Origin of the sequence: Mesorhizobium comanense, from assembly GCF_005503535.1 — a bacterium.
Lineage (GTDB): Bacteria > Pseudomonadota > Alphaproteobacteria > Rhizobiales > Rhizobiaceae > Mesorhizobium > Mesorhizobium comanense.
The window spans coordinates 1-55380 of sequence record NZ_SCNN01000009.1 but is presented as its reverse complement, the minus strand read 5'-3'; the positions used below and the strand labels follow the sequence as shown (position 1 = coordinate 55380).

Genomic DNA, 55380 nt, shown 5'->3' with positions numbered 1-55380 from the left:
CGGATCTGGGGTTCCGAGCCAAAGCGCGGCGACGTCGTCGTGTTCAAATTCCCGCCGGATCCTTCCGTCGACTACATCAAGCGCGTGGTCGGCCTGCCCGGCGACAAGATCCAGATGAAGGACGGCCAGTTGTTCATCAACGGCGTCGGCGTGCCGCGCGTGAAGACCGGACAGATCGACAATCCCGACATCACGGAAAAGGATTATCCCATCGACGTCTACCGCGAGACGTTGCCCAATGGCGTCAGCTACGACACGCTGGACCTGTCGCCGAACTCGATCGGCGACAACACTCGTGAGTTCGATGTGCCGCCGGGCCACTATTTCATGATGGGCGACAACAGGGACAATTCCGCCGACAGCCGCTTCACCGTCGGCTATGTTCCGGCGGAGAACCTTGTTGGCCGCGCCAACCTTGTCTTCTTCTCTATCGCGGGCAAGGCGAGCCCGCTCGAAATCTGGAAATGGCCGTCGCTGATGCGCGCGTCGCGCCTGTTCCATTTCGTCAACTGATGGCGTTGAAGCGCCCGACAGGCGAGACTCTGGCCGGTTTGGTGGTGACCAGGACCGGCCATGCCTTCAAGGATATCCGCTTGCTTGAGACAGCATTGACGCATTCCAGTGCGGTCAAGGCGGCAAGCAACAATCAGCGGCTCGAATTCCTTGGCGATCGCGTGCTCGGCCTTGTCGTCGCCGACATGCTTTTCGAGAAGTTTCCCGATGCGCCGGAAGGTGAAATCGCGCCTCGCTTCAATGCGCTGGTCGATGCCAAGACATGCTCGGAAATCGGCATCGAGATGCAGTTGGAGGACCTGGTTCGGGCCGACGCCGCCTTGAAAACGCGGTCGCGCGGCTCGGGCGGAAACTATCTGGCCGATGCGGTCGAAGCCTTGATCGCGGCGGTTTACATCGACGGTGGCATCGACGCCGCGCGGCGGTTCGTCCTGCGGTACTGGGAACCACGTTCGAGCGCGGTTGTGACGAAGCCGCTCAATCCGAAATCCGATCTGCAGGAATGGATCGCCAAGGCGAGTGATGCGCGCCCCGAATATGTAATCGAGAAACGCGAAGGGCCGGATCACCAGCCGGTCTTTACTGTTTCCCTGCAGGTCGGCGGTTTTGCGCCTTCCATTGGTACCGGCGGTTCCCGCAGGGCCGCGGAAGAAGCGGCGGCTTCGGCATTTCTTGTGCGCGAAGGCGTCTGGCTCAATGAAGGAAGCAAGGCATGACCGCCGAAGACGTCGCTGCCGCTCCCGCCACCCGTTCCGGCTTCGTCGCGCTGATCGGCGCGCCCAATGCGGGCAAGTCCACCCTGGTCAATCAACTGGTCGGCGCCAAGGTGTCGATCGTCACCCACAAGGTGCAGACGACACGCGCCATCGTGCGCGGCATCGCCACGCATGACAATGCGCAGATCGTCTTCGTCGACACCCCTGGCATATTCAAGCCGAGGCGGCGGCTCGATACGGCGATGGTGACCACCGCCTGGGGCGGCGCCAAGGATGCCGATATCGTGCTGTTGCTGATCGACGCCGAGCGCGGCATCCGGGGCGACGCCGAAGCCATCCTGGAGCGGCTGAAGGATGTCCGCCAGCCCATGGCGCTGATCCTCAACAAGGTCGACCGGGTCAGGCCGGAGGCGCTGCTGGCCCTGTCGGCGGCGGCGAACGAAAAGGTGCCGTTCCAGCGCACCTTCATGGTCTCGGCGTTGACCGGTTCGGGCTGCAAGGATTTGCTCGACTATCTGGCGCAGGCGCTTCCGGCCGGCCCCTGGTACTATCCGGAAGACCAGATCTCCGATCTGCCGATGCGCCAGCTGGCGGCCGAAATCACCCGTGAAAAGCTCTATCTCAGGCTGCATCAGGAATTGCCCTATTCCTCGCATATCGAGACCGAGAAATGGGAAGAGAAGAAGGACGGTTCGGTACGCATCGAACAGGTCATCTATGTCGAGCGCGACAGCCAGAAGAAGATCGTGCTCGGCCACAAGGGCGAGACCATCCGCGCCATCGGCCAGGCGGCGCGCACGGAGATAGCGGGCATCCTGGAGCAGAAAGTGCACCTCTTCCTGTTCGTGAAGGTGCGCGAGAACTGGGGCGACGATCCCGAGCGTTACCGCGAGATGGGCCTGGAGTTCCCCGGCTGATTGCCGATCTCGGTATCGGCCGGCTTGATCCCCACGCCTTTGAAGACAAAGTTGACGAGATCTGGGTTGGACATAGCGTAGGTGTCTTGTGTCACCGGATTGCGGCAGTCGCTCGTTATGCGACGAAACGCGACCACTAGGCGGTCAAACATTTCTCGCTTCAGCGGCGAACTGGTTTCGCAATAGGCAAGCAGCCGTGTCTCTGATCGACTTTGCTCAGATAGTTGAAACGCACGTTGCCGGGCAGCCCACCGCGATCGTGGCAAAAGGGGAGCAGGATCGGCCCACAAGACCAGATGCTCGGGCGGTAGCGAGCCAAACGCGGAGATGAGCCGGCCGCAACGCTTGAAGCCGGTAGCCGCAGTAAACTGGGCAAAGTTGGTGCCGCGCGTTTTGCATTTGTCCGACTCTTCGACGACGACTCTCCCGGTGAATTTTGTCGGGTCAAACTCGTTGGAGATCGTGACGTCGAACAGTCCCGATTCCGCAAGCGCAAGAAGAGCCGACTCATCCGAAGGGGCATCGAATACTGTGAGATGATAGGGCGGGGCCGACGTCGGCGTGCTGGTCTTCAAGGATGCGATTTGATACCGACGCATGCCTCGCAATGCGTCATCCCACTCAGGTCTGAAAACGATGATCAGCATAATTGCAAGTGCTATGAGGCCGACCCATCGATTCCTCTTAACGCCGTAGATCAAAAAGCCGAACAGAAACAGCCACATTGCGCCGAACGGAATAACGACGAAAATCAAAACGAGCGGATGCAAATTGGTTCAGCGCCCTTCAGTTACAGTGCATCTTAAAATGGCGCTGGAGTATTGCGGCTCGAAGCTGACGGTTCGGTTAAAATCTTGGCTAAGTAATGTGCTTCGAGTCCGTCTAGTCCGGGATTCGGAAGGCAAATTCGTTTCTTGTTCAAGACGGATAGAGAACTAGAGCAATTTCAGGAAAAGTGTGAACGGTTTTCCGTCTGAAATTGCGCCAAAACAAAGACTTAGAGCGTTTCAACGTTTCCGTGAAAACGCTGAAACGCTCTAAGTGTCGACGCCGGCCTTGTACGGCGCCTTGTCGCCGCTCAGTTTTCCGGTTGGAAACATCTTCCAGTTAGGCCGGTTTTATCCTCCGGCTAGGACAACAGGATCTTTCGTCTTGGCGACGCGACGTCCGTGCGCCTGCTGAGCGCCGCCTATTCCTGCAGGTGGAGAAAGAGCACAGCTGGTTCCGGCGGGCTACGGCCTAGCGTGCGCGCGACCAGTTCACATTCTTGCAGACCAGCCCGCCGATCACGCAGCCGCGCGTGACGAGGCTGGCTTTCATGACCTTGACCTGGATCGAATAGGTCAGGTTGCGTTTGGGGTCGAAGGCCTTGCCGGCCAGCGTGTCGGCGGATTTCGGGCTGACCGTCATGACCAGCCTGTCGCCGACATTCTCGCCGTGGCTGGTGTCCTTGATCCATAGATTGGTCGCGCAAATGTCCGCGCCACAGGGCGCGATGCGGACCTTCGCATTGCCGTCACCGCGCATCCAGGTGCCCGAAGGGTCGGGTTGCGACGCTGCGATCGCGGCCCCCGAAAGCCAGAGCACGCTCAGCCCCAGTGCGATTTTCTTTGCTTTCATGCCGGCCCCGCCGCGAACAACGAGGCAGATACGCCGACATCTCCCTTGAAGTTTCGGTGCGGAATCGATTTTTGATGGCTTTCTCGATTGCCGATCAGCCGTCGGGCGTAGAAAGCCGCGAAACTGTATCGCCCTATCGGCCGTTCCTGCTCGGGACCGAAAAGCCTGCATTGGAGACGGATTTTGTTGAAGACATATGCAATTGCCTATCTGGCGACCGCGCTGGTTTTTCTCGGCATCGATTCGATATGGCTGACGCTGACCGCCAGCCGGCTCTACAAGCCGCTGCTCGGTGACATGCTGGCGGACGGCTTCAACGTTGCGCCGGCAGTGCTTTTCTACGTTATCTTTATCGCCGGCATCGTCTACTTCGCCATCCAGCCCGCCTTTGCCAGCGGTAGCGCGGCAACCGCTGCCCTGAATGGCGCCATCCTCGGCTTTGTCGCCTACGCCACCTACGACCTGACCAACCAGGCGACATTGAGGAACTGGCCGGTGCAGATCACCATAGCCGATCTCTGTTGGGGAACAGCGCTGTCGGCGACGGCGGCGACGCTTGGCTTCATCATCGCCCGTCATTTCGCGCGCGGCGTATAGGGCATGACGCCGAGAAGTATGAAGCGGTTTAGAGCCGGGTGACTATAGGGTCGATTCGGCCTTCATCCGGCTCTAGCTGCCTTTTCGCCCTTCCGTTTCACCGATAAGCCCCATCACCAGCAGGCCGACGAAAGCGGTCAGCGTGCCGACGCTCGTCGCGTTGAGCTTGATGAAGCTTGCATATTGCTCAGGCGTATAGACATGCACCGGAGCGCCGTAACGCCCATGCAGCAGGGTGAAGGTGAAGAAGGCTAGGGCAGCGATGACAAGGCCGATCAGCCGCTCGCTGGGCCTGAAGAGCACGAAGCCGATCAGGACGCACGGGATGAGGAACATCTCGACCCCGGAGGCCACGCCGAAAACCTTGGCGCTGAGCACCGTATTGGCGATGCCGGCGAGCGGCAGCAGCGCGCGACCCGCGGTTTTGTTCAGGCGGGTAATCGCCGGCACGGCCGCGAAAAACGGCGTCGACAGGAACAGCCAGCAGGACGGCGCGATGTCGGGTCCGACCAGCCAGTAGAGGTAAAGCGGATAGAATGGCTGGTTGGAGACAACCACCAGGGCAATCAGATTGGCGGACGCGACCAGCGGATCGTCATGCGCGGCATAATCCTTGATCCATCGCCAGGGGGACGAAAAGTTCAACTCTGCTGGCCCGCGACTGGACGCAGCCGATAATGACTGACGCCCCACTCCTCGCCGTCGGCATGACCGAACAGGCCCGCTGTCGCCAGGAAGAACAGACGCCAGCGCCGCCGCCACAGCGCGGCATCAGCACCATAGACATCGAGCAGAATGCGGTCGATCGGCCCCCGGTTGGCATCGAAATTGGCCAGCCAGTCCTCCGCGGTGCGGCGATAGTGCCCGCCATTCCAGCGCCATTCCTGCTCGACCTCGAAAATATCGGGAAAGCGACGAATCAGGCCGTGGCTCGGCATCACGCCGCCGGTGAAGAAGTGGTTGGCGATCCAGTCGCTCTTGTCGGCATGGTCGAAACGATAGCAGCCATTCTTGTGGGTAAAGACATGCAGGAAGAGCTTACCGTCCGGCGCAACCCAGCTTCTGACGCGCTCCAGCAGCGCCTTCCAGTTCGACATATGCTCGAACATCTCCACCGAGACGATCCGGTCGAACACATCATGGGGATCGAAGTCGTTCATGTCGGCGGTAATAACGCTGACATTGTCGAGTTTGCGTGCCCTGGCCTGTTCTTCGATGTAATGGCGCTGCGGCGCCGAGTTGGAGACCGCGACGATTCTGGCCTTGGGAAAACGCTTGGCCATGAACAGGGTCAGTGAACCCCAGCCGCAACCGAGTTCGAGAATATGCTGGCCGTCGCTCAGGTCCGCGTGAGCGACAGTTTCTTCCAGCGCACGCGTCTCAGCCAGCGCCAGCGTCTCGGCGCCGTCACCGTATAGGCAGCTTGAATATTTGCGGCGCGGCCCGAGCACGAGACCGAAGAAGGCCGGCGGCAGTTCGTAGTGCTGCTCGTTGGCGGCCTCGACATGGGTCGCGATCGGGTGCTGTGCCATGTCGCGAGCGAAATCGCTTTCGCCGGTCATGGAACTGGCGGACAGCCGGCGGCGGGTGCGCCCTACAAGAAACTGGATACCGTAGCGGGTCAGCGGATCGGGCAACGCGGTCCGTTCGACAATGCTGGTGGCCGAGGCGATCAGGTTCATGATTTCGGGTTCCCGGGGTTATGGATCGATGAGGGTTGGGCGGGCGGACCCGGCCAGAAGGCGTTGACGCGTTGCTGATATGTACGAAAGGCATCGCTGCGCGACCGCAGCATATGAGCCTCGAGCGGCGGAATGCCGGAGACGTGCACGAGCAACCAGTACATGAAGAGTGGGCCGCAAAGGGCGATCCATCCCCAGGGGTAGGCACCCGTCGGGTCGATGGCGATTGCCGCATAGGCGAGCCAGGCCAGCCATTCGAAGAAATAGTTGGGATGGCGCGAATACCGCCACAGGCCGGCATCGCAGACGCGGCCCTTGTTCTGGGGATCGGCGCGAAAGCGCGCCAGTTGTCTGTCAGCCAACGTTTCGCCGGCGATCGCGACCAGCATGATGATGATCCCCAGCCAGTCGCCCAGCCGGAGTTCCGATGCCGGATTGTGGGCCGCCGTCGCGATGGCGAGCACCAGCAACAGCGCGCAAGCCGCCTGGATCTGCAGGAACCAGAACAGGCGCCGGCGAAAATTTTCGCCCCAATCCTGACGCAACTGCGCATAGCGCGGATCGTCACCCCCCTTCATCGTGCGTGAGACGATATGCAGGCCAAGCCGAAGCGACCAGAATGCGGCAAGCAAGGCCACGACATGGTGTCGTGTCGCCAGCTGTGATCCGCCATCCGACGGGAGCAACGCCAGGGCCACTCCGGCGCCGCCCACGGCGAGCGACCAGATGGCATCGATCCATCCGGACTGCCCGGTCCGAATCGCAACCAGCCATGCTCCCGTCATGACGAGCGACAGGGTGATTGCTGCGACGGCAAGGGCGGAGAGGGGCGGCACGGCGTGGCTGTCTCGACCGGAGAGGATGTTCCTGCGGCCAGTAACGCAACGCCGGTGCCCCGAGTTTCGCCTAGCGACCATCGGTCATCATGTTCGTCGAGGTGGGATCAGGTCCCATGGATCGCTCGCCATGCTCTCGTCACGGCTTTGAGGCGGATATATTTCGACAGATCGCCAGATGGTCCTTAGCTGTCAAATATTATTTGCATGAATAGTATAGACAAAAGTGCTGAAGTTTGAGTTTAGTCAGGAAAATGTCTTCAAATATTACATATTTGTGACAATGTTCCATTTGTGCCGTCTGCGGCGTCATCTAGTGTTATTTGTGCAACACCGATTTAATCTGTGTTAGAAATCGGGCGTATTTGTGGAATTGTCATTGAAGGGCGGAGGTCGATGAGTATGTTCGCCGCGAAAAGGGGACGCGGTGCGAGCCTTTTTCGTTGTGGGGGTGAGGCGGGAAAACATATCCGCCAACCACAAATCAGAAGCCATTTTATTAACTTGACTGGAGAGGTCAGAAAATGAACATCAAGAGCCTCCTTCTCGGCTCAGCCGCGGCATTGATCGCGGTGTCCGGCGCTCGCGCCGCGGACGCTGTCGTCGTCGCCGAGCCGGAACCGGCCGAATACGTCAAGATTTGCGACGTCTATGGCGCCGGCTACTTCTACATCCCGGGCACCGAGACCTGCCTGCGCATCGGCGGCTACCTCCGCTACGACATCGGCGTCGGCGATTCCGGCACGCTGGACGGCGTCAACAACGTTCCCGATCACCTGGGCAACGGAACGCACGACACCTACTACAAGAACATGCGTTTCGCGCTCCGGACCTATACCGGCCAGGAAACCGAACTCGGCACGTTGAAGACCTTCACCGAGACCCGCTTCCAGTTCGGCAACAAGTCGAACGACTACAGCAATCAAAGCGCTTCCAGTGCCAACGACTGGCAGGCCGTCAATAAGGCCGCCAGCCTCAACTTCGCCTGGATCCAGCTCGGTGGCCTGCGTCTTGGTAAGGACGAGACGACTTACGACTCGTTCATCGGTTACGCCGGCAATGTTCTCCAGGACACCATCATCCCGTATGGTATCAAGGACACCAACCTCATCAGCTACTACTTCGACGCCGGCAGCGGCTTCTCGGGCGTGGTTTCGCTTGAAGAAGGCACCGATGCGTCGGGCATCAGCGACACCATCGACAGCTACGTTCCGCATGTCGTCGGCGGCCTGAAGTACAAGGGCGACTGGGGTGCGATCACCGGCGTCGTCGCCTATGACAGCAACTACGAGCAGGTGGCGGGCAAGGTTCGCCTCGACGTCAACGTCAGCAAGCAGCTGTCGCTGTTCATCATGGGCGGTTACGGCACCGACGACAAGTTCCCCAAGGGTCGTGGCCAGTACAAGCCGTGGGGCGGCAACTGGGCAGTCTGGGGTGGCGGCACCTACAAGTTCAACGACAAGACCGCGTTCAACGCCCAGGTTTCGGCTGACGACGCCAAGAACGTCGCGCTGGCCGCAAACATCGCCTACACCATCGTCCCGGGTTTCACGATCACGACCGAAGTGAACTACCTCCACGATGGCAAATTTGGCGCAGCCGACGACTTCAGGTGGTCGAAGCCCAACAAGGAAAACAGCGTCGGCGGCATCCTCCGCTTCCAGCGCAACTTCTAATCGATCGACTGACTTTACCGGGCCGCCCGCAGCGTATCGCTGCGGGCGGTTTTTTGCGTGCATCCCATGCAGGCCCGGCAGGCACAGGCCCTATCTTGATTTCGCCACTCAACGGGTGAAAAGCTCAGGCATGGAATGGCGCGATGAGGGAATCATTCTCGGCACCCGCAAGCATGGCGAAACCAGCGCCATCCTCGAGGTGATGACGCGCGCGCATGGCCGCCATCTCGGTCTCGTCCGCGGCGGCCGCTCGCGCAAGCAACAGCCGGTTCTCCAGCCTGGCAACCGCGTAGACCTGTCGTGGCGCGCGCGCCTGGACGAACATCTCGGCACTTTCCAGGCCGAGGCGATCGAGATGAATGCCGCCCGTCTCATGGACAGCGCCATCGCCGTCTACGGACTGCAGACCATGGCGGCGCATCTGCGCTTGCTGCCCGAGCGCGACTCGCATGGCGGCCTTTATGAGGCGCTTTCGGTGATGATCGCCCATCTCGATGATGCGGATGCCGCTGGCGAACTCGTGGCGCGCTTCGAACTTCTGATCCTTGATGAGCTCGGCTTCGGCCTCGATCTCAGCCAGTGCGCGGCCACCGGCGCAAGACAGGATCTTGCCTATGTCTCGCCGAAGTCGGGGCGCGCGGTTTCGCGCGAAGCCGGCGCGCCCTGGCACGACAAGATGCTGGCGCTGCCCGCCTTCCTGCAGCGCGGCTCCGGCCTGCGCGCGGACGCGGCGGCGGTCGAGGACGCCTTCCGCCTGACAGGGTTTTTCTTCACGCGCCACGTCTATGAGCCGCGCGGCATCGAGCAGCCGGACGCTCGTGCCGGCTTCCTCGCCGCCCTGCGCAAGCACCGCCCGGCGCGCAAGGCGATCGCGGGGGAGAACGCCGCATGAGCAAAGTCGAATTCTATCCGGGCTGTATCTCGCCACTCGGCCTGTTGGTAAATTTGTACGGTCGTTTGCCGGCCACATTTGATTGTCAGTGAAAACTGGCCTGGTTTGGGGGAACCGCCATGTTTGAAAGCCTGATCGGCCTCGTCGCCATCATCGCCTTGTTCGTCATCATTTCACGTCAGCAGAGCCGCATTGGTCTGATCGAGCGCGAACTCGGTGCGCTGCGCAGCCTCGTGCTTTCAGGCGCCGTGCAGCCGGCGGCCAAGGCCACTGAGCAGGCGGCGCTCGCCGACAAGGCGGCGCAAACGTCGTCATTGGCTGTTGCCGTCGCCGATACCGCCGCGCCGGCGACTGCCGAGGCGGTTGTCGCAAAAGCGCCCGCGGCCACGGAAGCGGAGACCCCGGACGAAGGGGCCGCTCCAGGTCCTTGGGCCGTCGCCGCGGCCGCGCCCAAGGAGACGGAGACCGAAGTGCCGGCCGCCAAGACGGCCGGCAAGCCCGATATCGAGACAGCGCTCGGTACGCGCTGGGCGGTTTGGGTCGGCGGCATCGCGCTGGCCCTGGGTGGCCTGTTCCTCATTCGCTACACGATCGAAGCCGGCATCTTCGGACCGGAAGTGCGGCTGGCCATGGCCGGGCTGCTTGGCCTGGTGCTGGTCGCTGCCGGCGAATTCATCCGCCGCACGGGCTTCAAGGTGCCCGTGCAAGGTGTGGCCGGCGCCTATATACCGGCGATCCTGACGGCCGCCGGCGCTTTCATACTCTTCGGCACCGTCTATGCCGCGCACGGCATTTACGGTTTCATCGGGCCGACGCTTGCCTTCACGTTGCTCGGCGCCATCGGCATCGCGACGATCGCCGCCGCTCTTATCCACGGCCAGGCGCTGGCCGGCATCGGCCTCGTCGGCGCCATGGTAACGCCGGCGCTGGTCGCCTCGACCGCGCCGAATGTCTGGGCGCTGTTCGGCTACCTCGCCATCGTGTTGGCGGCCACCGGCGTCATCGCCCGCATGCGCGACTGGAAAGCGCTGATGGCGGCGGCGTTCTTCGGCACCGGCGCCTGGACCATCCTCTACATGTCTGACGCGCTAGCCGCGAAGCTGGCCGTCGTCCTGTTCATCGATGCCGTGACGCTGGTCGTGCTGGCGTTTGTCTGGCTGGCCAGCCGCGGCGAAACCGGGCCTGCGAAGAACGGCTTCGACTGGCCGTCGATCGTACCGGCGGTTTTCGTCGCGTTTTCAGCGCTTGGCCTGTCCGTCGATTCGACCTTTGTCGCGGCCGGCGATGCCTTGCCGGGCGCACTCGTGATTGCCGCGCTTGTCGCCACCGCGCTCTATCGGCCGCGCGCGCTGCCGCTGTTGCACGCCGCTGGACTGGTCACCGTGATGATCCATCTCGGTATTATTCCACCCACAACCATTGGCTCCGATTTTACCCAGGGCAATCTGGGGTTCGATGGCTTGCCGGTGGCGGCGGGCAATGCCTTGACGTTGCGGATCGGCATCGGCCTGGGGCTGATCTTCGTCGGCGCCGGCCTATGGGCTGCCCACCGTTTCGCCGCCTCGGCACGGATCCGTGCGGCGTGCTGGGCCGCATGGGGCGTCATCGCCCCTCTGGTCATCCTGCTGGCGCTGTGGCTCACCTATGGCGATCTCGACCGCGATTTGGCCTATGCCTCGGCCGCGGCGCTCATGGTGGTGGTTTTTGCAGCCGGCGGCGAGTGGATAGCGCGGGGCGAGGAGCCGCCGCTCAAGGGCGGCCTGGCGATGTCCGTTGCCCTGGCCGGCGCCGCCATCGCCGCTCTCCTCATGCTGCACATGGCTTTCGGCTCGGGCTGGACCACCATTACGCTCGGTGCCGCGGCGATCGTGCCGGCACTGGCGACGCGCTGGCGCTCCTATCCCGTGCTTGGCTGGATTTCGGTCGGCGCCGTCATCGCCGTCCTTGGCCGCGTCGCCTTCGATCCGACGATCGTCGGCGCCGAGTTCCTGTCCACGACGCCGGTGTTCAATTGGCTGCTGCCCGGCTACGGCATACCGGCGCTCGCCTTCGGTCTGGCCGCATGGCAGCTGGCGCGCACCACCAATGGCCGGCCGCGCCTTGCCATGGAAGCGGCGGCGGCGCTGTTTGCGCTGCTCACCATTGCCATGCTGGTGCGTCACGCCATGCATGGCGGCGTCATCAACAGCGATGCTCCGACGCTTGCCGAACAGGCGATCTACACGCTGATCGCCATTGGCGCCGGCGCGATCCTGGTGGCCATCGACAGGCGCGCGCCAAGCTCGGTGCTGCGCTACGGCTCGATGGCCGCCGGCGTAGTTTCGGTCGCTTTCGTCGCCGTCCAGCATTTCCTGGTGCTGAACCCGCTGTTCACCGATGAATCGACCGGCCGTATTCCGGTCTTCAACCTCTTGTTCCTGGCCTATCTCCTGCCGGCAATCGCCGCAGGAGGGCTTGCGCTCTATGCCCGGGGCAAGCGGCCGAAATGGTATACGGCGATGCTGGCCCTGGTGGCGGCAGTGCTTGCCTTCGCCTACGCCACGCTGTCGGTGAGGCGGCTTTTCAAGGGCGAGTTCATCGGCTTGTGGAGCGGCCTCGGCCAACTGGAGACCTATAGCTATTCGGCGCTCTGGCTGGTCATCGGCGTGGCGCTGCTCACGGCCGGCGTCTGGCTGAAGTCGCAGGTGCTGCGCATCGCCTCCGCCGCGCTCATCGCGGTTGCCGTGCTGAAGGTCTTCCTCTTCGACATGTCGGAACTGGAAGGTGTGCTCAGGGCGCTGTCCTTCATCGGTCTGGGCGCGGTGCTCATCGGCATCGGCCTGTTCTACCAGCGGCTTTTGACGAGGGCGGCAAGGGAAAATGGGTAATCGCCTGCGAAACATCGGTTTTTTCGCCACGCGGGAATAAATCGGCAGCCGCGGGCGTTATCTCATTGCTTGGGTGACCGGGGCGGCGGACCGCTTCGCGCTGGCCGCTTGCGCCGCGCCGGGAAGGCGCGTTCAATCGGATCAACAAGGGCGACCTCGAAAACCAGCGGTCATGGACGAGAAGAAGGCAGCAATCCTTGGCGAAATACCGCGTCTGCGCCGCTACGCGCGCTCGCTTTTGCGCGACCGTGATTCCGCCGACGATCTCGTTCAGGACTGCCTCGAGCGCGCGCTGCTGCGGCTCGACAACTGGCAGACGGGAGAAAGCCCCAGGAGGTGGCTGTTTACGATCATGCATCATTTGTTCATCGACCAGATGCGCAAGGTGAACCGCCGCGGCGAAGCGGCGATGCTGCCGCTGGAGGCGGGCGAGACGGTGGCCCAGCCGGCCGAACAGCTGGACGGCATCGCTTCGCGCGAGATCATCGACGCCTTGCAGGCGATCAGCCCCGATCGCCGCGCCGCGCTGGTCATGGTCGCCATCGAAGGCTTTTCCTACGCCGAGGCTGCCAACATTCTGGGCGTACCCGCCGGCACGCTGATGTCGCGCATCGCGCGCGGACGTGAGGAGCTGCGCGGGCTGCTGGACGATACGGCGCGTCGCCGCGCGATAAGGATCGTCGAGAAATGATCCGCCGCGATTTTTCCGAACGTGATATCCACATGGCGCTCGACGGTGAACTGCCGGCCGAGGAGCGGGCGGCTTACGATGCCTGGCTCGAAACCAATCCCGACATGAAGGCGAGGAGCGTGCGCTTCACCGCCGACCGGGAGGCGCTGCGTGCGGCCTTTGCCGGCGTGCTGGACGAGGCGGTTCCAGGGCGTTTGCGCAAGGTCGTGCTCGGCGAAGCACCGGTGAAGGTCGCGGCGCCGCGCTCACGCTGGTGGCTTGCCGCCGCCGCTGCCGTCCTCCTGGCAACAGGCGGATTTGGCGGCTATTTTGCCGGCATCGACGGCATCGGCCAGGAGGATCCGGCGGAAGACCGGCTGGCCGAGCAGGCGATCGCCGCCCATGTCATCTACGCCGCCGAGAAGCGGCACGCGGTGGAAGTGCCGGCCAGCGACAAGGATCATCTGCAGACCTGGCTCTCCAACCGGGTCGGCCTGAAGCTGGTGGCGCCGGACCTGAGCGCGAACGGTTTCCAGCTGATCGGCGGCCGGCTGCTGCCGGCTGGGGACAGCAAGGCCGCGATGCTGCTCTACGAGGACGACAAGGGCGAGCGCATATCGCTGTTCGTCACGGCGGAATCGAGCGAGAACGCCAAGGGCACCTACGCTTCGGCGCAGGATGGACCGCAGGCCGTCTACTGGCTGGACAAGGGCTATGGCTGCGCCGTCGTCGGCTCTCTGCCGCGCGAGCAATTGGCGGTTGTCGCCAAGAGTGCTTATGGCCAGCTTCTGGCTGGGCTCGAGAGCTGAGCCGATCCTGGCATTTCGTTCTTGCGGGGCTTCGAACGGCGTTTCTGTTCAAAGCATGCCGGCTTTCCTGCCGCCGCGGAAACTGTCACAATTCGGCCCTAATCAAGGAGCGATAGCGCTTGATGAATGCTGGCGCTTCGGCCGGTGTTTGCGACGCTTTTGACCGGGCCGTTTCCGCAACCCAATCGAGGTTTTCTCAAGTCGCATGCCTGCCGAGATCCGCACGGCCCGCGCGTCTGACGTCGATGATCTCGCCGCCATCGAGAAAGCCGTTTTTTCGAGCGACCGCATTTCGCGCCGCTCCTTCCGCCAGTTCATCGAGCGCGAGACCGCCGAGGCGCTGGTCGCCGAAATCGATGGCCGGGTCGCCGGCTACGCGATCGTGCTGTTTCGCAAGGGCAGCGGGGTAGCCCGGCTTTATTCCATTGCCGTCGGCCCATTTTTCGGCGCGCTCGGCATCGGTCGCCAGCTCTTGTCGGCGGCGGAGGAGACGGCGTTCGAACACGACCGCATGATGCTGCGCCTGGAAGTGCGCGAGGACAATGGCCGCGCCATCCGAATCTACGAGCAGGCCGGCTACCGCAAGATCGGCCGTGAGCCGGGCTACTATTCCGATGGCGAGACGGCGCTGCGCTATGAAAAGACCTTGCGGGGCGATCTGCCGGTCGCCACCCGGGTTCCGTTCTATCAGCAGACTTGCGAGTTCACCTGCGGCCCGTGCTGCCTGATGATGGCCATGGCCAATTTCGACCATGGCTTCGTGCCGGATCCGGTGATGGAAATCCGCCTCTGGCGCGAAGCGACGACCGTCTTCATGATGTCCGGGCCCGGCGGCTGCGAGCCGTTCGGCCTGGCGGTCGCCGGCTATGAAAGCGGGCTCGCGGCGGAAATCTTCGTGTCTTTCTACGGCGCGCTTTTCCTGCAGTCCGTGCGCAGCGAGGACAAGCGCCGCGTCATGGAGCTGGCGCAGGTCGACTTTCGCCGCCGCGCGGAGGCCTACGGCATACCGGTAAACTACCGCCCCTTCACCATCGATGACATCCGCGCCGCGATATCGGAGGGAAAACTGGTGCTGGTTCTGATCAGCGGGTTCCTGATGTTCGGCAAGAAGGTGCCGCACTGGGTGCTGGCCATCGGCGATGACGGCGACCATATTCTCATTCACGACCCCTGGGTTGAGGATGAAAAGCAGGAAACCATTCTTGATGCCGCCAACATTCCCGTGCCTTACGGCATCTTCATGAACATGGCGCAGTTCGGCCGCGACGGACTGCGCGCCGCCATCACTTTGGGAAAGAGATAATGACCTGGGTCATTCTTACCGGCCGGCAAAGCGATCTCGACCAGGTGGCGACACCGCACAAGATCATCACCAATCGCGACTATCTCGCGCATCCGTCTTTGTTTCGCGGCCAGCGGCCGAAGGTCATCAACCTGTCGAACAATTACGGCTACCAGAGCCGCGGCTACTACGCCTCGCTGCTGGCGAGTTCGCGTGGCCACAAGGTCATCCCGACTGTCGAGACGATGATCGACCTGTCCGAGCGCAAGCTCTACGAGCACGCGCTGCCGGAACTGGAGCTGGCGCTCAACAAGTGCCGCAAGGACCTTGGCGGAATTTTCCCGGCCAAGGTGTGCATCTTCTTCGGCATCGGGCCTTCGAAAGTCTGGGACCGTTTCGCCAAGCTTTTGTTCGACTGGTTCAGGGCCCCGGCGCTCGAGGTCCATATCAAGGACAGCGCCGAATGGGCCTCCATACGCAAGATCGGCTTCCACCCCCTGGCAAGGATGACCGAGGAGGAAGAGAAAAGCTTCATCCAGTGCCTGGAGACCTACACCAACCGTGAGTGGCGCGACACCAAGGGCCGCACGCCGGCCCGCTACACTTTCGCCACGCTGGTCGATCCGCACGAGGAACTGCCGCCCTCGCAAATCTCGTCGCTGCGCCACTGGGCAAAGATCGCCGAAAAGATGGGGGTCGAAATCGAGCCCATCACCAAGAAGGATCTCGCCAAGCTCGCCAATTACGACGCGCTTTTCATCCGCGAGACCACTTCGATCTCCAACCATACCTATCGTTTCGCACGCCGCGCCCAGCAGGAGGGCATGCCCGTCATCGACGATCCGCTGTCGATGATCCGCTGCACCAACAAGGTCTATCTGAACGAGCTGATGGCCTACAACAAGGTGCCGGTGCCGCCGACGGTGATGATTGCCGGCACGTCGGACCTTGAGCTCGCGGCACAGACATTGGGTTTCCCGCTGGTATTGAAGATCCCGGATTCGTCGTTTTCGCGCGGCGTCAAGAAATGCGAGACCTTCGAGGAACTGAAGCGGCTCGCCACCGAATGGCTGGAGGATTCCGACCTCCTGATCGCGCAGAAATTCATCCCGACCGAATATGACTGGCGCGTCGGCGTGCTCGGTGGCCAGCCGCTGTTTGCCGTCCACTACCTGATGGCCAAGAAGCACTGGCAGATCGTCAACCACAAAGCCAATGGCAAGCCGGACCAGGGCGGTATCAAGACCTTCACGCTGAAGGAGACGCCGCCCCATGTCGTCGAGACGGCGGTCAAGGCGGCGCGCTGCATCGGCGACGGCCTCTACGGCGTCGATCTCAAGGAAACCAAGGACGGCGTCTTCGTCATCGAGGTCAACGACAACCCCAATCTCGACCATGGCTGGGAGGATTCCGGCGAGAAGGACGAGGTCTGGGTGCGGCTGACGCAATGGTTCCTCGAGAGGCTCGACCGGCCAGGGCGGTAATTCAGGGGGAATAAATGCTGTTCGTCGTGATCGAGGATTTCACCGGCTGCGACCGCAAGGATATCTACCGGCGCTTCCGCGACCGCGGCCGGCTGAAGCCGGAGGAGCTTGTCGTGCATCATAGCTGGATCGCCGCCGACATGAGCCGCTGCTTCCTGCTGGTCGAGGCAGATGACGTCACGCTGCTGCAGCGCTGGGTCATCGAATGGGCCGATCTGGTCGAGTTCGAGATCGTCCCCGTGGCGACCAACAAGGACATGGTCGCCGCCCTCGGCGGACACTTGTAAACCATCCATGCCTGTCGGATCAGCGCAACGCCGGCGAGCCCACAGCGCGCCGGCATTCCTTGATCAACCAGTCCCGGAACGCCACCACGACATCGCGTCTCGCGCTCCGCTCCGGAATAGTCAGGCAGTAGGTCTGGCGCAGCGCGATCGAGCTCGCGGCGGGCCGCACCAGCCTGCCGTCCTCCACCGCCTCGGCACAATAGACCCCCTGCGCCAGCGCGACCCCCAGCCCTGAAATGGCCAGGTCGAGAGCCGCGCGCGAGGAGTTGGCCGAGAGGCCGCGCCGCGCCCGGCCAGGTTGGACATCCGCCGCCTCGAACCAGTTGCGCCAGGATGGAAACGACGCGCCGGTCGGCCCCCAGTCGGTGTGGATCAGCGGCAGTCCGGCGAGCGGCCCGCCAACCGCCGTGGCCATCTTTGCAAGCTCCGGCGCGCAGACGGGGAAGACGGCATCCCGGGCGATCTCCTCGGTCGGGTGTTCGCGATAGTGCGGACCGTAGGAGAGCCTGATGTCGATCAGTTCATGGTCGAAAGGCACGGGATCGTCGTCGCCCCGCAAGGATATGTCGACGGCGCCATGGCTCTCGACGAAGCCGGCAAGGCGTTGCGACAGCCAGCCCATCGCCATCGACGGCGGGACGGAGACCACCAGCCTTGGCCGCAACGCATCGCCGGACATTTCGCGCGAGACGGCGCCGATTTCCTGGAACGCCATGCTCAGTCGAGGCAGCATTTCAACGCCGGCCTCCGTCAGCACGGCGCGCCGGTTGACCCGATGGAAGAGCTTGCGGCCGATCTGATCCTCGATCGTGCGGATGAGCTGGCTGACGGCCGCCGCCGAAACCGAGAGCTCGTCGGCCGCTGCCGCGAAGCTGCCGGTGCGCGCGGCCGCCTCGAAGGCCTGAAGGCCGCGTAACGATGGAAGTGCCATGGCGGTGACCGGAAAGAAAAGCTTAGCTTATCTATCTCGCAGAAATCCTCGTTTTTAGAAAGGTTTATTGCTGGGTTATCCTGATTGGCATGAACACAATCGACCGGAACAAGCCCGTGGATCACCGCGAAATCATCGCCTCCCTGACCAATGAAGAGCGCGGCCGGCTGACCGGCAAGGCGGATGCGCCGGCGCTTGTCCAGTTCGGTCTCCATTTCGGCGCGATCGTGCTTCTTGGTGTGTTGATAGCGATCAAGGTGCCGTTCTGGCCGCTGCTGATGTTGCCGCAAGGCATATTGATCGTTTTTCTCTTCACGCTCCTGCACGAGACGGTTCATCGCACGGCTTTCGAAACGCAATGGCTGAACGATGCCGTGGCGCGGCAGTGCAGCCTGGCGATCGCGCTGCCGGCCGACTGGTTCCGCTATTTTCACTTCGCCCATCACCGATACACGCAGGACCCGGAGAACGACCCGGAACTGGCCTTCCCAAAACCGGAAACCTTGCGCCAGTACATTGTCCATGTATCGGGCCTGCCGGTATGGTGGGGGCATTTCAAGACGCTCTACAGCAACGCTACAGGTGGCTGCCACGACAGCTATGTGCCGCCGAAGGGCCTGCCCAAGGTCCGCACCGAGGCGCGCGCGATGATCGCCTTTTATGTCGTGGTGCTGGCGCTCGCGGTCTGGTTCAAGGCCACAACGCTGCTCTACGTCTGGATCGTACCCGCGCTGCTTGGACAGCCCTTCCTCCGGCTCTACCTGCTGGCCGAGCATGGCCGCTGCCCCTTCGTCGCCAACATGCTGGAAAACACCCGCACCACGCTGACCAACTGGATGGTTCGCAGGCTGGCCTGGAATATGCCCTTTCATGCCGAGCATCACGCCTATCCGGGAGTGCCGTTTCACCAGCTGCCGCAATTCCACGCGCTGATCGAACGCCATCTGAAGGTCGTCGAACCCGGCTATGTCAGCTTCCACGGCAAGTATATCGAGACGCTGCGTTGAAGGGCGAGCCTCAGCCGGTCTGGCTGTGCAGTGCACGTGACGTCAAAAGGCGCTGGATGTCCGCCGCCTTTGACGGCGCGCCGATCAGGTAGCCCTGCGCTTCGATACAGCCGTGGTGCCGCAGCATGTCGAGCTGCGCTTCGGTCTCGACGCCCTCGGCGGTAACGACAATGCCAAGCTCCATGCCGAGTTCTATGATGGTGCGGACAATCGCGGCGGTGTCGCGGTTGCGCATGTCGCGAGTGAACGAACGGTCGATCTTGATCTTGTCGACCGGAAAACGCCTGAGGTAGCCGAGCGAGGAATAGCCGGTGCCGAAATCGTCCAGCGCAATGCGGATGCCGAGTTCGCGCAGCTGGCGCAGCGTCTTCAGCACTGTCTTGCTCTCATCCATCAGCACGGTCTCGGTAATTTCCAGTTCCAGCTGACTGGCCGGAATGCCGGAGAAGGCCAGCGCCGAGATGACGCCGCGGGCAAACCCTTCGCTTCCCAGTTGCACCGCCGAGGCGTTGACCGCGACGCGCAGGCCGGGAGGCCAGGTGGCCGCCGCCGCGCATGCGTTTCTCAGCGCCCAATCGCCGAGCGAAACGATCATCCCGGTCTCCTCGGCGACGGGAATGAAGTCTTCCGGCGCGACGATACCCCGCGCCGGGGAATGCCAGCGCAACAGGGCTTCAGCGCCAATGATGTCGCCGGAGGCGATGTTCATGATGGGCTGGAATGCGAGTTCGAATTCCTGGCGCGGCAGCGCTGTCTCGAGGTCGACCTCAAGCGCCCGGCGCGCCTGCAAGATGGCGTCCATTCCGGGCTCGAAGAAGCGGTAGAGATTTCGCCCTTCGCTCTTGGCCCGATATAGTGCCGTGTCGGCATTCTTCAGCAGTGTATCGGCGTCCGAGCCGTCATTGGGGAATGTTACGATGCCCAGGCTGACGCCGACATGCATCTCGCGGTTCTTGTCGCGAAACGGCCTTGCGACCGCCTCGACGATGCGCTTTGCCAGTTTCTCGGCATCGGCAATGCCCCGGAAGTTGAACTGCATGACCACGAACTCGTCGCCGCCGAAGCGGGCGACGAGGTCCGTTTCATTGCGCAGGCAGCGCCGTAGCCTTTCGGCCACGCTTCTCAGCAGCCAGTCGCCGGCGGGATGTCCCCACGTATCATTGACCGCCTTGAAGCGATCGAGATCGAGCGAGAAGATTGCAAACGGCATCACCGTCTCGCGTTCCAGCGCCATGTCGAGCCGTTCGCGAAACATCGAGCGGTTGGGCAGCCCGGTCAGCGCATCGTGATGTGCAAGGTGGGTCATGCGCTCTTCGGTGCGGCGCCGTTCGGTGACATCCTCGAAAGTCGCGACCCAGCCGCCGCCTGAGAGCGGGCGGCGCGAGACGAAGAGCGTGCGGCCGTCGACGAGCTCACGATAGCTCGAACGTGGCTGGCCGGCTTGCAGACAGGCCTTCGTCCTTGCCACTTCGGCGTCGATCTCGATGGGCACGAAAATGCGGAGGCGAACGAGTTTATCGAGCATCTGGCGATGCGTCATGCCAAGCTTGAAATCCGCGGCCCTGGCATTGCACAGATCCAGGAAGCGCTTGTTGCGCACGATGAGCCGGCCTTCGGCGCTGTACATCAAAAGGCCTTGCGACATGTTGGCGAGGGCCGCATCGAAGAGACGGTGCTGCTCTTTCAGCTCCTCTTCGGCGCGGCGATGCTCGGTCACATCCTCGTAGATCGATACCCAGCCGCCAACGGCCAGTGGCCGATGCGAGATGACGATGATGCGGCCGTCCGACAGGATCTCCTCATAGGTCGAGGCTTTCGCACCGTCGATGTATGGTTTGCGGATGGCATAGAGCTCGTCGGCACTCTGCGAGGCGATGCCGATGTCGACGCTGTGGAGCAGGATGTCGAAGAAGCGGATGCCCGGCTTCATCATCCTGGCATCCAGGCGGAAGATGTCGATGTAATTCCGGTTGCAGATGATCATGCGCTCTTCGGCGTCGAACATGCAAAGTCCATGCGACATGTTCTCGACAGCGGCAGAGAAGCGCTCGTTCTGCGCACGCAGTTCGTCTTCCATGTGGCGCGCCGGGCCAATGCCGGCTGCCGCCCTCTGCTTGCTTGGGGCCGAACCAGCCTTGAGATGAGCGACGGGCATGAGCGCGCCTAGGATCGTGACCGGACGTTACACTCTCATGGCCGCCGGTTAATTTAGCGTTCTCTTGAGATACTGGATTCGCGGCAAGAGGGGCGGCGTTCGGTTCTGGCGGCTCGAAAGCACGTCGGCTACCGTGACAGACCGGGTCGGCTTCTAATGCAGGAGGCGATCGGAATCCGGCTTCGGCGGGTCGGAATTCAGGTCCCGCCACCGATTCGGGGTCGTACCCTCCCATTCGCGGAAAGCCCGGTAGAAAGAGCTGGCATCCTGATATCCCAGCAAGCAGGCAACCTCGTCTATGTCTGCCGATGGATCGGATAGGAGGCGCCTGCCAAGTTCCTTTCGTGCGTCGACCAGAAGCTCGCGGAAGCTTTTGCCTTCCTCGGTGATGCGCCGCTGGAGCGTGCGCTCGCTCATGCCCAGGTCTCGCGCGACGTCGGATAGTTCCGGCCTTCCGCTAGCCAGGCTTCTCTTCAGCACGACCTTCACCTGTTCGCAAATCGAGCTTTGTGCGTTGAGCTCGCCAAGGGCGGCTGCGAGGGCGGGCGTGAGAATCTCGAGGAGCTCGGGATTGTGTCCTGGAAACGGACGATCCAGATCGATGGACCGCAGGACAAGCAAGTCGCGCGGCGCGGCGTAGCGAACAGGGCAACCGAAGTAATCCCGATGCGCGGCGCTCTTCGGGTCGGGGCGGGCGAATTCGACACGATGGGGGATGATATGTTGCCCCGTTCCTCGCCGGCCGAGCTCGACAAGGAAGGAGAAGGCGACGTCTGTTGCGACCGCCGGTGTCGGCTCCGCGGCGTAGATCCACTCGGAGCGTATGGTGCATTCGCCACTGTCGTCGGTGACATGCAACTGCTCAGGCGTGCAGAGGCGCTTGAAGCGGGCAACGCGCTCGATACCGTCACGGTAGTTGCGCGCGTGAAAGGCAGCCAGCGTCGAGGGCGGGTGGATCGCCGTATCGGCCGTTTCGACCAGCTTGACGCCCAGATCCGGTTCGGGACGCAGTTCCTCGAGTGCCTTCCACAGGGCGAAATATTGAGATGTGGTCACCAGGGCCTGGTCATTGAGGTGGAGAGTGGCGGGAAGCCTTGCCTGCCTTAACACGGCAGAAGGCGGCAGGCCCAAATGCTCCACCGCGCGCCAGAACGCTCGCGGCACCTTGCATTTGTCGCCGGGGACTCCGCTCATCGTCGTTTCCTCGCTGAAAAGTCAGCCGGTCTTCATCTCATCTGGCTCAGAATGATACGGTCGAACATCCTGTCGCCAAACCATTTCCTGATCGCGATCATTGTTTTCGCGTATTTGCCGGCGGCATAGCGGGTCCGCGGCCTTGCCGATCCTACGGCCGTGGCGACAACATCCGCGATCACACGTGGGTCGCTGCCGCGCCCGTGGCCGTAGGCCGCCCTGGTCGCCGTTGCGACCGTTTGGCTCACCTCGGCATAGGCGCCTGTCCCGGAGCGTTTCAGAAGGGTCTCAGCGACAACATCACCAAACCCGGTTTCGATGAGGCCTGGCTCGATCACCACGACCTTGATGCCAAACGGCGCAAGTTCGAGCCGGAGGCTGTCCGACCAACCCTCGAGTGCGTGCTTCGTAGCGTGATACCAGGCACCCAGCAGAGTGTAGATCTTGCCACCCATCGAGGTGATGTTGACAATGGTGCCGGCTTTCTTCTCGCGCATTGCCGGCAACAGGAGTTGCGTCAGGCGAGCCGGCCCGAAGACGTTTACTTCGAACTGATATCGCGCCTCGTCGATGCCAACATCTTCCACCGGCCCATAGAGCCCGAAACCTGCATTGTTGACGAGGACGTCGACGCCGCCAACTTCGGCCAGGATGGCGGCAACCGCCGCTTCGATCTCCTCATTCCTTGAAATGTCCATGCGCAGGGGGCGTGCCCCGAGCCTCGCCAGGTCTTCCATCCTGTCGATTCGGCGCGCAGCCACATAGACTTGGTATCCGTCCTGGATCAGGCGCTTCGCTATATCCTTGCCCATGCCGGACGATGCGCCGGTCACGAGGGCTGTCTTTCTGTGTCGGTCAAACATGATTTGCCTCTCATCTTGCTTGCCCACACATAGGAGCGGTCCCATGCGCGCTCACTGACAGAAGCCGTCACAGCGGTAGCGGATTACGCCAAAGAGTACTTGTATCGTAGGATGAAGGAATGCCGGACATGCAATCCGGATGCCCGCCGGGCCACGTTTGGCGGCCGCTGTCGATTAAGCCCGGGTCTCTTCTTCGAAGGTCGATTGGGCAGCGGGAAAGGACTGGCGTTTGGCTTCGATGGCCGAAAACCGTTTCAGGAATGCGTTCTGTGCCCAGGTTACCGAGCGTGGCGTGAAGTCGAAGCGCTCGGCGGAAAAACCGCGCGGACGGCCAAAGAATTCCGTCGCCTCGGCGGTCGAAAAGCCGGCGAGCAGCGTTGCCTCGAAATAGGCGGCGATCTGGTCGGCGCGCTTGATCTCCTTGCGCAGGGCGGCGGACGGTTCCGGAGGCAGTGAGAAGCGCAGATGGATCGCCCGCTGCAAACGCAGTTCGCAGTCCTTGTAGCTGCCGCCCATCACCGACTTGAACGGCGAGATCATGTCGCCGATGACATATTCAGGCGCGTCGTGCAGCAGCGCCGCCAACTGGTCGTCGGCCGAAGCGGCGGGCGCCAGTTCGTTGAACAACGCTTCGACCAGCAGCGAGTGCTGGGCGACCGAAAAGGCATGCTCGCCGCTGGTCTGCCCGTTCCAGCGGGCGACACGGGCAAGCCCGTGCGCGATATCCGAAATCTCGATATCGAGCGGCGAGGGGTCAAGCAGGTCCAGCCGCCGGCCCGACAGCATGCGCTGCCAGGCACGCGGTGGCGCGCCGGTGCGGTCCGCCGCCATCAGGCGTCCTCCGCGCTGGCGGCTTCCTGGGGAAAGCTGAATTTGGCCCAGGCCGGGATGGCGAGCGTCACCGGCAAATCGCCGGCCAGGATCGGCTGACCCGCGTCAAGTGCCGCCTTGACCCTGTCGATGCGGGCAATGGCAAGCCCGGTCGTGTCGATGCTCGATCCGAGCGTGCCGACCGGCCGCCCCCCTGAAGTAAGCTCGGTGCCGGGGGTGGGCAGGGGAAGCGCCGCCTGGACAATCAAAACGCGTCGCCTTGCCGTGCCGCGGTGCTGCATGCGCGAGACGACCTCCTGGCCGACATAGCAACCCTTCTTGAAGCCGACGCCGCCCATTTCGTCGAGCAGCACGTCGTGCGGAAAGGCATCGCTCAGCGCATAGTCCGTCTTGCTCTCGGCAACGCCGCGCGCAATCCGCAAGGCCTGCCATGCCGCCTCGTCATCCGGGCCTTTGGAGCCGGTATAGGAGCGCATGACGCCTTCGCCGCCGAAGCGCCGGTCGGCCACCGCGGTTGAATCATTTTCTGAAGCGGTTGACTCGCTCCCCCACCCGACGGTGACAAGTGCATGTTCGGACCTGGCAATCTCCACCTTGGCGCGCAGTCTGTAGAGCATGAGCCGGCGAACGAAATCATCCGCGATGTCGGCACGGCACTCGAGCCGGAAGGTGTTCTCGCCGGCACGTGAAATCAGGAAGTCGAACAGGATCTTGCCCTGCGGGGTGAGCAGCGCGCCGGGCTTTGCTTCGCCGACACCCAGCGTGTCGAGGTCGGTGGTCAGGATGTTTTGCAGGAAATGCTCCGCATCCGGGCCGGAAACGGAAATCAGCGCGCGGTCTTTCAGCAGGGCAAAGGGCATGGGTCGGATAAAGCCTGATCTTGCAAAACGGTCGGCCTTTACGTAAGCCGCTGATACTCCCCCCGCAAGAGATCGATCGCCATGGCCAACACCTACGACCTCATCCTGACAGGCGGCACGGTGGTCAACCATGATGGCGAGGGGCAGCGTCATATCGGCGTGAAGAATGGCCGCATCGCCGTCATCGGCGATCTCCGCCAGGCCTCGGCCGGCGAGACGATCGACTGTCGCGGCCTGCACATCCTGCCGGGTGTCGTCGACAGCCAGGTGCATTTCCGCGAACCTGGACTGGAGCACAAGGAAGATCTCGAGACAGGATCGCGCGCGGCTGTGCTCGGCGGCGTGACCGCCGTGTTCGAGATGCCCAACACCAACCCGCTGACCACCAGCGAGGCGATGCTTGCCGACAAGGTCCGGCGCGGCAGCGGCCGCATGCATTGCGATTTTGCCTTCTGGGTTGGCGGAACCCGCGACAATGCCGGGGATGTCGGCGAGCTTGAGAGATTGCCCGGCGCGGCGGGCATAAAGGTGTTCATGGGCTCTTCCACCGGCGATCTTCTGGTCGAGGATGACGAGGGCGTCGCCTCGATCCTGCGAAACACGCGCCGCCGTGCCGCCTTTCACTCCGAGGACGAGTTCCGGCTGCGCGAGCGTATGGGCGAGCGCGTCGAGGGCGACCCGTCATCGCACCCGGTCTGGCGCGACGAGATCGCCGCCTTGCGCTGCACGGAGCGGCTGGTGCGCATTGCGCGTGAGGCTCGCGCCCGCATTCACGTCCTGCACATCTCGACCGCCGAGGAGATCCTGTTCCTCGAACAGCACAAGGATGTCGCCACCTGCGAGGCGACCCCGCATCACCTGACGCTCTCGGCCGACGACTATGCCCGGCTCGGCACGCTGATCCAGATGAACCCGCCGGTGCGGGCCGCGCGTCACCGTGAAGGCGTGTGGCACGGCATTTCACAAGGCATCGTCGATGTGCTCGGTTCCGATCACGCGCCGCACACGCTGGCCGAGAAAGCAAAGCCTTATCCGGCGTCGCCGTCGGGCATGACCGGCGTGCAGACACTGGTGCCGATCATGCTCGACCATGTGAACGCCGGCCGCTTGACACTGCAGCGCTTCGTCGACCTGTCCAGCCACGGTCCGCAACGCATCTTCGGCATGGCCAGGAAAGGCCGCATCGCGGCGGGCTACGATGGCGACTTCACCATCGTCGACATGAAGCGCCGCGAGACCATCACCAACGCGCAGGCCGGCTCGAAAGCCGGCTGGACGCCCTATGATGGCAGGCAGGTGACCGGCTGGCCGGTCGGCACCATCGTGCGCGGCACGCGCGTCATGTGGGAAGGCGAAATCGTTACCCCGGGACAGGGCAAGGCGGTGGAGTTTTCGGAAGCGCTGCCGGGATAGGCCAGTCTACACAAAGCGCTTTTCAGTCGCCGGCCACGAAGAAGGTCCATTGCCCGGCGGGCGTGATGCCGACGCGGTAGAAGATATAGGCGCCGAACTGCTTCATGTCGTCGAAATCGCCCGCGGTGACGATCTTGAACAGCTCAACCCTTTGCCTTGCGTCGAGCTTGTCCAGCGGCAGCGCGAAGAAATACGGCCAGACATAGAGTTCCTGCGGTGTCCCGGCATCGACATGGACATAGCCGGCACTGAGCACTTCCTCCAGTATGGCCAGGATTTCCTGGCCGTCCGGATCGCCGGACAGACCTTTCAGGAAGGCGATCGGGTCGCCATCTATGTCGGCCAGCGATATCTGTGTCATGCTGTCGCCCTTGCCGATCAAAGGCCGGAGCTTCTCGATGTCGCCGCCCCTGCAGGCTTCGATGATCAGGTCATGCATGCGCCGCACCGGCTCGGGCAGCTTGCCGAGGTCGTAGACGACATCTGGCAGAGGGGCTTCCGGGTCGATGCGCGGCCTGTTGCTGGCACCGTCCGATGGGCTGTCGGGCTCGGCTGCGTCCGGAACGGCCGGTTGGCTCGTCGAAGGCGCCGTTCCCATGGGATCAGGCATGGGGATTGTGCTGCCGGGCGATGAAACATTCTCCTCGGCTGACGGCGTGGCGGGGGAGGGAAGCTCCTCGCGCTGGATCTCGCTCAAGGCATAGGCCGGGCTGCTGGCCAGACAAGCTCCGAAGGCAATCGCGGCACAGCAAGCAGCGAGACGGATGTAGAGGACAAAGCCCTTCGGCTTGCCTGACATCGAAAAATTCACTGCCCGTATCTCCCTGCTCCCGGGCATGATGCCCGGACGGCACTCTATCGTCAAAAAACCGGATGCCGGTTCAGTGCCGTAGCCGCTCGGGTTCGAAGGCGCCAGCGATGACCTTCTCGCGCATGCGGTCGAGCAGGGCAAGGGCCGATGTCTCGCCATTGGCGCGCAACATTTCGCCGAATGCGGTCTCCAGAGCCGCCTCGGCGATGATTTCGGGCTCGATTCCCGCCGACAGACCCTCGGCCCAGGCTTCGCTGTGGCTCTCCACCGCCGTCAGGCGCTTTTCTTCCCTGACCAGCGCGTCGATGTCGTTGGCAGCATGTTCCATAAGCGATGTCCACCCTTTCAAGCGGCAACCCATCAATGTGGATTCAGGCTTGATCTGTTCCGTTCACACGCGGCTCCTAGTAAGTATCTGTAAATACGACATTTTTTTGATCGTTCTTTACAGGGGCCAACTGTATCTGGCGAAGCTGCGTTTCAACCCGGATCAAACTTAGCCGATTAGGCGGGCCTGCGGGGTGAAAACCTTCAGTTTGAGTTAATTCCACATCTGCGCGGTAACGTTTGATTAACGCTGTTGCATAAGTGCAACATTACCATTGCATGAGGATTTGGACAGCCACAAGCTGGATCTTCCCGTCGCGGGAGGCAAAGGCACGAATATCTGTTGATGATTGGCGATGCGTTTGCCCGGCCGTCAATTGCCGTAGCGCGAGGCGATATCCCGTGAAAGCGTCTCGCCTTCCTTCATGTAGCGACTTATGGCTTCGGTGGCGGAGGCGGTGCATTGCGTATAGGTGCCGCCGAAGGAACGGTAGCCGCGGTTGAAGCTGGCGATGAAGCGCGCGCGCCGCTCCGGATCGGGATTTTCGGAATCCAGCAGCTTCTCCATTTCCCCGCGCCACTGGTCGCCCTTCTCGCCGCACAGATTGCGCAGGAAATGCAGCGATCCCAGAACCTCGGCCAGGCGCATCAGTCCGGGCTCGAAAGGCGCCTCGGCGCTGAAAGCGGGCCGCATCGCCGCCATGCTGACGGCAAGGCACAAGGCAACGAAAAAGGGCGAGCGGCTCATGAGCCTATGTGGCCAAACAATTTGTCGCCTGCAAGGCGATTCGGCGCGCCGATCGGAGATTTCGAGACTTCAGGATTGACTGCCGGTCCGGCCGATCAGGCCTTCGGCGACCGCGAACACCGAACCGGCGAGCGGCAGCCGCTCCATCTCATCGAGCGTATAGAAGGCGGCCGTCTCGGCGTCGTCGCTGGCCACGGCCTCGCCGCCGGCATAGGCGGCGCCGAAGACCGTCAGGAGATAGTCGACCGGATGGTTGTCGTCCCTGCCGTCGATATGGATTTCACGCAACGGGTGAAAACCGGTCGCCCGCAAGCCGGTCTCTTCCAGCAGTTCGCGCGCCGCGGCCTCCTCCAGCGCTTCTCCCGCTTCGACCTTGCCGCCCGGAAAGGCATAAAGCCCTTGTGAAGGTTGCCGGGCCCGCTTGACCAGCAGCACCGTGCCGTTGCGCACGACAGCGACCGAGACCGCTGGAAGTGTCTCGCGCGCCGCGTTCATGGTGACGATCGATTCATTGCCGAAGACTGCTCCTTTGTGGACCACCCAGCATGCGCAAGCTTTAGCTGTTGCGCAACGCCGATCCGATCGCCACTTTCAGGTCCAACCAATCGAGAGACGCCATCCATCATGTGCGGACGCTTTGCCTTGACCGCCACGCCGGACCAGACCGCCGCTTTTCTGGGGGTGACCGAACTGGAGCAGTTTCCCGGACGCTATAACATTGCGCCGACGCAACCGGTCCTGGCGGCGACCGCCGGCCCGCCAAGGGGGCCGGGGTCAAACCTTCCGGACCGTCAGGCGATGCTGGTGCGTTGGGGCCTGATTCCAGCCTGGGTCAAGGATACCAGGGAATTTCCGCTGCTTATCAACGCCCGCTCCGAAAGTGTCCTGGAAAAGGCGTCGTTCAAGACAGCCATGCGCCATCGCCGCGCTCTGGTGCCGGCCTCCGGTTTCTACGAATGGCAGCAAACGGGCGGCAAGAAGGGGCAACCTTACTGGATCCGCCCGCGGCGTGGCGGCATGGTTGCGTTCGCCGGCCTCATCGAGACTTACTGCGAGCCGGGCGGTTCCGAAATGGACACGGGCGCGATCATCACGACCCAGGCCAACAGCGGCATCGCCCATATTCATGACCGCATGCCGGTGGTGATCGACCAGCGCGACTTCACCCGCTGGCTGGACTGTCGCACACAGGAACCGCGCGACGTTCTCGACCTGTTGACGCCGGTCGAGCCCGATTTCTTCGAAGCGATTCCGGTTTCCGACCTCGTCAACAAGGTCGCCAACACCGGGCCGGAAATTCAGGAACTCGGCATCGTCGCGCCGCAGCCGGAAAAGGCCGGGCGACAGAAGCCCAGCGCAAACGAAGACCAGATGAGCTTGTTTTAGCGAAGGCTGCCTGCCTCGAGGGCTTGCATTCGAGGCCTTCAGGTGCGGGGCGCCTGTGGCGCCCTCATTGCCGGCGTCCCATGATGGGGACAGTGCCGGCCGTATCTTCTCAGGCAGCGCGAGGCGAGACGATCTTGGGAGCAGGCTTCTTCTTCTTGGCGGTGTGAAGAAGGGCGGCGACGATGGCGGCCGGGCCGATCGCGCGATAGTGGTTGGCCAGCGCCGGTTGCTTGGCGCGATTGGCTTCTTGCTTGCTTCGAGGCATCTGTCTCTTCCCAGGTAACGTTTTCGTGTTCGGTTTTTGACGGTCGAATTCGACCAAATCGTGACGGGTTTTGGTCTAGCCGGCGAATGTTTCATGACTGTGCCGACATGTTTAATAAAATGTTTCGTTGCCTGATTCCGTTTGGCCGGGCGACGCGTTTGCCAGTCTTTCCGACGTTTTTCCTGACATCAGCGGCTTGACGGCAACACTGCCCAAGGCGATAAAGCCGCCCATGAAAACGTCTCTCGCCATTTGTGGCATTTGCATTATTGGCTAGCCTCGCGCTGGTCCGGACGTTTTCGCCTCATCTTTTCCCAGATTGGACAAACGCCCCGGCCAGCAGGCTGGAGCCTGATTTGCGCCTCGGCGCGGAGCTGGCTTCATCCAAACAAGCTCTGAACCGGGAAGGCATGGAATGTCTGACGCATCGAAAGGCTTGCGCCTCTACAACACGCTGACGCGGACGAAGGCGGAGTTCGTCCCGATCGATCCGTTCAACGTCCGCATGTATGTCTGCGGCCCGACCGTCTACGACTTCGCCCATATCGGCAATGCCAGGCCGGTCATCGTCTTCGACGTGCTGTTCCGGCTGCTGCGCCATCTCTATGGCCAGTCGCATGTGACCTATGTACGCAACATCACCGACGTCGACGACAAGATCAACGCGCGCGCGTTGCGTGATTTCGGTGGCGAGATAGCGGCCGGGACGCTGTCGCTCAACGAGGCGATCCGGCGGGTGACCGAAAAGACCGCCGACCAGTTCCACAAGGATGTGGCCACGCTCGGCTGCCTGGAGCCCACGGTCGAGCCGCGCGCCACCGAATTCGTCGAGCCTCGCGCCGATGGCAAGGCCGACATGATCACCTTGATTCAAAACCTGATCGGGCGCGGCCATGCCTATGTTGCCGCAGGCGAAGTCCTGTTCGATACGGCGTCGATGCCGGACTACGGGCAATTGTCGAAACGCAATCTCGACGAGCAGCAGGCGGGTGCTCGCATCGCCGTCGACGCCCACAAGAAAAACCCCGGCGATTTCGTCTTGTGGAAGCTGTCCTCACCGGAAGAGCCGGGCTGGAATTCGCCATGGGGCAGGGGCCGGCCGGGCTGGCACATCGAATGCTCGGCCATGTCGGCGGCATATCTGGGGGAAGTCTTCGACATCCATGGCGGCGGCCTCGACCTGATCTTCCCGCATCATGAGAACGAGATCGCCCAGTCGCGCTGCGCTCACGGCACGTCGGTCATGGCCAATGTCTGGATGCACAATGGCTTCCTCCAGGTCGAAGGCCAGAAGATGTCGAAGAGCCTCGGCAATTTCTACTCGATCCATGAATTGCTGGAGACCGAAACGTTCGGCACCCGCAAATGGCCGGGCGAAGTGCTGCGGCTGGCGATGCTGATGACGCATTACCGCGAGCCGATCGACTTTTCCGTGCGCAAGCTGGAAGAGGCGGAAAACACGTTGCGCAAATGGAAGCGCGCGGCCGACCTTGCTCCGGCGGCGGGAGAGTTGCCGGCCAAGGTAATCGAGGCGCTCTGCGACGACCTTGCCACCTATGCGGCTTTCCAGGTGCTGACACAGCTTGCCGGTGAGGTAACCGAGGCCGTTGGAGAGGGCGCGGCGGCGTCGCTGAAGGCCGCGCTTGCTTTTCTTGGCTTCAATGTCGGCGCAGCCGATGTGGACGAGGCTGGGGTCGCCAAGGCCATCGCCGATCGCCTCGCGTTGATTGCAGCGAAGAATTGGGCCGAAGCCGATCGCGTGCGCGACCAGCTTCTGGCGCAGGGCGTGCAATTGAAGGACGGCAAGGATCCCGTAACCGGCGAACGCGTGACGACGTGGGAGGTCAAGCGGTGAGGCCAGCGCCAAGCACCCCTGTAAGTTTGGTGGAGGCGTTGGTGACAGCCGATCTCCCCCCTTGCGGGGGAGATGTCCGGCAGGACAGAGGGGGGTGTGAAGGGACGCCGCCGTTTCCGATTGTCCAATCTCGTTCTAACCTTCTCTTGAGAAGGCAGCGGTCGCAAGCTGATAGATCGGCGGGACAGCACCCCTCTCTGTCCTGCCGGACATCTCCCCCGCAAGGGGGGAGATCAGCCCTTGGGGCCGATTTCGCTAGTGACAGACGAAGAGTTGTCTGATGGGGCACGACCTCGTTCCATCCCGTCAGCGCAGAAACGCCAAATCGATGCGGCGCGCGATGACAGATGCCGAGCTGAAGCTTTGGAACGAGTTGCGTGCTCACCGGCTCATAGAGATGCGCTTTAGCCGGCAAGTGCCGATCGGCCCCTACATCGTGGACTTCGCATGTTCGACTCATCGCCTCATTGTTGAGGTCGATGGCAGCCAGCATGCTGATCCGGACCATTTGCAGTACGACGAAGCACGAAGCACATATTTGAAGGCAAGCGGCTGGACCATCCTGCGCTTCTGGAACGACGACGTCATTCGCTATATCGACAACGTCTGCCAGCACATCGTGATTGAGGCCGGTCTGGCCGATGCCGAAGCGCCGGCACGTGAACCAGCAAGGGAGGCATTTCCATGATCGACCATCTCGGCATAACCGTAGCCGATTTCGAGGCTTCGAAGGCTTTCTATGACAAGGCGATGGCCCCGCTTGGCGCGGCGCTGCTCTACATGGTGCCGCCGGAATACACGGGTGGCGCCAAGGTCGGCGGCTATGGCCGCGACCGGCCGGTGTTCTGGCTGAGCACCGGCAAGGACAGACCGAGGGACCGTCAGCATGTTGCGTTTACCGCGCGTAGCCGCGCAGAGGTCGACGCCTTCCATGCCGCTGCGCTTGCCGCCGGCGGCACGGACAATGGCGGGCCTGGCCTTCGCCCGCACTATCACCCGAACTATTACGGCGCCTTTGTCCTTGACCCCGACGGCAACAATGTCGAGGCGGTCTGTCATGATCCGGCGTGAGCCCATGAAGCGGAGGGAATCATGAGCCTCGACAACCGGCCAGTCTACACAGGCGGCTGCCAGTGCGGCGCCGTTCGCTTTCGTGTCGAAGGCGCGCTGGGCGACGCCTCAGTCTGCCATTGCCGCATGTGCCAGAAGGCCAGCGGCAATTTCTACCTGCCGCTGGTTTCCGTGCGCGGCGCCAAGGTCGACTGGACGCGCGGCGAGCCCAAGCGTTTTCGCTCGTCCAGCGCCGCCTGGCGCGGCTTCTGCGAGGCATGCGGCACCCCGCTCACCTTCGAGGCGCCCGATGGCATGGCGCTGGCCATAGCCGCCTTCGACGATCCATCCGGCATCGCACCAACTGTTCAATGGGGCACCGAGGCGAAATTGCCTTACGTGGATTCCATTGCTGGATTGCCGGGCGAGGACACGATGGCCGACATTGGCGCGGCTCCCTATCTTGCCGAGCTCGTCTCCTACCAGCACCCCGATCACGACACCGACCAATGGCCGACGGAGGAAAGATCATGACCGAGACTGTCCGCACCGGTGGCTGCCAATGCGGCGCCGTACGCTTCCGCATCAAGGGAGCGCTCGGCCGGCCCTCCATCTGCCATTGCCGCATGTGCCAGAAGCAGTTCGGCTCCTTTTTCGGCGCGCTGGTGACGGTACCCCGGGACGGCATCGAATGGACCCATGAGGAACCGAGCTATTTCCAGTCGTCGGTCAACATCGATCGCGGCTTTTGCGCCCGCTGCGGCACGCCGCTGACCTATCGCCAGCCGGGCGGACTGGAGATCGCCATCGGCGCCTTCGACGACCGCTCGGATCTGGCCCCGCAAATCCAGGTCAACTACGCGGCCCGGCTGCCATGGGTGGAGACGATCTTCGAGGCGCCGGTCCATGACGATCCCGACTATTACGCCAGGCAGGAGCAGATCATCTCCTTCCAGCATCCCGATCACGAAACGGCCAACTGGCCGCAACAGGGCCTGAAACTATGAGCTTACGCACCCTTTATCCGGAAATCGAACCGTTCGATTCAGGCATGCTCGATGTCGGCGACGGCCACAGGGTCTATTGGGAGCGTTCCGGCACCAAGGGCGCCAAGCCGGCCGTGTTCCTGCATGGGGGGCCTGGCGGCACCATCTCGCCGAAGCACCGGCGCCTGTTCGACCCGAAGCTCTACGACGTCATCCTGTTCGACCAGCGCGGCTGCGGCAAGTCCACGCCCAACGCCTCGCTGGAGGCCAACACCACCTGGCACCTGGTTGCCGATATCGAGCGCCTGCGCGAGATGGCCGGCTTCGACAAATGGCTGGTGTTCGGCGGCTCCTGGGGCTCGACACTGGCGCTCGCCTATGCCGAAACCCACCCCGATCGCGTCAGCGAACTGGTGGTGCGCGGCATCTATACGCTCACCCGGGCCGAACTCGAATGGTACTATCAGTTCGGCGTCTCCGAGATGTTTCCAGACAAATGGGAACGTTTCCTGGCGCCGATCCCCGAGGCCGAGCGCGGGGACATGATGGCGGCGTATCGCAAGCGTCTGGTCGGCACCGATCGCAAGGCACAGGTCGAGGCCGCTCTCGCCTGGAGCCTGTGGGAAGGCGAGACGATCACGCTGCTGCCGGAACCGGAGACCAGCACCCCTTTCGGGCAGGACGACTACGCCGTCGCCTTCGCCCGCATCGAGAACCACTACTTCGTCCATGCCGGCTGGCTGGAGGAAGGGCAGCTGCTGCGCGACGCGCACAAGCTCAAGGACATACAAGGTACGATCGTCCATGGCCGTTACGACATGCCGTGTCCGGCGAAATATGCCTGGGCGCTGCACAAGGCCTGGCCGAAGGCGGATTTCCATCTGATCGAAGGCGCCGGCCATGCCTATTCCGAGCCGGGCATCCTGGACCGGTTGATCCGGGCGACGGACAGATTTGCTGGGAAAAAATAGCGATGTACGGCGTCCCGTCACACCCCTCTCTGGCCTGCCGGCCATCTCCCCCGCAAGGGGGGAGATTGGATGTCGCTTTCGCTCACGCCAATCGCCGACGCTGCAAGAAGAGCACCGTCGGCAAAGCTGCTGATCTCCCCCCTTGCGGGGGAGATGTCCGGCAGGACAGAGAGGGGTGCTCAAGCGCCTTGCCATCATGAAAAAGCAAAGACTGTTCCTCTTCGACACGACCCTCCGCGATGGCCAGCAGACGCCGGGCATCGACTTTTCCGTAGAAGACAAGATCGCGATTGCAAAACTGCTCGACGAGTTCGGCATGGACTATGTCGAGGGTGGCTACCCCGGCGCCAATCCGACCGACACGGCATTCTTTCAGAAGAAGCGCACCGCACGCGCCGCATTCGTCGCCTTCGGCATGACCAAGCGGGCAGGGGTCTCGGCGTCCAACGATCCGGGGCTGGCGGCACTCGTGCAATCGAAGTCCGATGCCATCTGCTTCGTCGCCAAGAGCTGGGATTACCACGTCCGTGTGGCGCTCGGCTGTACCAATGAAGAAAACCTGGACTCGATCAAGGCTTCGGTCGAGGCGGCGGTGGCCGCCGGCAAGGAAGCGATGGTCGATTGCGAGCATTTCTTCGACGGCTTCAAGGCGAACCCCGATTATGCGCTTGCCTGTGCCAAGGTTGCCTATGATTCCGGCGCGCGGTGGGTGGTGCTGTGCGACACCAATGGCGGCACACAGCCGTCCGAGGTGCGTAAAATCGTCGAGAAAGTCATCGCCGCGGGCATACCGGGAGACCATCTCGGCATCCACGCCCATGACGACACCGGGCAAGCAGTGGCCAATTCACTGGCGGCGGTCGAGGCCGGCGCGCGCCAGATCCAGGGCACGCTGAACGGCATCGGCGAGCGCTGCGGCAACGCCAACCTGATCACCATCATCCCCACGCTGGCGCTGAAGCCGGCCTTCGCCGATCGCTTCGAAACCGGCATCTCGGCGGAAGCGCTGACAGGCATATCGAGATTGTCGCGCGCCTTCGACGAATTGCTGAACCGCGCGCCTGAAGCGCAGGCACCCTATGTCGGCGCTTCGGCCTTCGCCACCAAGGCCGGCATTCATGCTTCGGCACTTGCCAAGGAGCCCGCAACCTACGAGCACGTAGAGCCGCAAGCCGTCGGCAACCGCCGCCGCGTCATGGTCTCCGATCAGGGCGGCAAGGCCAATTTCCTGGCCGAGTTGAAGCGGCGTGGCATTGAAGTGCCAAGGGATGATCACCGGCTCGACGCGTTGATCGCGGTGGTCAAGGAGCGTGAGGCTTCCGGCTATGCCTATGAGGGGGCGGATGCGTCTTTCGAACTGCTTGCCCGCAAGATGCTGCATGGCCTGCCGGAGTTCTTCAACGTCACCTCCTTCCGCTGCATGGTCGAGCGCCGCTTCGACGCCAACGGCCAGTTGAAGACTGTGTCCGAGGCGATTGTGAAGGTCGAGGTCGACGGTGAAGAGAAGATGTCGGTGGCCGAAGGCCATGGCCCGGTCAACGCGCTCGACATCGCGCTGCGCAAGGATCTCGGCAAATACCAGGGCGAGATCGTCGACCTCGAACTCGCCGACTTCAAGGTGCGTATCCTCAATGGCGGCACCGAGGCGATCACCCGCGTGCTCGTTGAATCGCACGATTCCACCGGTGCCCGCTGGTGGACGGTAGGCGTGTCGGAAAACATCATCGACGCTTCCTTCCAGGCGCTGATGGATTCGATCGTCTACAAGCTGATGAAGAACCGCGAAATGGCTGGACTGGTCGCGGCCGAGTAGTGTCTCTGCATCTTCCGCCAATTGTTTGAGGCGGAGATCTGGCGAAAGCCGCTTGAACCATCAGCGGAAGTCCATTGATCCATCAGAAATATGTGATGGTCTTGCGCGTGCCGCTGGGCCATAGCGTCAGGCCATGGTCACCGAAGCCGCTCAACTCGATCAGGACGACAGGGCCCGTCGCGGTTTTCTTCTCGCGCTTGGCGCCTACTTTCTGTGGGGCCTGTTGCCTTTCTACATGAAGGCGGTGGCACATCTGCCCTTGGCCGAGGTGATTTCGCATCGCATTCTCTGGTCGGTGCCGATCGCGGCGGCCGTGCTGGTCTGGACCGGCCGCACCGCCGACTTCAAGGCCGCGATCCGCTCGCCCAGAAGCGTTGCCATGGCGGCGCTGACGGCGGTGCTGATCTCGGTCAACTGGGGCATCTATGTCTGGGCAATCTCGGTCGACCGAACCGTCGAGACCGCACTTGGCTATTACATCAACCCGCTGGTGGTGGTCGTCGTTGGCGCGGTGATGCTTGGCGAGAGGCTCGATCGTCTGCAGATCGCCGCGGTGGCGCTGGCCGCGGTCGCCGTGACGGTGCTCACCATCGAGGGCGGCAAACTGCCTTGGGTATCGCTGGCGCTCGCTCTTTCCTTCGCCGCCTACGGTTTCTTCCGCAAGACACTGCCGATCGGCCCGAGCCAGGGTTTCCTGCTCGAGGTGCTGCTGCTGTGCGTGCCGGCGCTCTGCTACATCGTCTACCTGATCGCCACGGGTCAGGACCATTTCATCTCCAGCACAGCGGGCGATACGGCGCTGCTTCTGGGTTGCGGCCCGGTGACGGCGGTGCCGCTGCTTCTGTTCGCCTTTGGCGCCAAGCTGCTGCGCCTCTCCACCATCGGCATCATGCAGTATATCGCGCCGACCATGGTGTTCCTGATCGCAGTGCTGGTCTTCGACGAGCCGTTCGGCACGGCGCAGGCGGTCGCCTTCGCGCTGATCTGGGCGGCACTCGCGGTTTACTCTTGGTCGATGCTGAATTCGGCACGCAAGGCCTCCGGGCGGTAGAGGATTTTCGATGTACCTCCTGCATATCGCCAACAAGAATTATTCCTCGTGGTCGCTGCGGCCATGGATCCTGATGCGGGAGCTCGGCATTCCTTTCGAGGAACGGCTGACGCCGTTTCCAACCGGGTCGAGCTGGGCGCTTTACCGCCCGTTCTCGCCAAGTGGCCGGGTGCCTTGCCTCATAGATGACGGCTGGGCGGTGTGGGACTCGCTTGCGATTGCCGAATATCTCGCCGAGCGGCATCACGGCGTCTGGCCCGTCGAGGCCAAGGCGCGGGCGTGGGCTCGCTCGGCCGCGGCCGAAATGCATTCGAGTTTTACCGCGTTGCGCGGCTCATGTCCCATGAACTGCGGTTTGCGCATCGAGCCGTTTCCGATGTCCGATGCGCTGAAACAGGATATCTTCCGCCTCGGCGATCTCTGGAACGATGGCCTGACCCGTTTCGGCGGGCCGTTTCTGGCCGGTGCGCATTTTACCGCTGTCGACGCTTTCTTCGCCCCGGTGGCGTTTCGGGCCCAGTCCTATGGGCTTGCCTTCGAAGGGGCGGCCGCAGCTTATCCGGCGCAACTGCTTGCCTTGGCGGGAATGCGCGAATGGTATCAGGCAGGTCTCGCGGAGAGCTGGCGCGAGCCCGACCATGAGGCGGAAGTCCAGGCCGCCGGCACGATCATCGAGGACCTTCGCGCTCCGGCATAGTCTAGCGCCGATCGGCCTCCGCTATAAGCCGCGGCCAAGCCGCCGGACGAACATGTAGGTCGCCGCCGCGATGATCACCGATATCCCCGTCACGACCCAGAAGCCAATCGGTGTGTCGAGCAGGGGCAGTCCGCCGACATTCATGCCGAACAGGCCGGAGATGATGGTCATCGGCAGCAGCACCGCTGTCATGACCGAGAGGATGTAGAGCAACTGGTTCGACTGCATCGTCAGTTTGGCCATCAGTTCGTCCTGCAGCAGCCTGGTGCGCGCCTGCAACTGTTCGCCATCATTGTAGAGCGTGAGCGCCCGGTGCGAGAGCCTCGCCGCCATGTCGTTGATCGGGTCGGGCAGCTCATCCCGATGTGAATGATCGAGATGGCGAAACAGATTGGTCAGCGTCGCCATCTGCCGGTGGATGACCACCAGCTGCCGGCGGGCATCGACCAGCGGCTGCCGCTCATTGTGCCATGCGTCACGCACCACGCGGTCCTCGATACCGTCGAGCGTGTCGCCGAGTTTGCCGAGTTCGAGCGCCATGCCGTCGAGCGATTGGCTCATGACCGCCTCGATGAGTTCGGCCGGCGAACGGAATTTGCGCGAGCCGCTCTCGACCGCCTTGCGGACGGCATCGACCGATTCCAATGGCTGCTTGCGGGCGCCGATCAGCATCGTGTCGTTGAAGGCGAAGCGAAAATGGACGAGCCCGCGCGCCTCGGAAAAATCGTGCCTCAGGTCCGGCAGATCGCCAAACAGCCAGTTGTCCTCGTAATCGATATGGCAGCCATGGCTGGGCGCGAGGAAGGCGTCGCGCGCGGACGCCGGCAGAGCCTTCTCGGCGCCGATCTCCTGGCGGGCGTGCAGGTCGGTGATCTGATAGCTCCGCCAGCTCCAATGGGCTTGCGCGGGGTCCTTGGTACGCATGCCGTCGGCGGTGAAATGATAGAGGAAGAACAGGCCGTGCTCGTCCGGCAGATAGGGCGAGAGATCGGTGCCTTCAGGGGCGAGGGCGACATCCATGAGCGCGGTGCCAGATGCAGGTTTCGTAAGTGGCGCCGCATCGCGGCCGCCTGGCCGCGATTCCTAGCATGCGTGAACCATGATCCGTGTGACGGTTTCTTGACGCCCGATCACAGTGTATCGAGCACCACCCCCGGATGCTTGAAGGGCATGCGACTTCCGATCCCGGTCGCCCGGCGCCGGGATCGGAGATTCGAAGGGCGGCGTACCTTCAGTCGACCTTGAACTTGTCGAGTGCGCTCTTCACTTCGTCGATGGCGACATTGGCGCCATCATAGCCGTTGAGCTCGACCACTTTCCTGCCGGCGGGCAGTCGCTTGTAGACCGAGAAGAACTGTTCGATCCGCTCGCGTTCTATGGAGGGCAGGTCTTCGACGGACTTGATGTTGTCGTATGTGGGATCCACGTCGGACACCGGAACCGCGATGATCTTGTTGTCGGATTCCCCGCCGTCGATCATCTTGAGCACGCCGATCGGCCGTACCCGGATGAAGGCTCCCGGATAGATGGGCTCGCGGCTGAAGACGAGCGCGTCGAGTGGATCGCCGTCGCCGCCCTTGGTGCTGGCGATAGAACCGTAATTGGCGGGGTACACGACCGACATCGACTGGAAGCGATCCACGACCACATGGCCGGTTTTCGCGTCGATCTCGTACTTGGTCGAACTGCCGGCCGGAATCTCGATCACCACCTGAATGTCGGTCGGGTCGCCCGACTGGGGGTACGCGACAGGGTTTACGTATTCCGCCAGAGCTGTTCCGGGGGCAAGGCAAAGAAGCGCGCCAGCTACACCGAAAGCAATGTTCTTCAATATCATTTTTCCTCGCAACTGCGTTTGGTTGAATTGCGCGGCGAAACTGGCGGCGCCAGGTAACAGGAAAATGACGAGCTGTGGATTAAAGCGAAGGCACTCTGCCTCGTTTTTCAAAGTCATTGGACGTCAATGCCGGACGGCGCAGGAAATTCTGCCGAAAGACCCCTAGGCGGTGCGGTTAGGTTTGTTTAGATTTAGATGGGTTGCCGAAGGCAACCGGCGGCGGCAGCGTTCATGCCGCCGTTTTTTCTTCAGCGGCGCGATCGCGCCATGGAATCAGAAAGGGAGATCATGCCTGCGGGCGATGGCAGTAGTAGCTTGGCCGATATTCTGGGAATTCTTTCGGTCCTTTTCCTTGTCGCCGCGAACGGCTTTTTCGTAGCGGCGGAATTTTCACTGGTGGCGGTTCGAAAGAGCCGCGTGGCGGAACTGGTTACCGCTGGCCGCATCAATGCGGCAGCCCTGCAAAGGGCCCTCGACAATCTCGACGCAAATCTCGCCGCGACCCAGCTTGGCATCACCATTTCCTCGCTTGCCCTGGGTTGGGTCGGCGAGCCGGCGCTGGCGCATCTGGTCGAGCCGCTTCTGGCCGGCTTGCCGCAATCGATGGCTGTATTCGGTTCGCATGCGGTCGCGGTCGTCATTGCCTTCATTATCATCACCACGCTGCATATCGTGCTCGGCGAACTCGCGCCGAAGAGCCTTGCCCTGCAGCGCAGCGAGGGCACGGCCCTGTGGATCGTGCGTCCGCTGGGACTGTTTCTGTTTCTTCTTCGCCCGGCCATCGTCACCTTGAACGGTCTCGGCAATCTCGTGCTGCGCGCTTGCGGGCTTCGCCCGGGCACGGGCGAGGGCGCCCTGCATTCCCCCGAGGAGTTGAAGCTGCTGGTCCAGGCCAGCCAGGAGGCGGGCATCCTCCAGTATGCGCAACGTGACGTGTTCGTGCGTGTTCTCAACATCGGCGAGCGCGGCATCGGAGACATCATGACGCCGCGTCACGATGTAGACTGGATCGATGTCGGCGATACGCTCGAAGACATGATCCGTACGATCCGCGAATGCCGCCACGAGCAATTGCTCGTCGGCCGCGGCAGCGTAGACGAACCGCTTGGCATGGTGCTCAAGAAGGATTTGCTCGACCAGCTGCTCGACGGGCGACAGCTCGATCCCATGGCGGCCATGCGCGAGCCCTTGGTCGTCTATGAAGCGACACCCATCGTCAAGGTGCTGGAACGGTTCAGGCAGTCGCCTGTCCGTCTGATCACGGTCATGGACGAATATGGCGGGCTGGAGGGAATTGTCACCCAGACCGACCTGCTCGAAGCCATGGCGGGCGACCTGCCGGGTACAGAGGGCGAAGAACCCGATGTCGTCGAGCGCGAGGACGGCTCTCTGCTGGTGGATGGGATGATGGCCGCGCACGATGCCTTCGATCGTCTTGGCATCAGGAGCCGCCCCGCCGAGGGAGATTATCGCACCATAGCGGGATTTGCTCTGTTCCAGTTCGGACATCTGCCGGAGGCCGGAGAGAGTTTCAGTCACGAAGGCTGGCGCTTCGAGATTCTCGATCTCGACGGCCGCCGCATCGACAAACTGCTGGTGAGCAGGCTGCCCGCGGCCGGTTAGTTTCGACGAGTCGGCGGCGGCCCGGCATCCGATCCGCCGGGCCGCCGACCGGGCGACGCGGCCGCTCAGTGCCTCGGTCCAAAACCTGGATAAGGGTTGAGCGGCACGATCGCCGCGATATCCATCATGCCGGCGCCGATCAGCGGCAGGGTGGCGAGGTGGGCGCGCACTTCGGCGTCGTCGGCGGCCTCGAACATCATGCCGCTGCCGGGGATATCGCCGCGGTTCCAGATCTGCCGCACCGCGCCTGCGGCATAAAGCGTGCGCCGCTGCTCGGCTTCGCCGGGCAGGAGCGGCGCGAAGTCGGCATCGCTGAACTTTGCGGTGTTGCGGGCGAGAAGGGCGAGAAATTGCATCGAAGTCTCCTGTTTCGAACGTTGCGATGCAGCAATTGTCGCCGGCGCTAGCCAGTCAGTCCAAGACTGGTTAAGCTAAAGTTCAGACCTTGAAGGACTGATCTGCGATGTTCGATCTGCGCCAGCTCCGCTATTTCGTCGCCGTCGCCGAACAGGGCAATGTCGGCCGCGCCGCCGAATTGCTGCACCTGTCCCAATCGCCGCTCAGCCGGCAGATCATGCAGCTGGAAGAACAATTGGGCTTCGCCCTGTTCGAGCGGTCGAAGCAACGCGTGCATCTCAATGCCGAGGGCAGGGCCTTTCTCGCCGAGGCGCGGGCGTTGCTCGCCAGCGCGCGACGCCTCGAGGCGTTCGGGCGCGGCCTCGCCAGTGGAGCGGCGGGGCAGCCTTGCCATCGGCTATGTCGAGGGCGCGGTGCATGCCGGGCTGCTGGCGCGAATGCTGAGGCAATTCCGCCGCGAGCGTCCGGATTTTCATCTGCGGCTGACGAACCAGCGCTCCGCGGCGCAGTTGGAGGGGCTGCGCCGGCACACGCTCGACCTCGGCCTTGTCTATTCGCCACCGGACGCGGAGGATCCCGACATCGCCTCGATGCTCATCCTGCGTGAGCCGCTGGTGCTGGCGATGCCGGAAGCCGACGTACTCGCCGACGTGGCGGAGATTGGGCCGGCCAACCTGGATGGCCGCGCCTGGATCACCGTGGCGCGGCAGCCCGACGATACCATTCGCGCCCAGTTCCTGGCCGCGTGTGCCAGATCAGGCTTCGTGCCAGACGTCGCCTATGAGACGGCCGATCCGCTGACGTCGCTGGGGCTGGTCAGCGCTGGCCTAGGCCTGGCAACGGTTCAGGCAAGCCTGCGCAACACCGCTCCATCAGGCATCTTGTTTCGCGATCTGCCCTGGTTCGACCGAACGGTTTCGGTCCATCTGGCGTGGCGCCGGCGGGACAGGCGTGCGGTAATCGCTGGTTTGCGGGAGGCGGTAGGGGAGTAGGGCGGGAGTTTCCGGGGGCATCTTTCCCCCTGCTGCCGTCCCTTACTCCCTGTTCCCTACATCTTGTCGATCACCGACTGCACGCCGTCGGTCGGCGCGTCGACGGAGGATCCGGCCACCATGATGGCGGCGACGATGGCCTCGGGGTCGTTGACGACCAGCGGTTTGACCCGCTGCGCGGTGTGGATGAAGCCTTCCGCCGTCATATGCTCGAGCAAGGCCAGCATCGGATCCCAGAACCCGCCGACATTGCCGAAGACGATCGGCTTGCGGTGATGGCCGAGCTGCGCCCAGGTCATGATCTCGACGATCTCCTCGACCGTGCCTATGCCGCCCGGCAGCGCCACAAAGGCGTCGGATTTTTCGAACATCCTGTGCTTGCGCTCGTGCATATTGTCGGTGATGAGAAGTTCATCGAGCCGGTCAAGCGCGGTTTCGGTCGCTTCCTTGTTGATGAGGAAGCGGGGAATGATGCCGGTGACCTTGCCGCCAGCCCTGAGCGCGCCTTCCGCGACGGCTCCCATGATGCCCTTGGTGCCGCCGCCGTAGACGAGCCTGAGGCCGGAGCGCGCTATCGAGCGTCCGAGCAGGTGGCCGGCCTTGGCATAAATTTCATCGCGGCCCGGAGACGAGCCGCAATAGACGCAGACGGATCGAATCGTGTTCATGTCGATGATTGGTGATTGGGTCTGGACGCGCGGTCAAGCCCCGAGGCTTAACAAGCCGGGGCTTTTTCTTGTCGGTCATGGCAAAACAGGCTAGACCGGCGTTAGGTGGCTAAGGGGGTTGGGAAATATGGCAATTAATCCACTGAAGGCGTTCCTGTTCGCGGCGGGTGGGACCGTCGCGGCGGCGGGAACCGCCTACGTATCGGGCGCGCTGGACCCGTATCTCCATCGCACGCCGCCGGCCGAGGTGGCGGCGTTGACGCCGCCAGCGGCGCCGAAGCCGGCGGATTCGGGCACGGAGGGACGTCTGCCGGCGCCTGCGGTTCCGGCTGCTCCGGCGGCGGTTCCTCAGGCGACCGCGCCGGCCGCTCCCGCAGCCGAGGCTCCGGCCGCGCCGGCGAATGCGGCGGCTCCTGCGGCACCCGCAGCGGCCGGTCCGGTCGCGCCGACTTTCGATGTCGTGCGTGTCGAGGGTAACGGCTCGATCGTCGTCGCCGGCAATGCAGCGCCTAACTCCAAGGTCGAGATCCTCAACGGCGCCACGGTGCTCGGATCGACGGTCGCTGGCCCCGACGGTGCCTTTGTCATCGTGCTCGACGATCCGCTGAAGCCCGGCGATTACACGATCACCCTGCGTTCGACGGCCGGCACGGTCGTGACCGCCTCGGCGCAGACCGCCGTGGTCTCGGTTCCCGCCAACGCCGCAGGCCAAGTGCTGGCCATGGTCGAGGAGCCGGGCAAGCCGGCCGAATTGCTGACGGTTCCCGCGCCCGAGAAAAAGCCGGACGCACCGGCAACCGGTAATCAGGCCGCTGCGCCGGCAGCCCCGGCCACTGAAGCGCCAGCACCTGCTGCTTCGGCGCCGGCCGCACCGGCTGCGACCACACCCGCGCCAGCCGTTGTCCAGGCCGCGCCGGCTCCGGCAACACCGGCAACGCCTCCCGCCGCGCCGGTGGCTGAGCCCAAGATCGTCGTCGAGGCAGTGGAGATCGACGGCGACAAGATTTTCGTCGCCGGCCTTGCCGATCCTGGCCGCAAGGTGCGTGCCTATGCCAACGACATCCTGCTAGGCGACGCGCAGACGTCGCCGGACGGCCACTTCCTGGTCGAGGCGACGCGCGACATCCCGGTTGGCAGCTACACCATCCATGTCGATGGGCTCGATGCCGATGGTGTGAAGGTCGTGGCGCGGGCCGCCGTTCCGTTCGAGCGCGAGCCGGGCGAAGCGGTTGCCGCCGTGGCGCCGGCCGAGGTCAAGCCAGCCGACGCCAAGCCTGCAGAGACAAAGCCGGCTGAAACCAAGCCGGCCGCGCCTGCTGCCGCGGAAGCCCCCGCCGCTCCGGCTGCGCCGGCCGTGGCCGCGGCCGCACCGGCCGAACCTGCACCGGCCCCTGCGGCACCCGCCGCCGAGGCACCGGCTGTTGCCGCTGCCCCCGCCGAGACGAAGCCGGCCGCGCCCGCGGCCGAGGCACCGGCCGTTGTCGCGGCAGCCACGCCGCCAAGCGAGGTGCCCGAGGTCGTGTCGCCCAAGCTCGAACATGCCGACGGTGCCGTGATCATCCGTCGCCACGATACGCTCTGGCGCATTTCGCGGCGGGTGTACGGTCATGGCGTGCGCTACTCGACCATCTATCTCGCCAACCAGGACCAGATTCGTGACCCCGACCGCATCTGGCCGGGCCAGGTATTCAAGGTCCCGGAAAAATCGAAGGAAGGCGAAGCCGCCGACCTCAAGGCAATGGGCGAGCAGGCGACGACGGCGCCGACCAAGACCAACTGATCGCAATCCCCGGCTCTCCCGGTCTATTCCGAGGAGAGCCGGTTTTGCACTTCTTCCTGCAGGGCTCTGCCCAAAAGGGTAGCTTGCCGCAGGCCGGGTCATCGTTTATCGGCGATGGACGATGACCGAATCCCTTCGAGACCCCGGCAGTTCCTGCCATTTGCCGCGGGCGGCCGACAGCCGTGCGGTTGCCGCCCGGCTGGCGGCGCTTTCGCATCCGGCGCGGATCGAGATCATAAAACATCTTTCGGCCAGCGACTCCTGTTGCTGCCGTGAGGTCGTCGACCGGTTCGACCTGGCGCAGTCGACCGTTTCCCAGCATTTGAAGATATTGGTTGAGGCGGGCCTCGTCCGGTTCGAGCCCGATCGCCAGCGCTCGCGCTACGCGGTCGACCGCGAGGCACTCGCCGAAACATCCGCATCGCTGAACGCGCTCGTCAGTTCCTGCTGCCCCGGCCGCTGACCCATCTCACCCGAAAGGCAAGAAAAGTGGTCGAAAAAACCGTCTCCGCCGATACCTCCACTCTCACGACGCTGCGCAATCTGTGGCCCTATATGTGGCCGGCCGATCGCGCCGATCTCAGGGCAAGGGTGACCTGGGCGACGCTCCTGCTGGTCGTCGCCAAGGTGACGCTGGTTGCGGGGCCGTATTTCTTCAAATGGGCGACCGACGCGCTGGCCGGCGGTTCAAAGACGCCGCCGCCGCTGCCGTCCTTCCTGCTCGCTCCCGTCATGCTGGTCATTGCCTACAATGTGCTAAGGCTCGTTCAGCTTGGCTTCAACCAGTTGCGCGACGCCTTGTTTGCCCGAGTAGGCCAGCATGCGGTGCGCCAGCTTGCCTTCCGCACCTTCGTTCACATGCACCAGCTGTCGCTGCGCTTTCACCTGGAACGCCGCACTGGCGGCCTGTCGCGCATCATCGAGCGCGGCACCAAGGGCATCGAGACCATCGTGCGCTTCATCATGCTCAACACGGCGCCGACCATCCTCGAATTCGCGCTGACCGCCGGCATTTTCGGCTTCACCTACGGCTGGAAATACGTGGCGGTGGTCGCGATCACCGTCTGGCTCTACGTCTGGTTCACGGTCAAGGCCAGCGACTGGCGCATCTCGATCCGCCGCGACATGAACGACAGCGACACCGACGCCAACACCAAGGCGATCGACTCGCTGCTCAATTTCGAAACTGTGAAATATTTCACCAACGAACGCATGGAGGCCGATCGCTTCGACCGCTCGATGGCGCGCTATGAGATTGCCGCCACCAAGACCTGGACTTCGCTTGGCTGGCTGAATTTCGGCCAGGGCGTGATCTTCGGCCTCGGCACCGTCGTTGTCATGTGCATGTCGGCGCTGGAGGTGCAGGCCCATACGCAGACGGTGGGCGATTTCGTCTTCATCAATGCCATGCTGGTGCAGCTTTCCGTGCCGCTCAACTTCATCGGCTTCATCTATCGCGAAATCCGACAGGGGCTGACCGACATCGAGCACATGTTCGACCTGCTCGACGTACCCCAGGAGATCGTCGACAAGCCGGACGCCAAACCCCTGGCCGTCAGCGCGGGCAAGGTCGAGTTCCGTGACGTGCATTTCTCCTATGATCCCAACCGCAAGATCCTGAAGGGCGTCTCCTTCGAAGTGCCGGCCGGCAAGACGGTGGCAATCGTCGGTCCGTCGGGCGCGGGCAAGTCGACCATCTCGCGCCTTCTGTTCCGGTTCTACGACGTGCAGGGCGGACAGGTGCTGATCGACGGCCAGGACATCAGGGACGTCACGCAGGAAAGCCTGCGGGCGGTGCTTGGCATGGTGCCGCAGGACACGGTGCTGTTCAACGACACCATTGCCTACAACATCCGCTACGGCCGCGTCGGCGCCAGCGAGGAGGAGGTGCGCAAGGCCGCCGAACTCGCTCAGATCGGGCCGTTCATCGAAAAGCTGCCCGAAGGCTACAAGTCTATGGTCGGCGAACGCGGCCTGAAGCTCTCGGGTGGCGAGAAGCAGCGCGTGGCGATTGCCCGCACCATACTGAAGGCGCCGCCGATCCTGATGCTCGACGAGGCGACCTCCGCTCTGGACAGCCACACCGAGCAGGAAATCCAGGCAGCACTCGACCTGGTCAGCAAGGGCCGCACCACCATCGTCATCGCTCACCGTCTGTCGACGGTGATTTCGGCCGATGAGATCATCGTGCTCAAGGACGGCCAGATCGCCGAGCGCGGCACCCATCTCGACCTGATGCGCAAACATGGCCTTTACGCTTCCATGTGGGACCGCCAGCGCGAGGCGACCGAGGCCGAGGAGCGTCTGCGCATCGCCCGCGAGAGCGACGAACTGGGTGTCGTGGTTCGCAGGCGCACGTCGGAGGTGTCGTAGTTCGAAAGCTCTTGACCTCAACTTAAGTTGAGATTGTAGACCGTGCCCCGAGAGCCGAAAACAGCATCCTCGAGGACGGACATCAATGGATATGAGCTTTACGAATCAGAGCGTTAATGGCGGCAGCGTGTTCAGGGTCGACAAGTTCGTCGTGCCCGCCAGCGCTCGCGATGAAATTCTCGCCAAGGTAAAGATGACGCATGAGCTGCTGCGGCTTCAGGAGGGTTTCGTGCAGGATTTCCTGCTCGAACAATTCTCAGGCCCGGGCGAGTTCAATTTCGTCACCATCGTAGAATGGGAAAGCCAGGCCGCCGTCGACAATGTGGTGCCCATCGTCAAGGCCGCGCATGAACGCGTGGCTTTCGATCCGAAGGAGACGATCGCCCGGCTCGGCGTGCGGGCCGACATCGCCAACTATCAGCGGGTTCCAAGCCTCTAGCCAGGCCAGCCGACGCCAGGTGCGGGGGCTTCAATGCCGAGCACCTGGCCGGTTCTGATATCGCTGACCATATGCTCGAAGCCTCGCCATTCGGCGGCGGTGATGAACAGTGTTTGCCTGTCCGCGCCGCCCAGCATGCAGGCAAAGCAGCCGCGATCGACGGTAACGGTCCGCAGCACCTCACCGCCTTCTCGTACTCTTACGCAATGCTTGTTGGGAACATCCGCGTACCAGGCCGCCCCTTCGGCATCGAGACAGATGCCGTCGGGATATCCATCGAGTTCCGCCCAGGCGCGGCGGTTCGACAGAGCGCCGTCAGTAGCGATGTCGAAGGCGGTTAGCCGGTTGGCGTGGGATTCGGCGACGATCAGTGTCTTGTTGTCCGGGGTGATTGCCATGCCGTTGGCGAAGGCGATGCTCTCGGCCACTTGCCGGGCCGCGCCATCCGGGGTGATCAGCACGATGGTTCCCGGACCGAAATGCTGGCCGGGAGCCGGCGCTGGACCGCCGCCATTGACATAGATGTTGCCGCGCCCGTCGACGACGATCTCATTCCACGGGCTTTTCGACAGGCCGAGCAGGTCGGCATGGGTGACGAGCCTGCCGTTGGCCTCCTGCCGCAGCAACAGGCCTTCGCGGCCCGAGATCACCAGCAGCCGCCCATCCGGCAGCCAGTCGATGGAGTATGGCAGGACGGCCGGGATGGTGAGCATGACCTCGCTCTTGCCGTCTTTGTTCACGGCTACGATCTCGCCCGTACCCCAATTGCAGAGCCACAGGCGGCCATCATGCCAACGAGGCGACTCGCCGAAGGCAAGGCCCTCGATGACGAGCCGCGCTTTGTCGTAGGGGGATGTCTGCATGACCGGGAGCCTCCGTTGCGCGCATCGCCAGCCTTCGCGAATCGCGGTGTTCTCTCACCAAGGACGGGCGATGAGGCGGTTCGCCGACAGCGGCTTACTGTTTTTCGTTCAGAAAGAACGCTCCATCGACATGGCCATTGGCGCCGCATGATGGCGGCTCCGAAGCGCCGTCCTTGCCAGCGCCGCTCTGCTCGACGACAAGCGCATCGCCGTCACGTCGGAAGGCGAAGACAAATCCGGTCGCCTTGTCCTGGTCGTCGGTGTCGACCAGCCGCAGTTCCTTGCCGGCCTTGACGGTGCCGCCGATGTCGCATGCGCCGCTGCCCGAGACCGGATTGGCGATGTCTTCCGACACGTCGAGCTTGCCGCCGCCCGCCGACTTGATCTCGACCGTGCCGCGGATGCTGCTCCATGTGCCGATAAAACCCTTGTCCGCGGGCTTGCGTATGCCGGCCAGGTACGTGGCGCGATCGCGCATGAATTCGCCGAGATCGGTTGTCTGCTGGTCTTTCGGGATTCCCTGATTGAATTCGGCGATGTGGTCACGATAGCTGACGAAATCACTCTGGTCGTCGCGCAGGGCCTTGCCGGCGCGCGCATCGAGCGTCTTGAGCGCCGCTGCGTATTTCGCGGCGATGTCGGCGTCGGTCTGCGCCAGGGCAGGATCGGCGCAGATGGCCTTTTCGGCCATGCTGGCGGCTTTGCCGCAGTCGAAGGAGGGCTTGCGCTGCGCCAGCGCATGGCCGTACAGCGCCGGCGCGAGGGCCGACGCCAGCGCGAGACCGTTGATTCTGGATTGCCAGCTTTTCATGAAGTTTTCCCCGCCCAGGCCGAAAGTCTGACGGCAACGGGACCGGCACGCAAGCCGGCCACGGCTTCACGAAATGCGGAGCGTGCGGCTCTTCGAAGATCGGCTAGCCTATATCCGTCCATCCGCACCGCTGATTGTCGCGTTGCGGGCAGGGGGGCTTTCCGCTATTGAGGCCGGACCTGCAACAGGGATCGCCCCCAGCCCATGAGCCTTGTCGACACGGTCAAGAACGCGTTCGTACCGATCCATCGCGAAGGCTATCCCTTCATAGCCGCCTTTGGCGCGGCGACGCTCTTCCTTGGCTATTTCTCTTCGATCCTGTTCTGGATCGGCCTGATCCTGACGGCCTGGTGCGTCTATTTCTTCCGCGATCCGGAGCGCGTCACCCCGGTCGACGATCGGTTGGTGGTCAGTCCCGCAGATGGCATCATCTCGGCGGTCGGACCGGCGCTGCCGCCGCGCGAGCTTGGCCTCGGCAATGTCGAGATGACCCGCATCTCGGTGTTCATGAACGTCTTTTCCTGCCATGTGAACCGGGCTCCCGTGCGCGGCCGCATCGCCAGGATCGAGCACCGGCCCGGAAAGTTCCTCAACGCCGAACTGGATAAGGCGAGCACCGAGAACGAGCGCAACGGCCTGGTCATCGAGAGCCCCAACGGCACGGTCGCCGCCGTCCAGATCGCCGGCCTGGTGGCGCGCCGCATCGTCTGCTGGGCCGAGGCCGGCGGTTCGATCGGCACCGGGGAACGTTTCGGCCTGATCCGCTTCGGCTCGCGCGTGGATGTTTTCCTGCCCTTGACCGCCACGCCGCGTGTCGCCGTCGGCCAGACCGCGGTCGGCGGCGAGACCGTGCTGGCCGAGTTCGGTGGGCTCGCCGGCACCCCGCTGGTCAGGATTTCCTGAGCCGTGGGCGCGCCGTTCAAGAAATTCGAAGCTCATGCCAGCGGCGGTCCGCGCATCCGTGAGATTCCGATGCGCATGGTGCTGCCCAATCTGGTGACCGTGCTTGCCATCTGCGCCGGCCTTTCAGGCATCCGCTTCGCCTTCGAGAACCGCTTCGAGACAGCGGTGGTGATGGTGTTGCTCGCCGCCTTCCTCGACGGGATCGACGGCCGGCTCGCGCGCATGCTGAAGGCGACCTCCAAATTCGGCGCGCAGATGGATTCGCTGGCCGACATCGTCAATTTCGGCGTCGCGCCCGCGCTGGTGCTCTATGCCTTCCTGCTCGACCGTGCAGGTTCGCCGGGTTGGATAGCGGCACTTCTCTTCGCCATCGCCTGCGGGCTGCGGCTCGCCCGCTTCAACGTGCTCGACGACGAGAAGGCCGAGCGTCCGCTGTGGCAATCTGAGTATTTCGTCGGCGTGCCGGCGCCCGCGGGCGCCGTGCTGGTCATGCTGCCGCTCTATCTCTTTTTCCTGCGGCTAGGACTGGAGCCCAGCCGCCCGGCCGCCTTCGTCGCCACCGGCTTCACCATACTGGTCGCCTTCCTACTGGTCAGCCGCTTGCCGGTCTATTCCGGCAAGAGCGTCAAAATCCCTGGCGACAAGGTGCTCCCGGTCATCCTGGCCGTTGTGCTTTATGTCCTCTTGCTGATGACCTACCCCTGGTACACGCTGACGGCGTCGGTCGCGGGTTATCTGATTTTCCTGCCGTTTTCCGTGCGCGCCTACTCCAAGCGCGCCAAGCTGGAAGGCGAGAAGGTGCCGCCTTCGGATATAGGGTAGGGTTGTCGCTGCCTTGCGTCGTGGCGCGGATCACGCCGCCACGCCCAATCCCAGCCTGTCGATCGCCAGCTTTCTCGTCGACACATAGTCGGTCTTGCCCGATCCGAGCACGGGGATCTCCTCCACCTTGACGATGTCGTTCGGCACCATCAGCTCGGCCGCGCCGGCCTTCTTGCCGAACTGGCGCAACTCTTCGGGATTGGCATCGTCGGCGGTCGTCACAAGCACGATGCGCTCGCCGCGCCTCTTGTCCGGCACCGCCACCGCCGCGTGGCGTTTCTCCGGCCACAGCGACTGCACCAGCATTTCGACCGCGCCCAGCGACACCATCTCGCCGGCGATCTTGGCGAAGCGCTTGGCGCGGCCGCGAATGGTGATGAAGCCTTCGCGGTCGACGGCGACGATATCGCCCGTATCGTGCCAGCCGGTCAGCGGCTGCAGTTCACCAGGGCGGTCCGCGGTCATGTAGCCCATCATCAGGTTTGGTCCGTCGAGCCAAAGCTGTCCGGCGTCCGATATGCCTTCGACCGGTTCCAGCTTCATGCGCATGGCCGGCAAAAGCCGCCCGACAGTTCCGTCGCGGCCGTGGATGGCGGTGTTGACGGCAACCACCGGCGCAGCCTCGGTAAGTCCGAAACCTTCGATGATCTCGGCTTGGAAGCGTTCGCGATAGATGCGGCGCGTTTCCGGTTTGACCGCCTCGGCGCCGGCGACGACGAAGCGCAGGCTGGAGAAGTCGCCGTCCTTGGCGGTGCGCGCATAGTTGGCGAGGAAGGTGTCGGTGCCGAACATGATAGTCGGCTTCACCTTGCGCGCGATCTCGGGGATGATCTTGTAGTGGAGCGGCGAGGGATAGAGGAACAGTTTCACGCCGGTGACCAGGGGCAGGATGGTGCCGCCGGTCAGGCCGAAGGAATGAAAAACCGGCAGCACGTTGAGCAGGATGTCGGCCGGCGAGATGGTGATGCGCGCCTCCGCCTGCATGGCATTGGCAAGCAGGTTCTTCTGCGAAAGAACCACCGCCTTCGGCGTGCCCTCGGAGCCCGAGGTGAACAGGATAACCCCAGGCCTGACCGCGTCCTGCCGTTGCAAGGGCAGGCGCCACAGCAGGGCGGCGGCGAGCTTGTCCAGTGTGGTTACGCTTTCCCGCAGGTCTTCAAGCCACAGGAGCCTGGCGCCGCCGCTTTCGACGGCCGAAACGATATCGGCAAGGTCGGCCTTCTCGACGAAGGCCCGTGAAGAGATGACGGTGCGGATCACCGCCGTGCGCACCGCCGCCGTCACGCTCGCCGGGCCCGCCGTATAGTTGATCATCGCCGCCACGCGCCCTGCCGACAGCAGTCCGACGAGGGAAAGCACGACGCCATTGGCATTGGGCAACATCAGCCCGACGGCTTCGCCCGGCGCCGTGGCGGCCTCGAAACGATGGCCCAGCACGCGCGCGCCGATAAAGGTCTTGCGGTAGCTCAGGGCGCCCGAGATGACATCCTCGATGATGGGGTGCGAAGCGCCGACGCGGTTCGCGGCATCACGCATGGCCAGGAAAAGCCCGCGGTCGAGATTGGTGCCGAAAAGCCTGGCCTCGGCGACACGGTCGAACAGCGCATTGGTGTTCGAGGCCTGGTCGGGGTTGCGTGCCACCAGTTCGGCGATCGTCATCGGTTTCAGCACGCTGATGGACAGCTGTGGAAACCAGTGCCTCGGCGCTCTGTCCGCCGGCGTCAATGACACCGGCAGGCTCCGAGCGCCGGCGACGAAGATCGGCACGATGCGGGCGTCGGCCTGCATGGCGATGCGGGTGACGGCGCGAAACAGGCGAAACGTCTTGACGTCGGGCTCGACCGCGTCCGGCATGTAGACGGCAAGCCGGCCCTTGCCCTTCAGCACGCGCACCAGCCGCCGGCTGACGAAGACATGTTCGGCATTGAAGGCGATGGTGCGGCCAAGCTCGCGCCAGGGTTCCATCCACGGCGACCGGGCCGAAACCTCGTCGAGTATATGCAGCGTGTCGTCGGGCAGCAGCGAGAGCATCAGCGCCGGCTCGAAACGCGACTGATGCGAGATGACGTAGATGACCGGAACCTGCGCCTTGCGCGCGATCCTGATGCGGCTGTCGTTGATCCGGTATGCGAGCTTGAACGGCACATAAAGCAGCGCCTGGGTGAAGCGCAGGCCGAGGCGGAACGTTTCTACCGCCCCGATCAGCAGCCAGGCCGCAACAAGACCCGCAAGCAGCGCCAGTGTCAGGATCATGCCGCATCTCTCCCAACGATCTTATCATAGCGGCTCTTTCGCGGCCGCTTCGGCCAGAACCTAGACGATGTGGGAGCAAGGTCAATGCGCGAAGGCGCCGTCATGCCGCCTTCAAGCGTCCGCTAATGAAGCGGAACTCCTGCGTCTTGCCGCCATAGCCATAGGCCGCGGCCGGCACTTCATGCACGAAGGCATAGCTTTCCTCATGCACGCCGCCCAGCAGTCTGCCGAAAGCCTCGAAGATGGCCTTCAGATAGGCTTCCAGCTCCAGCTTGGTGTTGGTGCCGTCGACCACCTTGATATCGAGCCAGAATGTGCTGGTGCCATGATCGGCCAGCGACTTGCCGCCGGCGAACCAGTGCCGCGGATCGATGTAGGATATGGCGACGGCCGTGATCGTCGGATCCTTGTGCAATTGCATTGCTGTGATCTCGGTCACCTCGGTGGCGATGCGGGCGGACAGGGCGGCATCGGGCTTGCCGGCGATGCTGATGTTGATGATTGGCATTTGGCTTCTCCTGGATTTCAGCGGCGCTTGATCGCCGTTGGAGAGACAATGCCCTGTCTGTGGAATCAAAAAAATCGAATTGTTTACAACTGAAAATTCGATAAAATCGAACTATGGAAACCCTTGATCCCGATCTGCTCAGAACATTCCTCGCCTTCGTCGATAGTGGTTCGCTGGCGCAGGCGGCTTCGAGCGTCGGCCGGTCGCCTTCCGCGGTGACCGCCCAGATGCAGCGGTTGCAGGAGATCGTCGGCGAGCCGCTGTTGGCGCCGGTTGGCAGAGGCCGTGGCCTGACGCCGGCCGGTGAGGACCTCGTCGGCCATGCAAGGCGCATTCTCACCGTGCATCGCGAGGCATGGCTGGCGCTGAAGGGAGCGCGGGCCGCTGGACATGTCGCCGTCGGCACCACACAGGATTTCGCCGACAGCGGCCTGCCGGAGCTGTTGCGCGCCTTCGCGGTCAGTCATGCGCGTGTCAGGATCGAACTGCGCGTCGGCCGCTCCGCCGAGTTGGCGCAGGCGCTGCAGGGCGGTGGCCTCGATCTGGCGATCGTGATGCGCCAGGCTGCCGCGCCCGACGAGGTCAGCGTGTGGCGCGAGCCGATGGTATGGCTTTGTTCGCAAAAGGGACTGGCGTCGCGCGACGATGAACTGCCGCTTGCGCTGCTGGATCCCTATTGCGGCTTTCGCGCGGCGGCACTCGCGGCACTGGATGTTGCCGGCCGCCGCTATCGCATAGCCGCCGGCAGTGCGAGCCTCGCCGGTTTGCGCACGGCGGTGAATGCCGGCATCGCGCTGACGCTGCGAACGCCGCGCTTCGCCCATTCCGGCATTGTCGAAGCTCCCCGCGAGCTTGGCCTGCCGCCGGTTCCAACGGCGGAGTTCGCAATCCGATTGCGTCCGGGAGCCGGGGCTCCCGCGAGCGACCTTGCAGCGCTGATTGGCAGCAATCTGGCTTTGTCTGGTCCACGCGGGTGATTGGACGGACCTTGCGAGTCGTACCTTTGCAAAAGAAAAAGCCGACCTTGCGGTCGGCTTGGGAGTAGGACTGTCTCTTCTTCACATCCGACGCGGCCGACGCCGGAGAGAG

57 protein-coding genes and 1 pseudogene (1 of these 58 only partly in view) are annotated in these 55380 nt (G+C 63.2%); 34 read left to right on the top strand and 24 right to left on the bottom strand.

Annotated elements, in window-relative coordinates; translation table 11 throughout:
- The 3 genes in view from lepB to era are tightly spaced (each overlapping or abutting the next) and all read left to right on the top strand, a layout consistent with a single transcriptional unit that may run on beyond the window.
- Positions 1-513, top strand: the 3' portion of a protein-coding gene (gene lepB / locus FFS37_RS16955; RefSeq protein ID WP_137932100.1) for a signal peptidase I. It extends 237 nt beyond the left edge of the window; the window shows 513 of its 750 coding nt (coding positions 238-750); its start codon lies beyond the left edge, outside the window; it ends in the stop codon at positions 511-513.
- On the top strand, positions 513-1229 hold the full coding sequence (gene rnc / locus FFS37_RS16950) for a ribonuclease III (RefSeq protein ID WP_137932278.1): 717 nt from the start codon (positions 513-515) through the stop codon (positions 1227-1229). Before lepB ends, rnc begins: the two co-directional genes overlap by 1 nt.
- On the top strand, positions 1226-2146 hold the full coding sequence (gene era / locus FFS37_RS16945) for a GTPase Era (protein WP_137932099.1): 921 nt from the start codon (positions 1226-1228) through the stop codon (positions 2144-2146). The genes rnc and era overlap by 4 nt, the downstream gene beginning before the upstream one ends.
- Here the strand turns inward: era and FFS37_RS16940 are convergent.
- Positions 2113-2916 carry a hypothetical protein gene (locus FFS37_RS16940; protein ID WP_137932098.1) on the bottom strand — a complete coding sequence of 268 codons (804 nt, stop codon included), beginning with the start codon at positions 2914-2916 and terminating at the stop codon, positions 2113-2115. The genes era and FFS37_RS16940 overlap by 34 nt on opposite strands.
- A gap of 469 nt (positions 2917-3385) precedes the next feature.
- Complete coding sequence (locus FFS37_RS16930; protein ID WP_137932097.1) at positions 3386-3766, bottom strand: DUF2147 domain-containing protein; 381 nt, start codon at positions 3764-3766, stop codon at positions 3386-3388.
- Positions 3767-3952: 186 nt separating this feature from the next.
- Here FFS37_RS16930 and FFS37_RS16925 point away from each other — a divergent pair, with 186 nt between their 5' ends.
- A complete protein-coding gene (locus FFS37_RS16925; RefSeq protein WP_137932096.1) occupies positions 3953-4363 on the top strand; it encodes a DUF2177 family protein in 411 nt (136 codons plus the stop codon).
- Positions 4364-4435: 72 nt separating this feature from the next.
- On the opposite strand, the gene FFS37_RS16920 is transcribed toward FFS37_RS16925, so the two are convergent.
- The 3 genes from FFS37_RS16920 to FFS37_RS16910 are packed head-to-tail and all read right to left on the bottom strand — an operon-like array spanning position 4436 to position 6881.
- Positions 4436-5008 carry a hypothetical protein gene (locus FFS37_RS16920; RefSeq protein WP_137932095.1) on the bottom strand — a complete coding sequence of 191 codons (573 nt, stop codon included), beginning with the start codon at positions 5006-5008 and terminating at the stop codon, positions 4436-4438.
- Complete coding sequence (locus FFS37_RS16915) at positions 5005-6045, bottom strand: SAM-dependent methyltransferase (RefSeq protein WP_137932094.1); 1041 nt, start codon at positions 6043-6045, stop codon at positions 5005-5007. Before FFS37_RS16915 ends, FFS37_RS16920 begins: the two co-directional genes overlap by 4 nt.
- Positions 6042-6881, bottom strand: a complete 840-nt coding sequence (locus FFS37_RS16910; protein ID WP_232375698.1) for a DUF1295 domain-containing protein — start codon at positions 6879-6881, stop codon at positions 6042-6044. The genes FFS37_RS16915 and FFS37_RS16910 overlap by 4 nt, the downstream gene beginning before the upstream one ends.
- A 524-nt stretch (positions 6882-7405) precedes the next feature.
- Here FFS37_RS16910 and FFS37_RS16905 point away from each other — a divergent pair.
- The 8 genes from FFS37_RS16905 to FFS37_RS16870 all read left to right on the top strand — a co-directional run bounded on the left by FFS37_RS16905 (position 7406) and on the right by FFS37_RS16870 (position 16848).
- Positions 7406-8557, top strand: a complete 1152-nt coding sequence (locus tag FFS37_RS16905) for a porin (protein ID WP_137932092.1) — start codon at positions 7406-7408, stop codon at positions 8555-8557.
- 130 nt (positions 8558-8687) lie between these two features.
- Complete coding sequence (gene recO, locus FFS37_RS16900; RefSeq protein ID WP_137932091.1) at positions 8688-9449, top strand: DNA repair protein RecO; 762 nt, start codon at positions 8688-8690, stop codon at positions 9447-9449.
- A 119-nt stretch (positions 9450-9568) separates the two neighbouring features.
- Complete coding sequence (locus FFS37_RS16895) at positions 9569-12316, top strand: DUF2339 domain-containing protein (protein ID WP_137932090.1); 2748 nt, start codon at positions 9569-9571, stop codon at positions 12314-12316.
- 172 nt (positions 12317-12488) lie between these two features.
- Positions 12489-13007, top strand: a complete 519-nt coding sequence (locus FFS37_RS16890) for an RNA polymerase sigma factor (RefSeq protein WP_137932089.1) — start codon at positions 12489-12491, stop codon at positions 13005-13007.
- Positions 13004-13795, top strand: a complete 792-nt coding sequence (locus tag FFS37_RS16885; protein ID WP_137932088.1) for an anti-sigma factor family protein — start codon at positions 13004-13006, stop codon at positions 13793-13795. The genes FFS37_RS16890 and FFS37_RS16885 overlap by 4 nt, the downstream gene beginning before the upstream one ends.
- A gap of 205 nt (positions 13796-14000) precedes the next feature.
- Positions 14001-15098, top strand: coding sequence for a peptidase C39 family protein (locus FFS37_RS16880; RefSeq protein ID WP_137932087.1), 1098 nt, complete (start codon positions 14001-14003; stop codon positions 15096-15098).
- The gene (locus FFS37_RS16875; RefSeq protein ID WP_137932086.1) at positions 15098-16561 is read left to right on the top strand and encodes a RimK family protein; all 1464 of its coding nucleotides are present in this window, start codon (positions 15098-15100) and stop codon (positions 16559-16561) included. The genes FFS37_RS16880 and FFS37_RS16875 overlap by 1 nt, the downstream gene beginning before the upstream one ends.
- A gap of 14 nt (positions 16562-16575) precedes the next feature.
- Positions 16576-16848: a DUF3303 domain-containing protein gene (locus tag FFS37_RS16870; RefSeq protein ID WP_137932085.1), complete on the top strand. Its 273-nt coding sequence runs from the start codon at positions 16576-16578 to the stop codon at positions 16846-16848.
- Between the two features lie 19 nt (positions 16849-16867).
- Here FFS37_RS16870 and FFS37_RS16865 read toward each other — a convergent pair whose 3' ends face one another.
- The gene (locus FFS37_RS16865; RefSeq protein ID WP_137932084.1) at positions 16868-17779 is read right to left on the bottom strand and encodes a LysR substrate-binding domain-containing protein; all 912 of its coding nucleotides are present in this window, start codon (positions 17777-17779) and stop codon (positions 16868-16870) included.
- A 116-nt stretch (positions 17780-17895) separates the two neighbouring features.
- On the opposite strand from FFS37_RS16865, the gene FFS37_RS16860 reads away from it, so the two are divergent.
- Positions 17896-18786 (top strand): fatty acid desaturase family protein, encoded by an 891-nt coding sequence (locus FFS37_RS16860; protein ID WP_137932083.1) that lies wholly within the window; start codon positions 17896-17898, stop codon positions 18784-18786.
- A 10-nt stretch (positions 18787-18796) separates the two neighbouring features.
- On the opposite strand, the gene FFS37_RS16855 is transcribed toward FFS37_RS16860, so the two are convergent.
- From FFS37_RS16855 to ygfZ, 5 genes are all read right to left on the bottom strand, one after another.
- On the bottom strand, positions 18797-20941 hold the full coding sequence (locus FFS37_RS16855) for a putative bifunctional diguanylate cyclase/phosphodiesterase (RefSeq protein WP_137932082.1): 2145 nt from the start codon (positions 20939-20941) through the stop codon (positions 18797-18799).
- A gap of 153 nt (positions 20942-21094) precedes the next feature.
- Positions 21095-22135 (bottom strand): AraC family transcriptional regulator, encoded by a 1041-nt coding sequence (locus tag FFS37_RS16850; protein ID WP_137932081.1) that lies wholly within the window; start codon positions 22133-22135, stop codon positions 21095-21097.
- Between the two features lie 32 nt (positions 22136-22167).
- Positions 22168-22998 (bottom strand): oxidoreductase, encoded by an 831-nt coding sequence (locus tag FFS37_RS16845; RefSeq protein WP_137932277.1) that lies wholly within the window; start codon positions 22996-22998, stop codon positions 22168-22170.
- 174 nt (positions 22999-23172) lie between these two features.
- Positions 23173-23829 carry an HD domain-containing protein gene (locus tag FFS37_RS16840; protein WP_137932080.1) on the bottom strand — a complete coding sequence of 219 codons (657 nt, stop codon included), beginning with the start codon at positions 23827-23829 and terminating at the stop codon, positions 23173-23175.
- Positions 23829-24689 carry a CAF17-like 4Fe-4S cluster assembly/insertion protein YgfZ gene (gene ygfZ, locus FFS37_RS16835; protein WP_137932079.1) on the bottom strand — a complete coding sequence of 287 codons (861 nt, stop codon included), beginning with the start codon at positions 24687-24689 and terminating at the stop codon, positions 23829-23831. Before ygfZ ends, FFS37_RS16840 begins: the two co-directional genes overlap by 1 nt.
- Before the next feature lie 81 nt (positions 24690-24770).
- Here ygfZ and FFS37_RS16830 point away from each other — a divergent pair, with 81 nt between their 5' ends.
- Entirely contained in the window at positions 24771-26102 is a 1332-nt protein-coding gene (locus FFS37_RS16830) for a dihydroorotase (protein WP_137932078.1), read from the top strand.
- 22 nt (positions 26103-26124) lie between these two features.
- Here FFS37_RS16830 and FFS37_RS16825 read toward each other — a convergent pair whose 3' ends face one another.
- The 4 genes from FFS37_RS16825 to FFS37_RS16810 form a co-directional block, all read right to left on the bottom strand.
- Positions 26125-26913, bottom strand: coding sequence for a hypothetical protein (locus tag FFS37_RS16825; protein WP_171026304.1), 789 nt, complete (start codon positions 26911-26913; stop codon positions 26125-26127).
- 70 nt (positions 26914-26983) lie between these two features.
- Positions 26984-27241 (bottom strand): hypothetical protein, encoded by a 258-nt coding sequence (locus FFS37_RS16820; RefSeq protein WP_015318556.1) that lies wholly within the window; start codon positions 27239-27241, stop codon positions 26984-26986.
- A 372-nt stretch (positions 27242-27613) separates the two neighbouring features.
- On the bottom strand, positions 27614-27988 hold the full coding sequence (locus tag FFS37_RS16815; RefSeq protein WP_137932077.1) for a TIGR02301 family protein: 375 nt from the start codon (positions 27986-27988) through the stop codon (positions 27614-27616).
- Between the two features lie 69 nt (positions 27989-28057).
- A complete protein-coding gene (locus FFS37_RS16810) occupies positions 28058-28483 on the bottom strand; it encodes an NUDIX domain-containing protein (RefSeq protein WP_137932275.1) in 426 nt (141 codons plus the stop codon).
- A gap of 129 nt (positions 28484-28612) precedes the next feature.
- Between FFS37_RS16810 and FFS37_RS16805 the strand changes: the two genes are divergently transcribed.
- Complete coding sequence (locus FFS37_RS16805; RefSeq protein WP_137932274.1) at positions 28613-29374, top strand: SOS response-associated peptidase; 762 nt, start codon at positions 28613-28615, stop codon at positions 29372-29374.
- A 109-nt stretch (positions 29375-29483) separates the two neighbouring features.
- Here FFS37_RS16805 and FFS37_RS16800 read toward each other — a convergent pair whose 3' ends face one another.
- Positions 29484-29639: a hypothetical protein gene (locus FFS37_RS16800; protein ID WP_137932076.1), complete on the bottom strand. Its 156-nt coding sequence runs from the start codon at positions 29637-29639 to the stop codon at positions 29484-29486.
- Between the two features lie 415 nt (positions 29640-30054).
- Here FFS37_RS16800 and cysS point away from each other — a divergent pair, with 415 nt between their 5' ends.
- The 9 genes from cysS (at position 30055) to FFS37_RS16750 (ending at position 38062) form a co-directional block, all read left to right on the top strand.
- The gene (gene cysS / locus FFS37_RS16795) at positions 30055-31494 is read left to right on the top strand and encodes a cysteine--tRNA ligase (RefSeq protein ID WP_137932075.1); all 1440 of its coding nucleotides are present in this window, start codon (positions 30055-30057) and stop codon (positions 31492-31494) included.
- A gap of 280 nt (positions 31495-31774) precedes the next feature.
- Positions 31775-32182 (top strand): endonuclease domain-containing protein, encoded by a 408-nt coding sequence (locus tag FFS37_RS16790; protein ID WP_137932074.1) that lies wholly within the window; start codon positions 31775-31777, stop codon positions 32180-32182.
- Positions 32179-32565 carry a VOC family protein gene (locus tag FFS37_RS16785; protein WP_137932073.1) on the top strand — a complete coding sequence of 129 codons (387 nt, stop codon included), beginning with the start codon at positions 32179-32181 and terminating at the stop codon, positions 32563-32565. Before FFS37_RS16790 ends, FFS37_RS16785 begins: the two co-directional genes overlap by 4 nt.
- Positions 32566-32586: 21 nt before the next feature.
- Positions 32587-33078 (top strand): GFA family protein, encoded by a 492-nt coding sequence (locus FFS37_RS16780; protein WP_137932072.1) that lies wholly within the window; start codon positions 32587-32589, stop codon positions 33076-33078.
- Complete coding sequence (locus FFS37_RS16775; RefSeq protein WP_137932071.1) at positions 33075-33551, top strand: GFA family protein; 477 nt, start codon at positions 33075-33077, stop codon at positions 33549-33551. Before FFS37_RS16780 ends, FFS37_RS16775 begins: the two co-directional genes overlap by 4 nt.
- Complete coding sequence (gene pip / locus FFS37_RS16770; protein WP_137932070.1) at positions 33548-34501, top strand: prolyl aminopeptidase; 954 nt, start codon at positions 33548-33550, stop codon at positions 34499-34501. Before FFS37_RS16775 ends, pip begins: the two co-directional genes overlap by 4 nt.
- 196 nt (positions 34502-34697) lie before the next feature.
- Positions 34698-36314, top strand: coding sequence for a citramalate synthase (cimA, locus tag FFS37_RS16760; protein WP_137932273.1), 1617 nt, complete (start codon positions 34698-34700; stop codon positions 36312-36314).
- Positions 36315-36447: 133 nt separating this feature from the next.
- Positions 36448-37365: an EamA family transporter RarD gene (gene rarD / locus FFS37_RS16755; protein ID WP_137932069.1), complete on the top strand. Its 918-nt coding sequence runs from the start codon at positions 36448-36450 to the stop codon at positions 37363-37365.
- 10 nt (positions 37366-37375) lie between these two features.
- Positions 37376-38062 carry a glutathione S-transferase family protein gene (locus FFS37_RS16750; RefSeq protein ID WP_137932068.1) on the top strand — a complete coding sequence of 229 codons (687 nt, stop codon included), beginning with the start codon at positions 37376-37378 and terminating at the stop codon, positions 38060-38062.
- Positions 38063-38083: 21 nt separating this feature from the next.
- Here FFS37_RS16750 and FFS37_RS16745 read toward each other — a convergent pair whose 3' ends face one another.
- Positions 38084-39082 carry a transporter gene (locus tag FFS37_RS16745; RefSeq protein ID WP_137932067.1) on the bottom strand — a complete coding sequence of 333 codons (999 nt, stop codon included), beginning with the start codon at positions 39080-39082 and terminating at the stop codon, positions 38084-38086.
- Positions 39083-39293: 211 nt separating this feature from the next.
- Positions 39294-40016, bottom strand: coding sequence for an inorganic diphosphatase (locus tag FFS37_RS16740; protein WP_232375697.1), 723 nt, complete (start codon positions 40014-40016; stop codon positions 39294-39296).
- A 171-nt stretch (positions 40017-40187) separates the two neighbouring features.
- Here FFS37_RS16740 and FFS37_RS16735 point away from each other — a divergent pair, with 171 nt between their 5' ends.
- Positions 40188-41522: a hemolysin family protein gene (locus FFS37_RS16735; RefSeq protein ID WP_137932271.1), complete on the top strand. Its 1335-nt coding sequence runs from the start codon at positions 40188-40190 to the stop codon at positions 41520-41522.
- Between the two features lie 65 nt (positions 41523-41587).
- Here FFS37_RS16735 and FFS37_RS16730 read toward each other — a convergent pair whose 3' ends face one another.
- Complete coding sequence (locus tag FFS37_RS16730) at positions 41588-41878, bottom strand: muconolactone Delta-isomerase family protein (RefSeq protein WP_137932066.1); 291 nt, start codon at positions 41876-41878, stop codon at positions 41588-41590.
- Positions 41879-41985: 107 nt separating this feature from the next.
- On the opposite strand from FFS37_RS16730, the pseudogene FFS37_RS36180 reads away from it, so the two are divergent.
- Positions 41986-42114: pseudogene (locus FFS37_RS36180) on the top strand (LysR family transcriptional regulator); the annotation flags it as partial.
- Between the two features lie 133 nt (positions 42115-42247).
- On the top strand, positions 42248-42871 hold the full coding sequence (locus FFS37_RS16725) for a LysR family substrate-binding domain-containing protein (protein ID WP_232375696.1): 624 nt from the start codon (positions 42248-42250) through the stop codon (positions 42869-42871).
- Positions 42872-42927: 56 nt separating this feature from the next.
- On the opposite strand, the gene FFS37_RS16720 is transcribed toward FFS37_RS16725, so the two are convergent.
- Entirely contained in the window at positions 42928-43539 is a 612-nt protein-coding gene (locus tag FFS37_RS16720; protein ID WP_137932065.1) for an LOG family protein, read from the bottom strand.
- A gap of 127 nt (positions 43540-43666) precedes the next feature.
- On the opposite strand from FFS37_RS16720, the gene FFS37_RS16715 reads away from it, so the two are divergent.
- From FFS37_RS16715 to FFS37_RS16700, 4 genes are all read left to right on the top strand, one after another.
- Complete coding sequence (locus FFS37_RS16715) at positions 43667-45319, top strand: LysM peptidoglycan-binding domain-containing protein (protein WP_137932064.1); 1653 nt, start codon at positions 43667-43669, stop codon at positions 45317-45319.
- Positions 45320-45440: 121 nt separating this feature from the next.
- Complete coding sequence (locus FFS37_RS16710) at positions 45441-45782, top strand: ArsR/SmtB family transcription factor (protein WP_137932063.1); 342 nt, start codon at positions 45441-45443, stop codon at positions 45780-45782.
- 26 nt (positions 45783-45808) lie between these two features.
- Positions 45809-47692, top strand: a complete 1884-nt coding sequence (locus FFS37_RS16705) for an ABCB family ABC transporter ATP-binding protein/permease (RefSeq protein WP_137932062.1) — start codon at positions 45809-45811, stop codon at positions 47690-47692.
- Positions 47693-47783: 91 nt separating this feature from the next.
- Positions 47784-48131: an antibiotic biosynthesis monooxygenase family protein gene (locus FFS37_RS16700; protein WP_137932061.1), complete on the top strand. Its 348-nt coding sequence runs from the start codon at positions 47784-47786 to the stop codon at positions 48129-48131.
- Here the strand turns inward: FFS37_RS16700 and FFS37_RS16695 are convergent.
- Entirely contained in the window at positions 48128-48994 is an 867-nt protein-coding gene (locus FFS37_RS16695) for an SMP-30/gluconolactonase/LRE family protein (RefSeq protein ID WP_137932060.1), read from the bottom strand. The two genes, FFS37_RS16700 and FFS37_RS16695, sit on opposite strands and share 4 nt — an antisense overlap.
- A 94-nt stretch (positions 48995-49088) precedes the next feature.
- Positions 49089-49805, bottom strand: a complete 717-nt coding sequence (locus FFS37_RS16690; RefSeq protein ID WP_137932059.1) for a lysozyme inhibitor LprI family protein — start codon at positions 49803-49805, stop codon at positions 49089-49091.
- A gap of 204 nt (positions 49806-50009) precedes the next feature.
- On the opposite strand from FFS37_RS16690, the gene FFS37_RS16685 reads away from it, so the two are divergent.
- Both FFS37_RS16685 and FFS37_RS16680 read left to right on the top strand, forming a co-directional pair.
- Positions 50010-50708, top strand: a complete 699-nt coding sequence (locus FFS37_RS16685; protein ID WP_137932058.1) for a phosphatidylserine decarboxylase — start codon at positions 50010-50012, stop codon at positions 50706-50708.
- 3 nt (positions 50709-50711) lie between these two features.
- The gene (locus tag FFS37_RS16680; protein WP_137932057.1) at positions 50712-51530 is read left to right on the top strand and encodes a CDP-alcohol phosphatidyltransferase family protein; all 819 of its coding nucleotides are present in this window, start codon (positions 50712-50714) and stop codon (positions 51528-51530) included.
- A 30-nt stretch (positions 51531-51560) separates the two neighbouring features.
- Here FFS37_RS16680 and FFS37_RS16675 read toward each other — a convergent pair whose 3' ends face one another.
- On the bottom strand, positions 51561-53783 hold the full coding sequence (locus FFS37_RS16675; RefSeq protein WP_137932056.1) for an AMP-binding protein: 2223 nt from the start codon (positions 53781-53783) through the stop codon (positions 51561-51563).
- A gap of 100 nt (positions 53784-53883) precedes the next feature.
- Positions 53884-54291 carry a tautomerase family protein gene (locus FFS37_RS16670; protein WP_137932055.1) on the bottom strand — a complete coding sequence of 136 codons (408 nt, stop codon included), beginning with the start codon at positions 54289-54291 and terminating at the stop codon, positions 53884-53886.
- A 113-nt stretch (positions 54292-54404) separates the two neighbouring features.
- On the opposite strand from FFS37_RS16670, the gene FFS37_RS16665 reads away from it, so the two are divergent.
- Positions 54405-55268 carry a LysR substrate-binding domain-containing protein gene (locus tag FFS37_RS16665; RefSeq protein ID WP_137932054.1) on the top strand — a complete coding sequence of 288 codons (864 nt, stop codon included), beginning with the start codon at positions 54405-54407 and terminating at the stop codon, positions 55266-55268.
- Positions 55269-55380: the final 112 nt, after the last annotated feature.

Excerpts from the sequence above, each read along its gene's own strand:
- rnc (WP_137932278.1), top strand. The coding sequence starts at position 513 with ATGGCGTTGAAGCGCCCGACAGGCGAGACTCTGGCCGGTTTGGTGGTG.
- era (WP_137932099.1), top strand. The coding sequence starts at position 1,226 with ATGACCGCCGAAGACGTCGCTGCCGCTCCCGCCACCCGTTCCGGCTTC.
- FFS37_RS16930 (WP_137932097.1), bottom strand. The coding sequence starts at position 3,766 with ATGAAAGCAAAGAAAATCGCACTGGGGCTGAGCGTGCTCTGGCTTTCG.
- FFS37_RS16915 (WP_137932094.1), bottom strand. The coding sequence starts at position 6,045 with ATGAACCTGATCGCCTCGGCCACCAGCATTGTCGAACGGACCGCGTTG.
- FFS37_RS16905 (WP_137932092.1), top strand. The coding sequence starts at position 7,406 with ATGAACATCAAGAGCCTCCTTCTCGGCTCAGCCGCGGCATTGATCGCG.
- recO (WP_137932091.1), top strand. The coding sequence starts at position 8,688 with ATGGAATGGCGCGATGAGGGAATCATTCTCGGCACCCGCAAGCATGGC.
- FFS37_RS16895 (WP_137932090.1), top strand. The coding sequence starts at position 9,569 with ATGTTTGAAAGCCTGATCGGCCTCGTCGCCATCATCGCCTTGTTCGTC.
- FFS37_RS16890 (WP_137932089.1), top strand. The coding sequence starts at position 12,489 with ATGGACGAGAAGAAGGCAGCAATCCTTGGCGAAATACCGCGTCTGCGC.
- FFS37_RS16885 (WP_137932088.1), top strand. The coding sequence starts at position 13,004 with ATGATCCGCCGCGATTTTTCCGAACGTGATATCCACATGGCGCTCGAC.
- FFS37_RS16880 (WP_137932087.1), top strand. The coding sequence starts at position 14,001 with ATGCCTGCCGAGATCCGCACGGCCCGCGCGTCTGACGTCGATGATCTC.
- FFS37_RS16875 (WP_137932086.1), top strand. The coding sequence starts at position 15,098 with ATGACCTGGGTCATTCTTACCGGCCGGCAAAGCGATCTCGACCAGGTG.
- FFS37_RS16870 (WP_137932085.1), top strand. The coding sequence starts at position 16,576 with ATGCTGTTCGTCGTGATCGAGGATTTCACCGGCTGCGACCGCAAGGAT.
- FFS37_RS16865 (WP_137932084.1), bottom strand. The coding sequence starts at position 17,779 with ATGGCACTTCCATCGTTACGCGGCCTTCAGGCCTTCGAGGCGGCCGCG.
- FFS37_RS16855 (WP_137932082.1), bottom strand. The coding sequence starts at position 20,941 with ATGCCCGTCGCTCATCTCAAGGCTGGTTCGGCCCCAAGCAAGCAGAGG.
- FFS37_RS16850 (WP_137932081.1), bottom strand. The coding sequence starts at position 22,135 with ATGAGCGGAGTCCCCGGCGACAAATGCAAGGTGCCGCGAGCGTTCTGG.
- FFS37_RS16845 (WP_137932277.1), bottom strand. The coding sequence starts at position 22,998 with ATGTTTGACCGACACAGAAAGACAGCCCTCGTGACCGGCGCATCGTCC.
- FFS37_RS16840 (WP_137932080.1), bottom strand. The coding sequence starts at position 23,829 with ATGGCGGCGGACCGCACCGGCGCGCCACCGCGTGCCTGGCAGCGCATG.
- ygfZ (WP_137932079.1), bottom strand. The coding sequence starts at position 24,689 with ATGCCCTTTGCCCTGCTGAAAGACCGCGCGCTGATTTCCGTTTCCGGC.
- FFS37_RS16830 (WP_137932078.1), top strand. The coding sequence starts at position 24,771 with ATGGCCAACACCTACGACCTCATCCTGACAGGCGGCACGGTGGTCAAC.
- FFS37_RS16820 (WP_015318556.1), bottom strand. The coding sequence starts at position 27,241 with ATGGAACATGCTGCCAACGACATCGACGCGCTGGTCAGGGAAGAAAAG.
- FFS37_RS16815 (WP_137932077.1), bottom strand. The coding sequence starts at position 27,988 with ATGAGCCGCTCGCCCTTTTTCGTTGCCTTGTGCCTTGCCGTCAGCATG.
- FFS37_RS16810 (WP_137932275.1), bottom strand. The coding sequence starts at position 28,483 with ATGAACGCGGCGCGCGAGACACTTCCAGCGGTCTCGGTCGCTGTCGTG.
- FFS37_RS16805 (WP_137932274.1), top strand. The coding sequence starts at position 28,613 with ATGTGCGGACGCTTTGCCTTGACCGCCACGCCGGACCAGACCGCCGCT.
- FFS37_RS16800 (WP_137932076.1), bottom strand. The coding sequence starts at position 29,639 with ATGCCTCGAAGCAAGCAAGAAGCCAATCGCGCCAAGCAACCGGCGCTG.
- cysS (WP_137932075.1), top strand. The coding sequence starts at position 30,055 with ATGTCTGACGCATCGAAAGGCTTGCGCCTCTACAACACGCTGACGCGG.
- FFS37_RS16790 (WP_137932074.1), top strand. The coding sequence starts at position 31,775 with ATGGGGCACGACCTCGTTCCATCCCGTCAGCGCAGAAACGCCAAATCG.
- FFS37_RS16785 (WP_137932073.1), top strand. The coding sequence starts at position 32,179 with ATGATCGACCATCTCGGCATAACCGTAGCCGATTTCGAGGCTTCGAAG.
- FFS37_RS16780 (WP_137932072.1), top strand. The coding sequence starts at position 32,587 with ATGAGCCTCGACAACCGGCCAGTCTACACAGGCGGCTGCCAGTGCGGC.
- FFS37_RS16775 (WP_137932071.1), top strand. The coding sequence starts at position 33,075 with ATGACCGAGACTGTCCGCACCGGTGGCTGCCAATGCGGCGCCGTACGC.
- pip (WP_137932070.1), top strand. The coding sequence starts at position 33,548 with ATGAGCTTACGCACCCTTTATCCGGAAATCGAACCGTTCGATTCAGGC.
- cimA (WP_137932273.1), top strand. The coding sequence starts at position 34,698 with ATGAAAAAGCAAAGACTGTTCCTCTTCGACACGACCCTCCGCGATGGC.
- rarD (WP_137932069.1), top strand. The coding sequence starts at position 36,448 with ATGGTCACCGAAGCCGCTCAACTCGATCAGGACGACAGGGCCCGTCGC.
- FFS37_RS16750 (WP_137932068.1), top strand. The coding sequence starts at position 37,376 with ATGTACCTCCTGCATATCGCCAACAAGAATTATTCCTCGTGGTCGCTG.
- FFS37_RS16745 (WP_137932067.1), bottom strand. The coding sequence starts at position 39,082 with ATGGATGTCGCCCTCGCCCCTGAAGGCACCGATCTCTCGCCCTATCTG.
- FFS37_RS16740 (WP_232375697.1), bottom strand. The coding sequence starts at position 40,016 with ATGACTTTGAAAAACGAGGCAGAGTGCCTTCGCTTTAATCCACAGCTC.
- FFS37_RS16735 (WP_137932271.1), top strand. The coding sequence starts at position 40,188 with ATGCCTGCGGGCGATGGCAGTAGTAGCTTGGCCGATATTCTGGGAATT.
- FFS37_RS16730 (WP_137932066.1), bottom strand. The coding sequence starts at position 41,878 with ATGCAATTTCTCGCCCTTCTCGCCCGCAACACCGCAAAGTTCAGCGAT.
- FFS37_RS16720 (WP_137932065.1), bottom strand. The coding sequence starts at position 43,539 with ATGAACACGATTCGATCCGTCTGCGTCTATTGCGGCTCGTCTCCGGGC.
- FFS37_RS16715 (WP_137932064.1), top strand. The coding sequence starts at position 43,667 with ATGGCAATTAATCCACTGAAGGCGTTCCTGTTCGCGGCGGGTGGGACC.
- FFS37_RS16710 (WP_137932063.1), top strand. The coding sequence starts at position 45,441 with ATGACCGAATCCCTTCGAGACCCCGGCAGTTCCTGCCATTTGCCGCGG.
- FFS37_RS16700 (WP_137932061.1), top strand. The coding sequence starts at position 47,784 with ATGAGCTTTACGAATCAGAGCGTTAATGGCGGCAGCGTGTTCAGGGTC.
- FFS37_RS16695 (WP_137932060.1), bottom strand. The coding sequence starts at position 48,994 with ATGCAGACATCCCCCTACGACAAAGCGCGGCTCGTCATCGAGGGCCTT.
- FFS37_RS16690 (WP_137932059.1), bottom strand. The coding sequence starts at position 49,805 with ATGAAAAGCTGGCAATCCAGAATCAACGGTCTCGCGCTGGCGTCGGCC.
- FFS37_RS16685 (WP_137932058.1), top strand. The coding sequence starts at position 50,010 with ATGAGCCTTGTCGACACGGTCAAGAACGCGTTCGTACCGATCCATCGC.
- FFS37_RS16675 (WP_137932056.1), bottom strand. The coding sequence starts at position 53,783 with ATGATCCTGACACTGGCGCTGCTTGCGGGTCTTGTTGCGGCCTGGCTG.
- FFS37_RS16670 (WP_137932055.1), bottom strand. The coding sequence starts at position 54,291 with ATGCCAATCATCAACATCAGCATCGCCGGCAAGCCCGATGCCGCCCTG.
- FFS37_RS16665 (WP_137932054.1), top strand. The coding sequence starts at position 54,405 with ATGGAAACCCTTGATCCCGATCTGCTCAGAACATTCCTCGCCTTCGTC.